The organism is Micromonospora cathayae (assembly GCF_028993575.1).
Lineage (GTDB): Bacteria > Actinomycetota > Actinomycetes > Mycobacteriales > Micromonosporaceae > Micromonospora > Micromonospora cathayae.
On record NZ_CP118615.1, the window covers coordinates 4,853,999 to 4,910,150 of the forward strand.

The following is a 56,152-nucleotide window of genomic DNA, read 5'->3' on the forward strand; positions in this document are numbered from 1 at the left end:
ATCACGACGAATCCGCAAGCCGCCGGGCTCGGTGGGTCGGACGGGACCGGCCAGCGTCTCGACGGCAGCACGGTGGCGATGGCCCCGGTCGCGTACCAGCGGCGGGACACGTCGCAGCCCGGGGGCCGGCCGGAGCACAAGGGCGGCCTGCCGGAGCACAAGGGCGGCACCTGGGACGGCTCCACCGACTGCACGCCGCAGAGCTTCGGTATCCGGGCCGACGCGCAGGGCTCCTTCGAGTTCACCTTCCGGCCCCGCTGCCCGGGAGAGGTGGTCATCACCGCCCGGGGCCTGGAGTCCGGACGTACCGCGACGGCCGTGCTGACCGTCCTCAAGTACCACCACGGCGGTGGCAAGCCCGGTGACGGCAAGCCCGGTGGCGGCAAGCTGCCGGTGACCGGCAGCAGCAGCATGGACCTGCCGCTGAAGGTCGGTGGCGCGCTGGTCGGTGCCGGTGCGGTGATGCTGCTGGGGACGTTCCTCTGGCGGCGTCGTGACCGGTTCGGCTCGGGAGCGGCGAGCTAGTCCGTACCTCCCCGGGTGGTGCCGCCCGCCGGACCCCGGTCCGGCGGGCGGCACCGGCACGTCACCGCCCGAGGTAGCCGCGCAGGTGTCGGGCGGTCAGCGTGTCGGCCCGCTCGACCAGGTCGGCGGGGGTGCCGGTGAACACCACCCGCCCGCCGTCGTGCCCCGCCCCGGGGCCGACGTCGATCAGCCAGTCGGCGTGCGCCATCACCGCCTGGTGGTGCTCGATGACGATCACCGTGTTGCCCGCGTCGACCAGCCGGTCCAGCAACGCCAGCAGCTGGTCGACGTCGGCCAGGTGCAGACCGGTGGTGGGCTCGTCGAGCACGTAGACGCCGGACTTCTCGGCCAGGTGGATGGCGAGCCGCAGCCGCTGCCGCTCACCCCCGGAGAGCGTGGTGAGCGGCTGACCGAGGCCGAGGTAGCCGAGCCCGACGTCGGCGAGCCGGTCCAGCACGGCCCGCGCCGGCCCGCTCGCGAAGAACTCCCGGGCCTCGTCGACCGACATGGCGAGGACCTCGCTGATGTTCTTCCCACGCAACCGGTAGGCCAGCACCTCCCGGGTGAACCGGCGGCCCTCGCACTGTTCGCAGACGGTCGCCACCCCGGCCATCATCGCCAGGTCGGTCCAGATCAACCCGATGCCCTTGCAGGCCGGGCAGGCCCCCTCGGAGTTGGCGCTGAACAACGCGGCCCGCACCCCGTTGGCCCGCGCGAACGCGGTGCGGACCGGGTCGAGCAGCCCGGTGTACGTGGCCGGGTTGCTGCGCCGGGATCCGCGGATCGCCGACTGGTCCACCACCACCACACCGTCCCGGCCGGACAGCGAACCGTGGATCAGCGAACTCTTGCCCGACCCGGCCACCCCGGTGACCACGGTCAGCACACCGAGCGGCACGTCCACGTCGACGTCGCGCAGGTTGTGCAGGTCGGCGCCCCGGATCGGCAGGGTGCCCCGGTGCGGACGTACCCGCTCCCGCAGCCCGGCCCGGTGGTCGAGGTGCCGGCCGGTCAGCGTGCCCGAGCGGCGCAGCCCGGCCACGTCGCCGGTGTAGCAGATCCGCCCACCCGCCGAGCCCGCGCCCGGCCCCAGGTCGACCACGTGGTCGGCGACGGCGACGGTCTCCGGTTTGTGCTCGACCACCAGCACGGTGTTGCCCTTGTCCCGTAGCCGTAGCAGCAGGTCGTTCATCCGGGCCACGTCGTGCGGGTGCAGGCCGGTCGTGGGTTCGTCGAAGACGTACGTGACGTCGCTGAGACTGGACCCCAGGTGGCGGACCATCTTGACCCGCTGGGCCTCACCACCGGAGAGGGTGCCCGCCTCCCGGTCCAGGCTCAGGTAGCCCAGACCGATCTCCACCAGCGAGTCGAGGATCTCGCCCAGCGAGGTGACCAGCGGGGCGACCGCCGGCGCGTCGAGCCCCCGGACGAACCCGGCCAGGTCGCTGATCTGCATGGCCGCGCACTCGGCGATGGTCCGGCCGGCGACCCGGGAGGCCCGCGCGGCGGCGTTCAACCGGGTACCGGCGCACTCCGGGCAGGTGGTGAAGGTGGCGGCCCGGTCCACGAAGGCCCGGATGTGCGGTTGCAGCGACTCCCGGTCCCGGTCCAGGTAGAGGCGGCGCACCTTGACCACCAGCCCCTCGTAGCTGAGGGTGCTGCCGCCCACCTTGATCTTCGTGGGTTCGTGGTGCAGGAAGTCCTGCCACATCTGCGGCGGGTAGTCCTGGAGCTTCAGGTCCGGGTCGACCAGACCGGACTGCACGAAGATCCGCCAGTACCACGAGTCCACCCCGAAGTTCGGCACCGTGATGGCCCCGTCGTTCAGCGAACGCTCGACGTCGACGAGCTGGTGCACGTCCACGTCGGAGACCCGGCCCAGCCCCTCACAGGCCGGGCACATGCCCTCCGGGGTGTTGAAGCTGAACGCCCCGGCGCCGCCCGCCGGCGGGTCGCCGAGCCGGCTGAACACGATCCGCAGCAGCGCGTACGCGTCGGTGGCGGTGCCCACCGTGGACCGGGAGTTCGCCCCCATCCGCTCCTGGTCGACGACGATCGCGGCGCTGAGGTTGCGCAGCGCGTCCACGTCCGGCCGGCCGACGCTGGGCATGAACGACTGGAGGAACGCGGTGTACGTCTCGTTGATCAACCGCCGGGACTCGGCGGCGATGGTGCCGAACACCAGCGACGACTTGCCGGACCCGGAGACCCCGGTGAAGACGGTGAGCCGCCGCTTGGGAATGTCGACCGACACCGAGGCGAGATTGTTCTCCCGGGCGCCGCGTACCTCGATCATGTCGTGGCTGTCCGCGGCGGTGTGTGGCGTTGACGGCATGGTCCCCCCATTTCCGGGCAGGACGGGACCCGCCCGAGCTGTCGACGAGCTGTGGCGGGATTACATTCTCCCATTCATCTGCACGTGGAGGGTTTTCCGATGCGGCCCCGGCGTTCGCGGACACAATGCCCCGTAAAGTCTCAACTGCTGGTGAAGCCGGTACGGTGACCGGGTGGCAGCCTCGCGCCGACTGCGCGCCGTCGACCTCGCGGCGAGCGCCGGGATCTCGGTCCAACAGGTCCGCAACTACGTCGACTCCGGGGTGCTCCCACCGGCCGAGCGCACCCCGGCCGGCTACCGGGTCTTCACCGCCGAACACGCCGAGGCGCTGACGGTGGCCCGCCGGATGGCCGAGGGCCACGGTTGGGCCCGGACCCGGGAGGTGATGGCCGCGGTGCACACCGGGGACCTGGCGTCGGCGCTGGCCGCGATCGACCGCGGACACGCCGAACTGGACCGGGAACGCGCCGAGATCAGCCGGGCGCTCGGCGCGTTCGAGACCGTCCTGGCCGGCCCGGCGGTCACCCTGCCGGCCCGGCGACGCGCGGTCCGCATCGGCGCGGTGGCCGACCTGGTCGGCGTCCGCACCCCGCTGCTGCGGCTGTGGGAGCGCCGGGGCCTGCTGCGCCCCGGCCGGGAGCGGGGCACCTCCTACCGGGTGTACGACGACACCGAACTGCGGGCCGCGCAGGTCGTGGCGTTGCTGCGGCGCGGCGGGTACCCGTTCGACATCGTCGCGTCGGTGCTCGACGAGCTGCGGACCACCGGCAGCCCGCAGCGGGTCCGGGCCGAGCTGGCCCGACGGGAACAGGACCTGCGCCGGCGCGGTCTGGCCCGCCTGGCCGCCTCCGCCGCCCTGCACGGCTACCTGCGGTACCGGGGACTGGTCCGCTGACCGCGCATCCGGTGCGGTCGACCCGGCATCGGCGGCACCGGCGCTGGTATCGTCCGGGCCCGTGCGGATCCGGGAGTTCACCGACAGCGACTGGCCCCGGGTGTGGGAGATCGTCCAGGAGGTGGTCCGGGCGGCGAAGACCTTCACGTACGACCCGGAGCTGACCGCCGACGAGGCGTACCGGACCTGGGTGGAGGCACCACCGGGGCTGACCGTCGTCGCCGTGGACGACGATGACCGGGTGGTGGGCACCGCGAAGATGGGTACCAACCGGCCCGGCCCCGGGTCGCACGTGGCCACGGCGAGTTTCATGGTCGCCGCCGACAGCCGGGGCCGGGGCGTGGGCACCGCGCTGTGCCGCTTCGCGGTGGACTGGGCGACCCGGCGCGGCTACGCCGGCATGCAGTTCAACGCGGTGGCCGCGACGAACACCACGGCCGTGGACCTCTACCGGCGGCACGGCTTCCAGGTGGTCGGCACCGTGCCGGGCGCGTTCGCCCACCCGAACCGGGGGCGGGTCGGTCTGCACGTGATGTACCGCGAGTTCTGACCCGCTCTGCCCGGCCCGCTCAGCCCGGCCCGCTCAGCCCGGTCGGTCGGTCCGGTCGGAGGTCCGGTACGACCAGGACGTGCCGGTGCCCCGGTACCGCGACACCGGGACCAACTCCGCCCCCGGTGGCATCCGGTCCCGGTACAGCCGGCCCTCCAGGTGGTCGATCTCGTGGGCCACCAGCCGGGCCAGTCCGTCCCGGAACTCGGTGATCACCGTCTGGCCGTCGACCTCCTGGTGGGCCACCTCGATCCGGACCGGCCGGCGGACGAGTCCCCGCACGTCGAAGAAGCTCAGGCAGCCCTCGTACTGCTCATCGGTCTCCCGGGACTCGTCGATCACCCGGGGGTTGAGCAGGACCAGCTCCGTACCGTCCGGGGTGCGGACGACCGCCGCCGACCGGCCGATGCCCACCTGGGGGGCGGCCAGCCCCATCCCCTTGGCGAACAGGTGCACCGCCGCGACCCGCGCCATCGTGGCGAGCAGGTGGGCCACCACCCGCCGGGCGTCGTCGGCCTCGTCGGGCAGCGCGAACGGGGCGGCCCGCTCGCCCAGCACCGGTGCCCCCTCCTGGGCGATGCCCAGCTCGATCATGCGTTGGCTCGGTGTCGGCATGTCTTCGTCGCTCCTGTCGCCCCGGCGGGGTGCTGCCTTGAACGTCCACTCGATCCGGTACCGCGCGTGCAGCGGTGGGTTCTCCGTCGACCAGCCGAAGACCACCCGGTCCCCACGATCGTCCCGGCTGAAGTCCCGGGGAAAGGGTGACGGCTCGGCCGACATCGAGCTGCGCAGTCCCCACACCACCGGACGCAGCGCCGCCGGGAAGTCGAGGGCGAGCGTCAACCGACGGGTGGGCAGCCGGATCGCCCGCTGCCACCACGGCCCCCACTTGCGCTCCGGTACCGAATAGGAATACGTGATCCACCGCCGGTCGCCGGGGTAGAGCGGGAACCGCCGTCCGCCGTTCTCGAAGAGCAGCCAGATCTCCTTGAAGGCGTCCCGGTCGTGCTGGACGTGGTGATCCATCCGCTCGTCGAGGCAGTAGGCGGCGAGTCGGGTCTCGGCCATGGTGAGGGGGTCCTCACGGTAATAGGCGTTGGACGCCGCCGGGTCACCGGGGAAGCGGTCGACCGAGATGCGGATCAGGTAGCGGGTCACCGGCTGGTCACCACGGTTGTGCAACTGCCGGCGCACCTCGGTGTGGAACGCGCCGTCGCGGTAGGTCAACCGGGCCATCTCGTGCTCCACCACGACCTCGGTGCCCGGCCAGGACTGCGGGTCGCCCACCGCCGGCCCGTGCCGGGGCGCCGGGGCGGTGGTGGCGGCCAGGTGCGTCGTGTGCAGGTCCTGCCAGCGGTGCACGATCGCCCGCCCGGCCTGCAACGACTGGTCCGCCCCCTCGGCGAACTCCCGGCTGGGCAGCAGCACCCCACCCTCTACCTTGGACACGTACGACGGGGTGTAGCCGACCAGTTTCGCCAGCGCCTTCTGGGACAGTCCGGCCACCTCCCGACGGTGCCGCAGTTCGGCGACGAAGGCCGCGACAGCCTCCCGGGTGGCGTCGTCGAGTTCCATCCGTCGGCCTCCGCAGGGGGTGTGAGTGGATTGAACGGTGCGTGACCGCTGATCACCCTGTTGTCCACCGGTGCGGCCGGGTTCTGCTGGAGGCCGGCCGGTCAGCCGGGCGGCCGTGACACGCGGTGGGAGGTCCGTGATGAGCAGGAGGCGTACCCGGGCAGGCACCCCCCCCGGACGACGACGGCGGCGGCGGCCGGGGGCCGGGCGAACCGGTCGCAGATCGTCGTAGCCGCAGCGGCCATCGCGGCCATGCTGGTCGTGGCCATGCTCGGCGTCGGGACCGACGACGGTTCGACGCCAGCGGTGATCGCGGCCATCGGCAGCCTCGGGATATCGGCGATCGATCTGGTCGGGCTGATTGTCCGCCGCCGCGCACGCGGACCACGACGGCGACCGCTGTCGGGTTTCCGTCACCGACGGTCGTCGGCCGGTCGCCGGCGGCGGACGCCGGTCACCCGACCGCCCGCATCGACAAGCACCGCCCTCCTCCATAGACTGCGATCTTTCCACTTCAGGCTGTCCAGGGAGGACCCGTGCCGCGCACACCACGACCACGATCCGTTGCCCCGTCGCCGGGGCGGCAGGGGTCGGCGACCTCCATCCGGCTGCTCGGCGGCGCGTTGATCGCCGGGGCGCTGCTCGCCGGGGCCGGGGTGGCCGCGCCGGCCGGTGCCGCCGCGCCGGCCCGGACCACGCCCGGCCCGTGCGGGTACACCGCCACCCCCGAGGACCCGGCCGCCCGGCCGGTGCCGCTGCCGCCGGACCCCCGCCGCACCCCCGACCGGGGGACCGTCCGGGTGACCCTGCGCACCAACTACGGGCCGATCCCGTTGACCCTGGACCGGGAGCAGGCCCCCTGCACGGTGCAGAGCTTCCTGCACCTGACCCGGCACCGGTTCTACGACGACACCTCCTGCCACCGGCTCACCGCGTACCCGACGTTGACCGTGTTGCAGTGCGGCGACCCGTCCGGCACCGGCGCGGGCGGCCCCGGCTACCGGTACGCCGACGAACTGCCCACCGACCTGCCGCCGGCCCCGACCGACCCGACCGGGGTGCGCCGCCTCTACGCCCGGGGCACCCTGGCCATGGCCAACGCCGGCCCGGACACCAACGGTAGCCAGTTCTTCCTGGTCCAGGCCGATTCGGCGCTGCGCCCCAACTACACCGTGTTTGGCTCGATCGACCCGGTCGGCCTGGCCACCCTGGACCGGATCGCCGCCGCCGGCATCGCCCCCACCCCGGAGGACCCGGCCCCCGTCGACGGCGCGCCGGCCGCCCCCGTCGACATCGACCGGGCGGTCCGCCGCCACTGACCCGGTCCGCCACATCGGTCGCCGTCCTCGGGTGGACCGTCCGCGATATCCGTTGCGGACGGTCCACCCTGCCCCTACCGTGAACCGGACAAGCCCACCCCGACGACCGTTGACCGGGAGCGCACCGTGACCCGCCAGGCCCGTACCGGAACACCACGCCCGTCGCGGCGTGGCCCGGTCGTGCCGTCGGCGCTGTTGTGCCGCACCGGCAAAGGCCGGTATCTCCCGCCGGGGTGGTGGCGCTGACCGCGTCCGTGTGACGGCACGTCCGCCGCCCACCCCTGCCGGGTCGGGCGGCTTCTTTGTGCCCGGCCGGCCCACCCCTCAGCCAGCCGACCTCCAGGAGGCGACCATGAGTTTCACCCCGCTGCCCGGCACCCGGGCCCCGGTCCGGGTCTGGACCGACCCATACGCCATCGAGGCGCAGGCCCTGCGCCAGCTCCGCAACATCGGCGCGCTGCCCTGGGTACAGGGTGTGGCGGTGATGCCCGACGTGCACTTCGGCAAGGGCGCCACCGTCGGTTCGGTGATCGCGATGCGGCAGGCGGTCTCCCCGGCGGCGGTCGGCGTGGACATCGGCTGCGGCATGTCGGCGGTGCGTACCTCGCTGACCGCGTCCGACCTGCCCGACGACCTCGCGCCGCTGCGCAGCGCCATCGAGGCGGCGATCCCGGTCGGGTTCGCCAAGCACGACCGGATGGTCGACCCGCGCCGGGTACGGGGGCTGGAGCAGCGCGGCTGGGACGACTTCTGGGGCCGGTTCGACGACCTGGACCGGCGGGTGCGGCAGCTCAAGGACCGGGCGCAGCACCAGCTCGGCACCCTCGGCGGCGGCAACCACTTCATCGAGGTCTGCCTGGAGCAGGGCGGCGACGACGAGGGCCGGGTCTGGCTGATGCTGCACTCCGGTTCCCGCAACATCGGCAAGGAACTGGCCGAGCGGCACATGGCGGTGGCCCGGGGCCTGCCGCACAACACCGACCTGCCTGACCGGGACTTGGCGGTGTTCCTGGCCGGCACCCCGGAGATGGACGCCTACCGGCGGGACCTGTGGTGGGCGCAGGAGTACGCCCGCCGCAACCGGGCGGTCATGCTGGCGCTGCTGTGCAACGTGGTCCGCGAGCACCTGCCGCAGGTCAGCTACGACGAGCCGATCTCCTGCCACCACAACTACGTCGCCGAGGAGACCTACGACGGGGTGGAGGTGCTGGTGACCCGCAAGGGCGCGATCCGGGCCGGGGCCGGTGACCTGGGCATCATCCCCGGCTCGATGGGCACCGGCTCGTACGTCGTGCGCGGGCGGGGCAACCCCGACGCGTACTGCTCGGCGTCGCACGGGGCGGGCCGGCGGATGTCGCGGGGGCAGGCCAAGCGGACCTTCACCACCGAGGACCTGGCCGCCCAGACCGCCGGGGTGGAGTGCCGCAAGGACCCGGGGGTGGTCGACGAGATCCCCGGCGCGTACAAGGACATCGTCGAGGTGATGGCGCAGCAGGAGGACCTGGTCGAGGTGGTCGCGCACCTCAAGCAGGTGGTCTGCGTGAAGGGCTGAGCCGGTACGCCGGGCGGCGGAGAAAGTCCCGTCGCCCGGCCCCGGCCGGCCGGACGGATAGCGTGCCCCCTGATCAAAGCCGACTTCTCTTATGGCTGTGCAGGCTCCGACACCGGTTGCAGCTGAACCAGGATCATCCGGCTATCACCATCGGCAAGGTACGCCGCCCGGACCCGGTGCTCGCCCGGGTGCAGATCGATCACGAGGTGGTTGTCGGGCTCCAACTCCGCTCCGGGCCACGCCGAATCGAACATCACGACTGACCCGTCCACCACCCAGCGGACATCCTCGTCCGCGTCCCACTGAACGCCATCATGTACCGCTCGACGTGCAGCGCTCACCAGGTCGTCTTCCTCGTATGCCGCCGCCCACCGCAGGAACAGCCGTTCCGCGGGCAGGTACGTCGTCATCGCCGGCTCGTCGCCCAGCACAAGCGCCTGCCACGGACCGACGGCGACCAGGCCAACGAAACCGTCGATCGCGCACGCCCGGCCGTAGTCGCCCCAGCTCTCCACGGGGCCATCCGTGCTATCGACACCGGCCCACAGCGATAGCGCCGATCGCGGAGCGACGAGCAGCGGCCCGCCCGCCGACGAAACCCAGGTATACTGCAACGAAGCCACCTCCCCCACATCTGGTCTTACCACTGTCATGAGCCACTACGGTCTGGCGGGGCGGTGTGACCACACACCACGACGAACCAGCCGATCGAGTTAGTCCACCAGTCGGTTTCGTCGCGACGCAGTCGGCGCCATGTGGGACTGCGTAGTTGTCGGCCCTGTCTCACATTCGGCGTGCAGGTGCGTGTCGGTGGCCGGGCGGCTGGTGGTGAGCGCAGCCAGTAGCGCGGCGGTTATCTCGGCGTGGGTACAGCCGAGGAGCACCAGGGTGCTGTCCCGCACCCGAGGCACCAGGCCGACGCGGGTCCTGGCGGGCCAAGGCTTCGGCGACCAGGGTGTGCACCCCGGCAGTGGCGCCCAACGCGGTCGCGGTGACCAGCGGCCGGAACCGGGCGAAGTCCGCCGGAACACCCGAGGCCGTCGCCGACGCGACCGACCAGGACGGGCATGGTTGATCATTGGGCGGTGATGAACCCTGACACGCTGCCGGCAGACGCCGGCGCTTTCACGTTGGCGACTCCGCCGCTGTTTGCCGCGCTGGCTCCGGCGAGGAACGTCCTCATCGCCGGAGCTGGGGGAGGGTTCGACGTGTATGCCGGCCTGCCCTTGGCGCTCGCGCTGTGGCGCGGTGGCGCACAGGTGCATCTGGCCAGCCTGTCGTTCTCCGAACTCGAGTTGATCGACCGGGAAGCGTGGGTAGCGGAGCACGTCGCGGCGGTGCAGCCGGACACTGCCAGTCCGGACTGGTACTTCCCCGAGCGGACGCTCGCCCGGTGGCTGGCAACTCAGGAACTGCCGTCGACCGTGTATGCCTTCCCGCCGCTCGGTGTCCAGCCGTTGCGGGCGGCGTATCGGCACCTGGTCGAGCAACTCGACATCGATGCGGTGGTGCTGGTCGACGGTGGCACCGATGTCCTGCTGTGCGGAGACGAAAGTAATCTCGGTACCCCGGTGGAGGACATCACCAGCCTGGCCGCCGTGGCCGCGCTGGACGTACCGGTCAAGCTGGTGACCAGTCTTGGCTTCGGCATCGACGCCTACGACGGCGTCAACCACGTCGAGGTGCTGGAGAACCTTGCCGCACTCGACCGCGACGGCGGCTACCTCGGCGCCCTGTCCATCCCCGGTTCCAGCCGGGAGGCCGTGCTGTACCGCGATGCTGTCGCCGACGCTCAGGCCGCCACCCCGAACCGGCAGAGCATCGTCCAAGGGCAGATCGCCGCCGCCACCACCGGCGCGTTCGGAGACATCCGGTTCACCCGGCGCACCGGCAGCGGTGACCTGTTCGTCAATCCGCTGATGGCGATCTACTTCACCGTCGACCTCGACAAACTCGCCGCCCGATGCCTGTACCTCGACCGCATCGAGAACACCATCGGCAGGCGACAGGTCATCACACGCATCCAAGCGTTCCGCGACGAACTCCGCAACGCCCGTGTCCCCCGTAGATTTCCCCACTGAACACCCAGACCGCCGGTCATCGATGTGGTGGGCAGCCTTCGTTCTGTCGCGCCCGTGAAGGCAGCCATTTGTAGCGTCGAACGTGTCGAGTTAGCACGGGAGCGCGCCGCAGCCACTCTCGGTCCCAGGTACCCTCAGGGGCGATGGGCAGCGCGCAGGGTAATGACTCCCCAACCACGCCGTGCCCGCCCGTTCGCAATGCATTGGAGTGCCATGGTTGCAGCGGAGAGTTTGCGACCAAAGTGAACGAAGCTGAGCCAGTTGATCTTTAGAACGCCAGTTCAGGAAGTCTGCTCCCCGCGCACGCGGGGGTGATCCCACACCCGACTGGCGGGCGGCGAGCCGGCGGCGCTGCTCCCCGCGCACGCGGGGGTGATCCTTCCTGGTATATCCCGTCGATGCTCTTGCCATATATATGGCGCACAGCGTCTTGCGGTGGGCGTGGCTGGTCGTATGCCGCCCCAGCTCCCAACCGCTGACCATGGTCGGGGTAACGCCGGAGTGCCCGCCGGGCCTGGTAGTGGTCCAGGCCGACCTCGGTCCTGGCGTTCTGGAAACACTCCCCGATCGCCCACCGGGTTCCCGCGACGCGGATCAGGGTCTCGTGAGGCTCCAGCCGTTCTTGACCACCAACGGCGACAGCAACCCTACCAGGTAGCTGAGCGCCTGCCGGCGGGGCTCCGCACGACCGAACCGGTGCGCGATCCGGGCGAGCAGGTCGTCCAGACTCGCCCGCCACCCGACGATCTCATCGACCAACACACAGCGCAAGAGCCTGCCCCGGCCTCCGACCGACCACAACAGACTCGCGGTGCGATCGATCAGCCAACGGGCGCGTAGCATTGACATCGACAGCTGCCCTATCGGCGGCACTTCGGCACGGATCATGCCATGAGCTGGCAATACTCCAGATCACAGCTACGACTGGAATAATGGGAGGCCAGATCTTGTCAACCCTGGGTTGTCGCTAGATCGGCTTCTGGATAGATTCGATGCATGGCGGTGCCCGCTCCAACCATTCGCGCCGCCCTGCCGAGCCTTCTCACGCTCATGGCAGCAACGTTCGTCGCCGTGACGACGGAGATGTTGCCGATCGGCCTGCTGCCGCTGATCGGCGACGAGTTCCTCGTCAGCGAGAGTCAGACGGGGCTCCTCATCACGCTCTTCGCGGTCATGGTCGCCGTGCTGGCGGTTCCGGCCACCCTGCTTACCGCTCGGCTGCCGCGGAAGCCACTTCTGCTGGCATGCCTCGCGTGCTACGGCATCAGCAACGCCTGCGCGATGGCAGCACCCAACCTCGCTCTGATCGCCGTGGGACGGGTCCTGGGGGGACTCACGCACGCACTGTTCTTCTCGGTGTGTATCGGCTACGCAGCACGCCTCGTCGCACCGGGATTAACGGGACGAGCCCTCGCCATCGCGTCCGCGGGCGTCTCCGCCGCCTTCGTCCTAGGTGTGCCACTCGGCGTTTCATTGGGGACGCTTCTTGGCTGGCGCGGGGCGTTCGCCATGGTGTCCGGGTGCGCAGCGCTGACCCTCCTGCTCGCGGCGACAACAATCCCTCCCGTCCCGGTTACCCGAGGCCGGACATCGAACCGGGCAGGAACGTGGAGACGCTTCGCCACGGTGCTCACATCGAACGGACTCGTCTACCTCGGGCACTACCTGCTCTTCACCTACATCACCGTGCTGCTTCTCACCGGTGGCGCATCAACCGCCGCACTCGGCCCCCTCCTCTTCGGCTTCGGCGGCGGCGGGCTGGTGACTCTGATCGTCGCCGGCCGCCACTTCGATGCCGCTCCACGACGAAGCCTGCTGAGCATCGTGACTGTCATGGCCGTCGGCATGGCCGCTGCCGCCGCGCTACATCCCGCCCTGATCGCGACCGTGGTTGCCTGCGCGGTATGGAACGCCGCCTTCGGCGCGGTCTCTCCCATCTACCAGGCCGCCGCCGTCACGGCAGATGCGACGACACCCGAGCTCGCGGGTGCCTGGGTCAACGCGACTTGCAACGCCGGCATCGCCCTCGGGGCAGCGATCGGCGGGTTCGTTCTGGACAGGTACGACATCGCCGCCGTGGGATGGACTGCGGCAGTCATCACAGGCGTGGCCCTCGCTATCGCCGCAGTCGCGAAGCTCTCTTTCCCTCCCCGGGCTCCCGCTCAGGCCGGTACTCCACGCCCGCGGACCAGCGGAAGGTGAACGTCGTCCACGGTCTCGACGCTTCCCTACAGCAACGGCCCCACCGAAGGCGTCAACAGCAGTGGGGAGCGGGCAAGATCAACTGATCTCGCCCGCTCCTCTTCGCCTCGGGGGTGCCTGACCCGGCTATCGCACCGTCAACTTCTGGTAGTCGGCGGCGTAGGGCTGGTAGGTCGGGTTGCCGGAGTAGGCAACGTGGACCCGGTAGCCCCCGGGCCGCAGGTCGGCAGTCTGCAGCTCGACGACGGCCTTCCCGTCCGCCAGTGGCACGACCTGCGCGGTGCCGCCGAAGGTGACGGTGACCTCGCCGGTCGGGGTCGGAGCGTTCTGCTTCTGCCCACCACCGGGCCCGACCGTCACGTTCAGCCGGAACGTGTCCCCGCGGACAACCGACGCCGGCGCGGCCTTCGCCCGGACCTTGACGGCGGCCGGGCCGGCGGGCACCTCGAACGACGCCGTACCGGCCGACGCCTTCAGGTAGTCGAACCCGAGGTACTCGACCTTGACCGTCCGGGCACCCGTCGGCAGACCCGTCGGTAGCGTGACCGTGGCCGCGCCGCCGCTCAGCTGGGCGAGCTGCGACCACGAGCCGATGCTGAACCGCACCTGACCGCCGGTCTCGAACCCGTCGGCCGCCTTCACCGTGGCGGTGGCCGTGGTCGTCTGGGCCCCGCTCGCGTACGGCTCGACAGCCACCTCGGTGGTGGTCGTGACGTCGCTGTTCGGGATCCCACGGATGTCATTCCACTCACGGAGGGTGAGCGGGATCACGGTGCCGTGACGCGGACGGACGACGCCCGCGTTGGTCATCGTGATCGCTTTGGCGTTCCAGGTCGTCGCCTCGATGTTCTCGTGGCACGCGGCCTGGTATCCACCACCGTTCGTGTACCGGTCACCCCAGAGGTAGAACTGGCCGGGGCAGGAGGTGTCACCAGGGTTGGCCTTGAAGACGACCGGCCCCTCGTACCCCTGGTTGGCGACCCACGTCGTGCGCCCCAGCGCCGGCGCGACCAACGTCCAGTTGTTGATGTTGCTGTCCAGGAAGTCGGTGTGCTTCTCCGAGAAGATGTCCGAGCCCTGGTTGCCGGCCTCGTTCTTGGTCACCCGGTAGTAGTGGTCACCGACCCGGATCGCGGTCGTGTCGATCCGCGACAGCGGAGCCGGGTCCTGCCAGACCTGGGGGGCGGAGAACGTCTGGAAGTCGCGTGTCGTGGCGTACCACATCTGCGCGTTGCCCTGACCGGTGCGGTTCACGGGGTCGTTCCACAGCGACTGCGCCCAGAACACGACGTAGGCACCGATCTCCTCGACCCACAGCGACTCGGGTGCGAAGGCGTTGCCCGCGTTGTCGGGGGCGACCTTCACGTGCCGCTGCGGAGTCCAGTGCACGAGGTCGTGCGACTCGAACACCTCGATGTACTGGGTGTCGTTGATGGCGTATCCGCCCTGGTCGTACCAGTTCAGGTCGGTGGCGATCATGTAGAACGTGTCGCCGTCGGGTGAGCGGACGATGTGCGGGTCACGAAGGCCCTGGTCGCCCAGCTGGGAGATGAGCGACGGCCGGCCTCCGGTCAGACCGGTCCAGTCCAGGGCGGTGTTCCCGTTGGACGTGGCGAACATGATCTGCTCGCCGTCGGCGATTCCCTCACCCTTGAAGTACCCCATGAAGTACCGCTCGTGCTCCTCGGAACGGGGCATGGCGGTGATGGTCACCGGGAACGATTTCGTCTTCGAGGCCGAACCCTTGGTGATGGTCGCCGTCAGGGTGGCGGCGACATCCGCACGGCCGAAGGCCGGGCGGGTCACCTCACCCGTCGGGGTCACGAGGTCAGTGGTCGACGTCCAGGTGATGGTGGACCCGAACTCGCCGTCGGCAGCGAGGGCGAGATTGCCGCGCACGTCGTCCGCGGCGTACAGGGTCAGGTCGAACGTGTCACGGTCGACCGCCTGCGCGTCGTCGAACTCGGCCTTCACCACGACGGGGATCTCCCGTGTGGTGACCTCTTGGCCGCCCTTGCGGACGGTCGCCGTGAGCGTGGCTGTCGCGTCGGGCTGCCCCTGCCCGGGTCGGGTGATTCTGCCGGTCACCGGAACCTTGCGGGCGCTGGCGAGGGCAGGCGGCGTGTAGACCTGGACGACCGACGGGTCCGAACTCGTCCACGTGATGGCCGAGCCGGCCACGGAGCCCACCTTGGGCAGAACCATGTCCCGTACGACCGCACTGGTCAGGCCGAGGTCGATGGCGGCGGCGTCGGCGCGAACGCCGCCGGAGACGGTCCTGCGCGCCAGGGCGAGTGTCTCGTCGAGGCTCACCGCCCGGTCGTAGACCCGGAAGTCCCGGATCGTTCCGCGGAACGAGTAGTGGCCCGACGTCTGCGAGCGGGCGAGGAAGTTGCAGTTGGTTCCCGCGGCGTTCACCGACGGCGGCGTGGTCAGGTTCGTCGACGTCGCATGCAGCACGCCGTCGAGGTAGAGCCGGCCGGTCCAGCTCGTGCCGTTCGCGTTCAGTGACTGGGTGTAGGTGACGTGAGTCCACGCGCTCTCGGGCATGCGGACCCGGTTCTGTTGGAGGTTCGCCGAACCCACCGCCACCCGGAACCGCTGGGTGTTCGACGCGAAGATGGAGCCCTGGGCGCCGGTGTCGACGTCGCACGAGCCGGACTTCGCGCCGAAGCTCCACATCTGGTGCTCGCCGACGTTCGCCGGGTCGATCCACACGTCGTAGTCGACGGTGAGGTTCGACATGCCCGCGGTGAGGTTGTTCGGCAGCGCCACGTACCCGCCGTCGAGGGCGCCTTCGTAGGAGTCGGGGTTGAATCTGACTCCGTCGCCGGTCAACCTCGCCTTCTCCGGATTCACGAGCGTGGCGTTCGCCGCCGAGCCCGCGCTGCCCGAGTTGACCAGCGTCGTCCCACTGGTCTCGTCGAGGGCGAAGTGGTGCACCAGACCCTCGGTGAGCTGCTCGTCGGCAGCGTGCGAGGGCGTCGGTGCGAACGAGACCGCAAGAAGCGCACCCAGTGCCAGGACCGCGACACCTCCACCCTTCCGACGCAGCCGGGGACGTGACCTCTGCTGTCGCAATCTCAACTGATCCTCCTTGCTCGACGTGGAAATCTCTCTGAAATGGACAAGGGTTGTTAACGCTAACTACGGCGTAGTGCCAGGTCAACGAGACGATGCGGGGTGGCCGAGGTCGGGGAGTGGGGTCTCCGGTGGACAAGTCGTGCTTCGCACCAGCCAGCACCCCAGCAGGTGCCCGTTCCGGGGGTTCCGTGCGGCTTCCCCCGGCGTTGCGGGACGGCATCGGTAGGCGAGGGTTGCCGCCGTCGAAGCACTACCAGGGCCGGTTCACGACGGGCGCCCACGGGCGGGCCATGGACCGGCTGGTCGACCAGGCAAGGTCGGCCGGCGCCGAAGTCGTCGATCCGCTCCCGCGTCCCGCTGCTCCGGCCGCGTACCGACGGGTGTTGCCACCGGCCGGGCTCGGCGGCCAGCAGCCGGCGGGTGTAGGAGTGCGACGGCGTGGCGAGCACCTGCTGGGCGGGCCCGCGCTCGACGATGTCGGACTCTCGCATCACCAGGACGTCGCCGCCCAGGTCACGGCCGAGGTCGAGGCTCGTCCGGCCTGGTTCTTGAACCAGATCTGTCGAGAACTACCGATCCGACCGCGTGCCGCGCTTGGCCTGCTGGATCTGCTCGTAGACGTGGGTCCGCAGTTCGGTGAACCGGGGCAGGGCCCGGGTGGTGAGCTGATCGCGTTCCTGCGGGAGGTCGATCACGAGGTCCTCCTGCACCCGGGTCGGTGAGTTCGACAGGACGAGCACGCGTTCGCCCAGATACACCGACTCGTCGATGTCGTGCGTCACGAACACCGTGGAGATCCTGCGGGTCAGGTGCAGCTCCCGTACGAGATCCTCCAGGTCCGCGCGGGTCTGCGCGTCCACCGCGGCGAACGGCTCGTCCATGATCAGCACTTCCGGCTGGTACGCGATGGCGCGGGCGATCGCCACCCGCTGCTGCATCCCACCGGAGAGCTGCCACGGATGGCTCCGCGCCGACTGCCGAAGCCCGACCGCGTCGAGGGCGTCGGCGACCATCCGCTCACGTTCGCCCCGGGAGAGCTTCTTGTGGCGAAGCGGGAGCTCCACGTTGCCCCTTACCGTCAGCCACGGGTAGAGGCTGCGGCCGTACTCCTGAAAGACCACGGCCATCGCCGGGCTCGGGCCCGTCACCGGCGACCCCTCCATCTCGACGAGGCCACTGGTGGGCCGGAGCAGCCCGGCCAGGCACTTCAGGAGAGTGGTCTTTCCGCAGCCCGAGGGACCGACGATGCACACCAGTTCGCCAGGGCTCATGGTGAAGCTGAGATCCCCGATCGCCTCGACCTCGCCCCGGCCGGAGGCATAGACCTTGCGCAGGTGCTCGACCCTCAGCAGGGGACTCCCGTCAGCCACGGGTGACCTCCTTCAATCCGTGGTACCAGCGCAGGACGCGACGTTCGACGACACCGAAGACCACGGCGAGGAAGACGCCGATGAGGCCGAGCAGGAGGATGCCGCTCCACATCTCCGCGATCAGGTAGTTCCGTTGGAAGTAGGCGATCCGGTAGCCGAGACCGGCGGACGAGGCGAACATCTCCGAGATGACCATGAGGATCAGGGCCACCGAGAGCGCCTGCCGTACGCCGGTCATGATGCGCGGACTCGCCGCCGGGAGGATCACCAGCCACAGTCGGTCCCACCGGGAGATCCGGAACGAGCGCGCGGTCTCCATCATCACGCTGTCGGTCGCTCGGACGCCTTCGATCGTGTTCAGCAGGATCGGCCAGATCGCGCCGGACACGATGACGACGACCTTCATCGTGTCGGTGATGCCGAGCAGGAGCATCGCGACCGGAATCAGCACGGGTGGCGGAATCGCGCGGAAGAACTCCAGCAGTGGCTCGAGGATCTCACGTAGCGGACGGAGCCTGCCGATGACGACGCCCGCGGCGACGCCGAGGAGGATCGACGCGAAGACGCCGGCCAGGAGCCGGTACACGCTCGGCAGGACGTCGTCGACGATCGCCGGGCCGATCCAGGTCTGCCGGAACGCGTCGAGGAGCGTGTGCGGGCCGACGAGAAACCGGTTCGTCGACCGGGTGGACCAGACGGCCCAGAGCCCGATGGCCAGGACGGGCAGCCCGACCGCGAACAGGAGGTTCTCGGCGACCCTGACGCCCAGGCTCCGGGGGCGGGCCCTTCCCTCGCCGGGCGCGGTCATCGGGCCGCCTCGTCCGAGAGCACCGACTGGTGCCAGGCCAGCGAGCGGCGTTCGACGACGCGGAACACGACGTTCACCAGCAGGCCGAGGATCCCGGTGACCACGACGAGGCCGTACAGGCCGACGGCGTCCCCGGCGGTGCGGGAGAGCTCGATCTCGCGCCCGAGGCCGGGGTTGCCGATCACCATCTCGGCGGTGACGGCCAGGATGAGCGCGACCGCCGCGCCGAGACGCAGGCCGGTCATCAGGTACGGCAGAGCGGTCGGAAGGACGAGGTACCGCAGACGTTCGCGGCGGGTGAGGCCGAAACTCCGCGCGGTGTCCCGGGCCACGGCGTCGACGTCGGCGACGCCGTAGATCACCTGCACGAACACCTGCCAGAACGCCGCGTAGACGATGATGACGAGCGCGGCGCGCATCTGCAGGCCGAACATCAGCACGGCGAGGGGGATCAGCGCGACCGACGGCACCGGCCGCAGGAACTCGACAGTCGTGTGCGTCGCGCGGCGCAGGAACGGCACCATCCCGACCACCGTCCCCAGCGCGACCGCCGCGAGCGTCGCCACCGTCAGACCGATCGCCCACGACGTCATGGTGAGCCGGATTCGCCGCCAGAACGCCAGGTCGCGGACCTCCTGGGACAGCCACCCGAACACGTCCGTGACGTACGGCAGGTAGTGCGGGTCGACCAGTCCCAGTGTCGGGATCAGTTGCCAGCCGACGAGGAACCCCAGCAGGCCCACGGCGCCCAGCAGGATCTTGCGCATCGGCCGGCTACTGCTGCTGGACGAGGCGGTCGAAGTCGGGTCGCCGGTCGAGTACGCGGTACTTCTGGGCGAGCGTCACGAGTTGCTCCAGGCCGCCCCGGTCGAGCTCCCACCCGAATGCCGGGAGCCGTACGGAATCCGCTACCGCGTCCGGCAGTTCGAGGTTGTCCTTGATGGCTTGACGCAGGTCGGCTTCGTTGGCCGGATCCTTGGCCCAGGTGAGCGTCTTCTTCATCGCCGACGAGAAGTCCGCGACCAGTGTGGCGTCGGATTCCCTCAGCTTGGTCGACGTGATCGTCGTCAGGGTGGTGAGTCCGGGAACGGTGGCCTGATACGGGGCGACCACGAGGACGTCACCGCGTTCGCGTAGCTGGGTGATGAACGGCTCGGTCACCCAGGCGGCGTCGATGTTGCCGGCGGCGAGCTGAGCCGGCGCGTCCGGGAAGGCCACCTCGACGAACTTGACCTTGGTGGGATCACCGCCGTCCTTCTCGACCGCGGCCATGATCGTGACATCGCCGGCGGCGCCCAGGCTGTTGACCGACACCGTGCGCCCGGCGAGCTGGGCCGGCCGGGTGATGCCCGACCTCGCCGTCGTCAGGACGGCGTTGATGTCGTCACCGTCGGCGTAGGACGACGCGTAGTTCCCGATGATCACCACACCGAGGTTCTGCAGATCGGCGCGGAACGGGCCGAACGGCTGACCGATGGCGAAGTCGATGTCGCCGTTGATCAGCGCCGGGATGGCCTGTGCGCCGCCCTGTGCGGGCACGACCTCCACATCGAGCCCCTGCTCCCGGAAGATGCCCGCCCTGATGCCACCCCACAGGGCGGCGGTCTCGCTGATCGGTAGCGCCGCCACGCGGACCTTGCGTAGGTCGCCGCTTGCTCCGGGGGACGGGCCGGTGGCATCGGAATCCGTGCAACCGGTCAGGGCGATCGCGACGCTGGCGAGAACAGCGAGGGCGGTGACCTTCTTCATGGACGGGCCCTTCCGTGCGAAGCGCTGGTGCATCCGGAGGAGTGGGGCCGGCAAGGTGGGGTTGGGCATCCGACCGCGTCGATCAGCGTCATGCAGAGGTGATTGATTGTCAAGAATTCTTATATGAAGATCGGCATTGCTGGTCGATCGCTTTGCCTCGATATGAATTCTGCTGGGAAACGCCTTGACGCATGACGATTTTGTGACCAAACTGTGCGGTTGGCGGTGCGGCGGCGGAGGGAGCGACGACGTGGCGATCGTGATCGTGGGGGCTGGTATCGGTGGCCTCACCACCGCTCTCAGCCTGCACCGGGCCGGCTTCCGTGACATCGCCGTCTACGAGCGCGCCGCCGCGCTGCGCCCGCTCGGCGTCGGGATCAATCTGCTCCCGCACGCCGTTCGGGAGATCAACGAACTGGGTCTCGGTGAACGCGTGGAAAGGTTGGGCGCCACGCCCGGCACGCTGGCCTACTACAACCGGAAGGGTCAGCAGATCTGGAGCGAGCCGCGCGGACTGGACGCAGGCTATCGCTGGCCGCAGCTTTCCGTGCACCGCGGCCGGTTCCAGATGGAGCTCCTCGCCGTGGTGCGGGAACGGCTGGGTGCCGACGCGGTACGCACCGGGCACCGGCTCGTCGGCGTCCGGGACGGCGTCGCACGCTTCGAGACGGCAGCAGGGGAGGTGAGCGTCGCGGCCGACCTGATCGTCGGAGCGGACGGCATCCATTCCGCGCTGCGCCGGCACCATCGGCCCGGCGAGGGAGCGCCGCTGTGGAACGGGCTGACGCTGTGGCGGGGGACGGCACGGGCGCCCGGATTCCTGGACGGGCGGACCATGATCATGGCGGGGGACGCGGAACAGAAACTCGTCGCGTACCCGATCGGCGCGGGCCTGATCAATGTCGTCGCCGAGCGGCGCGGGCCCGGATTCGCCGGACCCAACGCGGACTGGAACCGGGCGGTCGACCCCGCGCCGGTCGTCTCGCTCTTCGCGGACTGGCGTTTCCCGTGGCTCGACGTGCCGGAACTGCTCGCCGCCGCCGACGAGATCCTCGAATACCCCATGGTGGACCGCGACCCGATCGACGTGTGGACCCACGGGAACACGACGCTGCTCGGGGACGCGGCGCACCCGATGTACCCGAACGGTTCCAACGGGGCGTCGCAGGCGATCCTGGACGCGCGTACCCTCGCCTTCCACCTCGCCACCGCGCCGACGGTGCGGCAGGCGCTCGGCGCCTACGAGGCGGACCGGCGGCCGGCGACCACCGCGCTCGTGCTGAGCAACCGGCGGCAGGGCCCGGAACAGGTGATGGTGCTCGCCCACGATCGCGCGCCGGACGGGTTCGAGCACATCCACGACGTCATCCCGCCGGAGGAGCTCACCGAGATCGCCACCGGGTACAAGAAGACGGCCGGCTTCCTGCCCGCCGAGCTCAACGAACGGGCCTCCCTGACGCCGACGGCCTTCTCGGGCGTCCTGCCGTGACCGGCGCGGAAGCGACCGAACTGGACGCGGCGCGACTCGCGTCGGTGATCTCACCGCTGCGCCGCACGCTGCTCGCCGCCGCCCGGGCCACCGAGCACCTGCCGGAGATCCCGGACGCGCAGATCGAGATCGTGCGGGCTCTGCCCCGGGGCACGGTGTCCGGTCCCGGCGAACTCGCCGAACGACTCCGCCTGAGCCGCTCGACGGTCAGCAACCTCCTCACCACGATGGAGGGCAACGGTCTCGTCGAGCGCCGCCGCCGTCCCGGCAACCACCGTCACATCGAGGTCCTCGCCACCCCGAAGGCCCTCGACCTGTTCGACCGCTTCGACCTCGCGAGCGGAGACCTGGTCGCCCGCGCCGCGGCCACCCTGCCGGCGGCGGACCGCGCGGCGCTCGCCGCCGCGGTGCCCGCGTTGGAACGCCTCCGCGACGCCCTCGCGCATGCCAAGGACGCGCCATGAGTACGCGCCAACCGGGCATCCGCCACGTCGAGTTCCGCCCCCGCGGCGTCGAGCTGCCGGCCGGGAACCCGTGAGCGCCCCGGCGGTTCCCGGTCTGGAGGCCGCGTTCGAGGTGGAGGCCCGGCTCGGCACGCTGGAGGACCACGGGATGACCCGGACGGGCCACCGCCGCGTGGTGCCTGTCGTCGGTGGCCGGGTCACCGGCCTCTTCGAGGCTGACATCCTTCCTGGCGGCGCCGACTGGCAGCTGGTCCGCCCCGACGGCGCGATCGAGATCGACACGCGCTACTCGGCGCGCACCGCCGACGGCGGTCACGTCTACATCCGGACGTTCGGCGTCCGCAGCGGCCGCCCGGAGATCCTCGAAGCGTTGCTCCGCGGCGACGCGGTCGACCCCTCCGAGTACTACTTCCGGCTGGGCGTACGACTGGAGACGTCGGTGCCCACGCTGGCCGTCCTGGAGCAGTGCGTCTTCGTGGCGTCGGCAGTACGCGAGACCGATCGGGTGCGCTACACCGCCTACCGCGTCACGTAGGGCGTGTTTCAGGCGATCAGCTGATCGTCAGTGAGCAAGGGCGCGTGGTCGGCGCCCTGCGCGCGCAGCGCGCCCAGGTTATCGAACTGATCGACCGTCTCCAGCAGCTCAGCTCCGGACTGGATCGGATGGTTGACGCCCACGAGCGCGGCCTGCTGCTCACCGCCGATGAGTACTCCCGAGGTCTGCGGCGAAACCGATGCTGCGAGACTCAACGGCATGGTGCCGTTGCGGATCACGTACGACGGGATAGCTGACGCGGTCTATATCTACCTTCAGCCAGATAGCGAGGGTGCACCGGCGATCAAGACGTACCCGTGTGACCCCGTCGAGGTGGACGGGATGATCAATCTGGACTTCGACGCAGCGGGCCGACTCCTTGGCGTCGAAGTTCTGGACGCCCGCGCGAAACTTGCCCCAGAGCTTCTAGCGGCTGCCGAAGACATCACCAAGCGAGCAACGAGCAGCCAGTAGAACCAACCCGCATGCGGCATATCCGGATGTCGGAAGCGGAGGAGCGGTACGGCGACGTGCTCGGTCATGTCGTCATGCAGGACCCGAGGGCAACCAGCTCCGCGTCGTGTGATGTCACGATCACCGCAAGACTCGCAGGTCGGACTCGGTGTGCACGCGAGTCTGGCCACGGTAGCGGCCCAGGAAGGCCGACAGCGCGGCGCGCAGAACGAGTTGATCGCCAGGCACGACACCGCGAGCCGAAGCAGGGGAGACAGCCGGCATCACCGTGCGCCACCATCCGTGATGAACACCAGTCCACCTGAAGCGGCGGATCAGGATGGGGTCGCCTCGGTGCCCCGGCTGGCGTGCGGCGACGTCAGGCGGTGCCGAGGAGGTCCCACCGGTTGCCGGCGATGTCGAGAAAGACCGCGACTCGGCCATAGGATTCGGTGCGTGGTTCCCGGACGAAAGTGACACCCGCCTGCGTCATACGCAGGTGTGCGGCGTCGAAGTCGTCGACGCGGAGGAAGAACCCGACTCGGCCGGCTGCCTGGTTACCGACGGCGGCGCGCTGGTGTTGTCCGTCTGCGCGGACGAGCAGAATCCCGGTCTGGGCACCCGGCGGCCGGACGACGACCCACCGCTTGGGTCGCCCTTCGTTGGTCAGAGATGGGGAGTCCTCGACGAGGTCAAAGCCGAGTACGTCGGTGAAGAACGTGATCGCCGGGTCGTACTCGTCGACGATCAGGGCGACCAGGTCGATTCGCATCGCGGCAGCGTACCCGGGGTCGGACCGCCCAGGCGCCTTGGTGGCGGCATGATCGAGTGGTGGTGGAGGCAGTTGGGGTTCGATGGTTCCCGGACGAGGTCGGTCGCAACGAGGGGGAGGTCGCTTTCCTGGAACGGCTTCGGCGGGAAGCATCCTGCTGGGCCGTCGACGGGCTCTCGCCGGAGGACGACACGTCGTCGCAGTTGTGGCTGGCGCCGCTGTACGTCGACGTTGATGTTCCCGGGCTCACCATCCGGCGTCGCACCCTGCAGGTCGGTTACTGGACCGATGGACCGCTCGGACAGGTACTCCAAGGTGTTTGGGGCGACGACTACCTTCTGGATGACCACGACGGCAACGATCCCGAGAACCTGACCGTGGTCGGGGTACGGGCCAGCCATGAGAACTACGCGGAGTGGGCCGCTGCCTGGCTGTTGCGCCAACTGAGACGGCCTGTTGTGCGGGAGGAGTGGCTGGCCGGGGATCGCGTGGCCGCTGCGACATGGCGGCTGGACGATACTGGCCGTGTCCTCGCCAGGCACGGCCACAGTTCCCGCCGCCTCGTGCGCCGTCGCGCTGACCGTGTTGTCGCAGTGAGGTGAGCCTCGTGAGGTTCTGCCGGACCGGGATGCATGGGTTACCGGCACGCCGTCCGTCGACTCGGCGACGACCACGTCAGCCATGCTCACGCGATTCGCGACGGTGCCGACTACGCCCTGCATGCCTGCTGACCGCTGCGATCGGCGCGATCTGGTTCAGCCCGTGCGTTCGGGCGAAGAGGGGCGTCGATCGGGCGAAGGGACCGACATGTTTGCGCAGCTCAGTGGAGGCATGCGACATGCCGACCGCACCTACCCGCTGACCTACGATCAGGCTGCGCGGGCGGTTTCCCGCTGGCCTGATCGACGTGCGTCACCTTGGACCTCACGCCCGGCGTACGGTGGGCTGGTCGTCCGGTCGGGTCACGTCTGCTCCGGCGGTAACGCCTGCCGGGCTGCGGCGAATGCCCGGTTCGCCGCTGGCACGCCGGCGTAGATGCCGACCTGGAGCAGGACCTCGCTGATCTCCTGTCGGGTGAGTCCGTTGCGTGGTGCGGCCCGGACGTGCATCCCCAGGTCCTGGAAGTCGGTGGTGAAGGCGTCGGTCGCGGCGACGGTCCGGTCGGGGGCGTGTCCGGCCAGCCACATGCCGACCATCGCGCCGAGGGAGAGCCCGGCGTAGTGCACCCGCCGGACGTCGAGGTCGTCGGGGAGGCGGAGCAGTTCCCGGCCGAGCAGCTCGATGGTGTACGGGCCCGGCGGTACGGCTTCGCTGCTGGTCAAGCCGGGTGACGCCGAGGCGGCGTGGCTGGCCGTCGACCGGGCCATGCTGGCGTGGCTACCTGCACGCCGACGGGCCGGCGAACGCCGCCCGCGCCCTCATCGAGGCGGAACGCACCGCGCCTGCCGAGATCCGGCACCGACCGGTCGCCCGGGACTGTCCTCGCCGAGATCGCCCGCGACCCGTACGCCCCGACCACGATCACGTAGCTCGCCGTCCCCCTCGGGTGGGCTGGGCCGTGACCGCGCCGTTCCTGTCCTTCGCGCGGATCCGTAACCGGCTGATCCTCACCGCCCGGACCGTCCTGCGTCAGCACCACCCCGGAGCCGACGGCCACTGTCGGGCCTGCCGAAGCCGGACTGTCCGGTGGCGACCGCCGCGCGGAACGTCCTGCGGGTGGCCGGCGATGTGCAGTGGCGGGGTGCGACCGCAGCCGACCGGGACGGTCCCTGACCAGCCGGATGACGTGGTCCTCGCGGGCAGGCCGTCGGGGCCGTGGCCGCCCCGACCGGCTGGTGTCGTCAGGCCGACACCGCAGATCGGATGCGGTCTATACGATGCCGTTGTGCGCCGTACCCGAGCCCTGGCCCTGGTTCTCGTCGTTCTCCTCACCGGCTGTAGCGAGCCCGCCGAGCCGGCTGACGCGCCGGCACCCAGCGAAGGCGACCGGTGGGCGTGCCGGAAGTTGCAGTCCACCACGCTCGACCTGTCCGAGCCGATGCCCGGCGACGACCTGGCGATCGGCCGCGCCGCGTCCGGGTCCCCGCACGCCGAAACCCGGGCTGCCGGTGATGCGCTGGTGGCTGCCGTGAAGCAGGCGGAGGGCGCTTCGCCGGGCAGCGTCGCGGCCGCCGGCGCGGAAGTCGCGATCGCCAAGGCCCGACAGGCATTGGGGAAAGCCTGCATCAGCCAGTTGGGTGAGGGTGTCTGGTAATCGACACGTGGCCGTACGGCACCCGGGGCCGGTTCCGCGTCACGTCGCACCCGAGCGCGGCTGATGCGTACGGCGGGACGCGTTCCGGTCGCGCCGGGTCCAAGCTGGTGAGGCACGCCCAGGACGCGGAAAGTGAGTGGCCGGCGGGGCGAGGGACGGGAAGGATGCGTCGATGGCGCGATCGGCCGTCTTAAATCGTTTCCAGGACCTCTGGGTCGGCCTCGCGGGTGTCGCCACCAGCTTTCCGGCGAGCGGCGTACGGGTGGTCGTCGCTGGCGGGTCGCGGCTGTGCCCGCCGGGGTGGGCGGGCATCGTGGTGGTGGGGACCTCGGGCCTCGCCACCGCCCGTTTCCTGCGCGAATCGCTCGACGGTAGGCCACCCTCGTCGGCCGTCGAGGCCGGGCGGTGGAGCGGCCGGCACGGCGTACGGGTGGTCGCGGCAGCGGGTTACCGCCGGTGGCCGTACTCGGTCGCGCACCTCTGCGTGCTCACCAGCACCCACCTCCGGGGTCGTGGACTGGCCGGTGCGGTGGCGTCCGCTGCGGTCGCGGAGGCGCTCCGGAACCGGCTGCTGCCGCAGTGGCGGGCACGTCCCGAGCCGTCACGACGGGTCGCCCGCCGGCTCGGCTTCCGTGAACTCGGGGCCCAGGTGAGCCTCAGGATCGCGGACCATCAGGGGGAACGACAGCAACCGGCTGCCACTCCCGCCTGAGCAGCCCGTAGACCCACGAGTCGGAGACCTCGCCGTTGACGACGCAGTCCTCCCGCAAGGTCCCTTCCCGTACGAAGCCGAGTTTCTCCAGGACGCGGGCGGATGCCACGTTGCGGGTGTCGGTCTCGGCCTGGACGCGGTTCAGGTCCAGCGTGTCGAACGCCCACCTCAGCAGGGCATGTGCGGCCTCGGTGGCGTAGCCGTGGCCCCACGCCCTTTCGCCGTAGCAGTAGCCCAGCGAGGCGCTGCGGTAGTCCGGATTCCACCGGTTCAGGCTGCACCAGCCGAGGAAGGCCCGGTCGGAGCGGCGTTCCACGGCCAGTCTCGTGCCGGTGCCGTCCTCCGCCATCCGCCGGCAGGCCGTGACGAACCGCTCGGCGCGTACCCGTTCGCTCCACGGCGGCGCGTCCCAGTAGCGCAGCACGTGGGCGCTGCTGTGCAGCGCGAAGAGGTCGTCCGCGTCCGCGTCGCCGAAGGGCCGCAGTCGCAGGCGGGCGGTGTGCAACGTGGGGGCGGGCAGCGACGTACCCGGCATGTTCCCTCCCGTGGTCGGTGACCGCTTCACCAGACACCCGATGGCGATCGCGTGCAACGGGTTTCGAGGTCCTGTCTCGCGGATCCGGTGGTGTCGCCACTACGGTGTGCAAGGTGAGCCGTATTCGCGCCCGAGCCCTGGCCCTGGTTCTCGTCGTTCTTCTCACCGGCTGCAGCGAGGACGCCACCGAGCCGGCTGCCGCCCCGTCGCCCGGTAGCAGTGGCGGAGGTGGCGAGGACGACCGGTGGGCGTGCCGGGAACTGCAGGCCAGCCTGCTCGACACGTCCGGCGCACAGCCCGACGAGAACGCGGCGATCGGCGGTGCCGCCGCGCGGTCCACGCACGCCGACACCCGGGCCGCCGGTGCTGCGCTGGTGGCCGCCGCGAAGCAGGCGGAGGGCACGAAGCCGGGCAGCGCCGAGGCGACCACCGCGGAACTGGCGATCGCGAAGGCCCGAGGGGAGCTGCTGGAGGCGTGCCTCAGCCAGTTCGGCGACGCTCCCGGGTAACGCCGGGTCCGCGGTCGCGGCCGGTCCGCGTGACGGGGCTGGCCGGTACGCCGGGCAAGCAGCGAAAACCCGTTAGCCCGGTACCCGGTCGGTCGGTAGCGTGCCCCGGGTGGTGACGGGGGAACGGCTCGACGGCCGGTTCGGCAGGCTGTGGGCGGCGACCACCACGTCCGCCCTGGGCAGCGGGTTGAGTACGGTGGCCGCGCCGCTGCTGGTCTCCACCCGTACCGACGATCCGCTGCTGGTGTCCGGGGCGTTCGCCACGGCGTGGCTGCCCTGGCTGCTGTTCGCGCTGCCCGGCGGCATCCTGGTGGACCGGGTGGACCGCCGCCGGCTGATGATCGTCGTCGACTGGTTGCGGGTGGGCGCGCTGGCCCTGCTGGGCGCGGCCATCGCCGGCGGTTTCATGACCATCCCGCTGTTGTACGCGGTGCTGTTCGGGCTGAACACCGGCGAGATCGTGTTCCGGACCGCCAGTCAGGCCCTGGTGCCGGCCGTGGTGCCGCCGGCCCGGCTGGAACGGGCCAACGGCTGGCTGGTGGGCGGGTCCACCGTCGCGCAGGGGATGCTCGCCGGCCCGTTGGGTGGGTTCCTGTTCGTGCTGGCGGCGAGCGCCCCGTTCTTCGCCAACGCCGTCACGTACGCGGTGGGTGCGGTGCTGGTCGCCGGGATCGCCGGCTCGTACCGTCCGGACCCGGTGGCTCCCGGCACCCGCTCGGTCCGGGCGGAGCTACTCGAGGGGGTCCGGTGGCTGGCCGGGCAGCGGCTGCTGCGCACCATGGCGGTGCTGATCGGGCTGCTCAACGTCACCCTGACGGCGGCGTTCGCGCTGCTGGTCCTGCTCGCCGAGGAACGGCTCGGTCTGGGTGAGGTCGGCTACGGCGTGCTGCTGGCCTGCATGGCGGTCGGCAGTCTGGTCGGGTCGCTGATCGGTGACCGGCTGATCGGGTGGGTGACCGCGACCTGGACGATCCGGGTCGGTCTGCTCACCGAGGTGCTCATGCACCTGCTGCTGGCCGTGTCCACCGACGCGTGGCTGGTCGGTGCCGGGTTGGTGCTGTTCGGGGTGCACGGCGCGCTGTGGGGGATCGTGGCCGTCTCGTTGCGGCAGCGGCTCACCCCGCCCCGGCTGCTGGGGCGGGTGGGCAGCGTGAACCTGTTCGTGGTGGCCGGTGGCAACTGTGTCGGCGCGCTGCTGGGTGGGGTGTTGGCGGCCCGGTTCGGGCTGACCGCGCCGTACTGGGTGGGGTTCGTGGTGGCGGTGCTGGTCACCGCGTCGACCTGGCGGGTCTTCGACCGGGCCACCGTCTCCCGGGCGTACGCGTCCGCGCCGCCGCCGGAGGGGGAGCTCCGTTCCCGGGTCGACGCGGTCGGCCGACCGTCCGATCCGAGTGTCCCGAACGAGCGTTAAGCTGGCGGGGTGTTGACTGTCGACCGGATCCTGCCCACCGACGAGGCCCACGACCTTCTGGAGTTGGCCACCGAACTCGCCGACCGGGAGCTCGCGCCCCGGGCCGCCGGGTTCGAGGAACGCGCCGAGTTTCCCCGGGAGGTGCTGCGTACCCTCGGCCGGGCGGGCCTGCTGGGCCTGCCGTACCCGGAGGAGCACGGCGGCGCGGCCCAGCCGTACGAGGTGTACCTGCAGGTGTTGGAGATCCTGGCCAGCCGGTGGTTGGCGGTGGCCGAGGCGGTCAGCGTGCACACCCTGGCCTGCTACCCGATCGCCCAGTACGGGGACGAGGAACTGCGTAAGCGGTTGCCGGACATGCTCGGCGGGGAGCTGCTCGGGGCGTACTGTCTCTCCGAGCCGCAGGGTGGGTCGGACGCGGCGGCGCTGACCACCCGGGCGGTCCGCGACGGCGACGACTACGTGGTGTCCGGCACCAAGGCGTGGATCACCCACGCGCACAGCGCCGACTTCTACAACATCTTCTGCCGTACCGGTGGGCCGGGCGCGAAGGGCATCTCCTGTCTGGTGGCCGACGCCGGTACGCCGGGGATCGTGCCGCAGGCCGCCGAGAAGACGATGGGGTTGCGGGCGTCGCCGGTGGCGCAGATCGCGTTCGACGACGCCCGGGTGCCGGCGGACCGGCTGGTCGGCGGGGAGGGCATCGGCTTCACGATCGCCATGTCGGCGCTGGACTCGGGGCGGTTGGGTATCGCGGCGTGCGCGGTGGGGCTGGCCCAGGGCGCGTTGGACTACGCGGTCGGCTACGCCCGGGAGCGGCGGCAGTTCGGCCGTCCGCTGGTGGACTTCCAGGGGCTCGGGTTCACCCTGGCGGACCTGGCGACGCAGGTGTCGGCGGCGCGGGCGTTGACCCTCGCGGCGGCGCGGTTGCGGGACGCCGGGCGGCCGTACTCGATCGAGGCGGCGAAGGCGAAGCTGTTCGCCTCCGACGTGGCGATGCGGGTGACCACGGACGCGGTGCAGGTGCTGGGTGGTGCCGGGTACGTCGCGGACCATCCAGTGGAGCGGTTCATGCGGGAGGCGAAGGTGCTGCAGATCGTGGAGGGCACCAACCAGATCCAGCGGCTGGTGATCTCCCGGGCGCTGGCGAAGGGCTGATTCCGCTCCACTGTGGCCCACTGTCGGGGCGGCGGGGTGGGGTGTCGTCGCCCGGCCCAGGTTTTCCCGGTAGGTTGCCTGGCGTGGAGGAGATCGACCGTGCCATCGTCGCGGCGCTGACCGTCGACGGCCGCCTGTCGTACACCGATCTGGCCGAGCGGGTGGGCCTGTCGGTGTCGGCCGTGCACCAGCGGGTGCGGCGGCTGGAGCAGCGTGGCGTGATCCGGGGGTACGCCGCGCAGGTGTCGTTCGAGGCGTTGGATCTGCCGCTGACGGCGTTCGTGGCGATCCGCCCGTTCGACCCGTCGCAGCCGGACGACGCGCCGGAGCGGTTGGCCCACCTGCCGGAGATCGATTCGTGTTACTCGGTGGCGGGGGAGGACTTCTACCTGCTGCTGGTGCGGGTGGCCGGGCCGGCCGACCTGGAGCGGGTGTTGCAGGAGATCCGTACGGCGGCGAACGTGACGACCCGGACCACGGTGGTGCTGTCCACCCCGTACGAGAATCGTCCGCCGGGGATCGGGGCCCGGCGGGTCCGTCCGGTGGGGGAGGGCGACTGAGCCTGCGGCTCAGCGCGCGTTCCAGCCGAGGATGACCTGTCGGCCGTGTTCGTGGCCGAGCACGCTGAGGGTGGCGGTGTCCAGTCGGAGCCGGCCGCCGGCGGCCGGTGGCAGTCCGATCCAGCGGGCGCCGAGGACCCGCAGGGCGTGCGCGTGGGCGACCAGGGCCACGTCGCCGCGTTCCAGCAGCGGGGTGACCCGGTCCAAGACCCGGTCGAGGCGGGCGCCGATCTGCTCGGGTGACTCGCCGCCGGGGCAGCCGTCGTGCCAGATGTCCCAGTCGGGGCGTTCGGTGTGGATGTCGGCGGTGGTGCGTCCCTCGTAGTCGCCGTAGTGCCATTCGGTCAGGTCGTCGTCGACGGCGCTGACGGTGAGCCCGGCCAGGTCGGCGGTGTGCCGGGCCCGTCGGCGGGGGCTGGCGAGCACGGCGACGAAGTGGTGGCCGGCGAGGCGGTCGCCGAGCGCGCGGGCCTGGCGTTCGCCGTCGGGGGTCAGTTCCAGGTCGGTGTACGAGGTGTGCCGGCGGGCGGCGCTCCACTCGGTTTCGCCGTGTCGGATCAGCACCAGTTCTCCCATCGGCCCAGTCAACCATCACCGGTCCCCACCTAGCGTCCTAGGATGCTCTAGGCGATGTGTGCCACGGCAGACCGGATGTTTCCCGCAAAGCCCCAGCGGGCACACCAGGTCAGGGCCCGACGACGGGCCGGCACAGCCGGAGGGGAGTGGTGAACATGAGCTTCGCCGACAAGATGAAGAACAAGGCCGACGAGCTGACCGGTGCCGCCAAGGAGCGCATCGGCAACGCCACCGACAACGAGCGGATGCGCGCCGAGGGCGCCACGCAGCAGACGGACGCGCGGGCGCGGCAGGCCGGCGAGCACGTCAAGGACGCCGGTCGGGATGTGCGAGACGCATTCACGAAGTGACGAACGACGGCGGGGCCGTCCGGTTACGCACCGGACGGCCCCGCCGTCTGTGTCCTGCCGACCCTCAGTCGTCGACGCGGTGGGTGGTCCACCAGCGTCGGCCGTCCTCGGGCAGCGTGTCGATCGGGTCGTAGTACGCGTACCGCTTGTCGAGGGCTTCCAGGTCGGTCGACTCGATCGAGGTGCGGTAGTTCTTGGTCCAGTACGAGATGCCGCGTTCGCGGTCGTACTCGGTGAGCATGTGCACCCAACGTTTGCCGACGAACGGCACGTCGCAGACGATCCGAGGGGTGGCGTAGCCGGGCAGGTACCCCATGATGTCGTGCTGGAGCTGCTGGGCGTGCCAGACCGGGACCCGCCAGTGCTCGGCGTTGGGGATCATGTCGCACATGTAGAAGTAGTACGGCAGGATGCCGGCCTCGCCCTGGAGCGCGAAGCACAGGTCGAGCAGGTCGGTGGCGGTGGCGTTGACGCCGCGCATGAGCACGCCCTGGTTGCGGACGTCCCGGACGCCGACGTCGAGGGCGGTCTGGGCGGCCCGGGCGACCAGCGGGGTGAGCGACTGGGCGTGGTTGACGTGGGTGTGGATGGCCAGGTTGACGCCCCGTCGGGCGGCGGTGCGGGCGACCCGCTCCAGCCCTTCGACCACGTCCGGCTGGAGCCAGTGCTGGGGCAGGCCCATCAGGGCCTTGGTGGCGAGCCGGATGTCCCGGACGGTCTCGATGTCGAGCAGCCGCATCAGGTACGACTCGAGGTTGCGCCAGGGGACGTTGGCGACGTCGCCGCCGGAGACCACGACGTCCCGTACGCCGGGGTGGGCGCGCAGGTAGGTGATGTGGGCGTCGAACCGGTCGACCGGCTTGAGGGTGAGCTTGAGCTTGTCGACGGTGGGGGTGGAGTTGCCGACCAGGTCCATCCGGGTGCAGTGCCCGCAGTACTGCGGGCAGGTGGAGAGCAGCTCGGCGAGGACCTTGGTGGGGTAGCGGTGGGTGAGGCCCTCGGCGACCCACATGTCGTGTTCGTGCAGGCTGTCGCGGCTGGCGTACGGGTGGGACGGCCAGTCGGTGCGCCGGTCGGAGGCGACGGGGAGCATGTAGCGGCGGACCGGGTCGGCGAGCAGCGCCTCGGTGGTCATCGGCGCGAACGGCACCATCGTGTTGATCATCTGGGGTGGCACCAGCATCGACATGGTGGCCAGGGCCTTCTGGTCGGCCTCCAGGTCGGTGTAGAAGGTGTCGTCGACGGTGTCACCGAGGACGGTGCGCAGCTGCTTGACGTTCTTGACGCAGTTGACGCGTTGCCACTGGGCGGATTCCCACTGGTCGCGGGTGACGTGCCGCCAGCCGGGGAATCGGGTCCAGTCGGGTTCGACGAGGGGGGCCCGACGGTACTCGTAGGGCTGGCCGGCGGTCGGTGCCGTGACCGGGGTGGGGCCGGTGAGCGTCTCCACCGGTTGTGTCTGTGTCACGAACCCTCCTCGGTGCGGTGTGCTGCCAGCGAAGCCCGTAGGCTACTGGAAAATCTGCGGTCAAGAAATTAGTCTGCCGTAAGTTTTCCCGCGACGCGAGTCCTGGCCAGGGCTTCGAGCGGTTGTTCAGGGGAGGTAGCCGTGACGTCACCCGTGGGTCTGCACCGCGTCGTGGAACCGGCGGGGGTGCTGCCGCAGGCGGCGTGGCGGTTGGACGCCGCCCGGGAGATCGCGCCGAACGAGGTACGGATCCGGGTGGAACGGCTGAACCTGGACGCGGCGAGCTTCCGGCAGTTGTCCGACAAGCACGGCGGTGACGGCGAGAAGGTCCGCGCCGAGGTGCTGGACATCATTTCCACCCGTGGGAAGATGCAGAACCCGGTGACCGGCTCGGGCGGCATGCTGATCGGCACGGTCGAGGAGGCGGGCCGGCGGTCGCCGCTGGGCCTGCGCCCCGGTGACCGGGTGGCGACGCTGGTGTCGCTGACCCTGACGCCGCTGACCGTCACCGACGGGCTGGCCCGCTGGGACGGCCGGGGCGAGCAGGTGCCGTGCGACGGGTGGGCGATCCTGTTCGCCCGGTCCATCGCGGCGGTGCTGCCGGCCGACGAGGACCCGCAGCTGTCGTTGGCGGTGCTCGACGTGTGCGGGGCGCCGGCGCTGACCGCCCGGGTGGTGTCCCGGTACGTCGAGGACCGGCGGCGCGCCGGTGACGGGCGTCCGGTCACCGTGGCGGTGGTCGGCGGGGCGGGCAAGAGCGGGTCGCTGTCCCTGGCGGCGGCGCGGCGGGCCGGCGCGACCCGTACGGTCGGGGTGGTGCCGGTGGTGGCGGAGCGGGACGCGCTGGTGGCGGCCGGGCTGGCCGACGAGGTGGCGTTGGCCGACGCCCGGGACCCGGTGGCGTTGTCGTCGGCGGTGACCACGGCGCTGGGGGTGCCGGCCGACGTGACGGTGGTGTGCGTGGACGTGCCGGGCTGCGAGCACGGGGCGATCCTGGCGACCGCGGACGGCGGTACGGTGATCTTCTTCTCGATGGCGACGAGTTTCGCGGCGGCGGCGTTGGGCGCGGAGGGCCTGGCGGCGGACGTGACGATGCTGGTGGGCAACGGCTACGTGCCGGGTCACGCCGAGTTGGCGTTGGAGTTGCTGCGGTCGGAGCCCGGGGTGCGGGGGTTGTTCGCGGCCCGGTTGGCGGCAGACTGATGGTCATGACGAACCCCTCGACGCTGTACCGCGGTGGAGTGCTGCACTGTCCGGCGGAGCCGCGCGCGACGGCGCTGCTGGTGCGGGACGGACGGATCGCCTGGCTGGGGGTGGACGCCGACGCGCCCGCCGCGGACCGGGTGGTGGACCTCGACGGTGCGTTGGTGACGCCGGCGTTCGTGGACGCGCACGTGCACGCCACCGACACCGGCCTGGTCCTGTCGGGGCTGGACCTGTCGGCGGTGCGGTCGGCGGAGGGGTTGCTGGCGGCGGTGGCCGGGTTCGCGGCGGGCCTGCCGGCGGACGCGGTGGTGCTGGGGCACGGCTGGGACGAGTCGACGTGGGGGGTGCCGGAGCTGCCGGACGCGGCGGCGCTGGACCGGGCGGCCGGTGGCCGGCGGGTGTACCTGTCGCAGGCGTCGATCCATTCGGCGTTGGTGTCGTCGGCGCTGCTGGCGGCGTGTCCGGAGGCGGCCGGGGCGGCGGGGTTCGACGCGTCGGGCTGGGTGCGGCGGGACGCGCACCACGTGGTGCGGGCGGCGGCGCAGGGGTCGGTGACGCGGGCGCAGCGGGTGGCGGCGCAGCGGGTGGCGTTGGCGCACGCGGCGTCGTTGGGGATCGCGGCGGTGCACGAGTGCGGTGGGCCGGAGATCTCCGACGAGGAGGACTTCACCGGCCTGTTGGCGTTGTCGGGGGTCGGGGTTCCTGAGGTGTACGGGTACTGGGGTGAGCTGTCGGGGGCGGCGCGGGCCCGGGAACTGGGGGCGGTGGGTGCCGGTGGGGACCTGTTCGCGGACGGGGCGTTGGGGGCGCGGACGGCGTACGTGTCGCAGCCGTACGCCGACGGTGCCGGGTGCGGGCACGGGTACCTGAGCGCGGAGCAGGTACGCGACCATCTGGTGGACTGTGCGGCGTACGGGATGCAGGGCGGGTTCCACGCGATCGGGGACCAGGCGGTCGCCACGGTGCTGGCGGGGTTCGCGGCGGCGGCGGAGACGTTGGGCGTGGACCGGTTGCGGGCGGCCCGGCACCGGGTCGAACACGCGGAGATCATGAGCCGGCGGTTGATCGCCGGGTTCGTGGAGTTCGGGATCGTGGCGTCGATGCAGCCGGCGTTCGACCGGTTGTGGGGTGGCGCGGGCCGGATGTACGAGTCGCGGTTGGGGCTGGAGCGGTCGTTGGCGTCGAATCCGATGGGTGCGATGCACGCGGTGGGGGTGGCGTTGGCGTTCGGGTCGGACTCCCCGGTGACGCCGTTGGATCCGTGGGGTTCGGTGCGGGCGGCGGTGGCGCACCACAACCCGGTGCAGCGGATGAGTGTGCGGGCGGCGTTCGCGGCGCACACCCGGGGTGGGTGGCGGGCGGTGCACCGCGACGGTGAGGGGGTGCTGGCGTTGGGTGCGCCGGCGACGTTCGCGGTGTGGTCGACGCCGGCCGGGGTGGAGCGGGGGCTGCCGGTGCTGCAGGCGGCGGATCCGGAGGCGCGGGGCGCGGACGATCCGACCCCGCTGCCGGTGTGTCGGCGCACGGTGCTGCGCGGTGACGTGATCTTCGAGGAAGGGTCTTCGTGACAGGGAAGCTTGACCTGGATCCGGTGCTGGTGGCGCGGGCGCGGGAGTTGGCGCGCCGGGCCGGGCAGCCGGTGGTGGATCTGGCGCGCAGCCACACGACGGTGTCGGTGGAGCGGGCGGTGCTGCGGCTGGCCGGGGTGGTCGGCGCGGACCCGGACGGTATTCCGTGGGTGAACCGGCTCGTCGACGCGGTGGTCGCGGACGTGGGGCTGGGGCACGGGGTGGCGGTGCCGGTGTTCGACGCCCTCGTCCGGGAGCAGCTCGACGACGTGACGTTGCTGGCGCAGAAGGCGGCGGCCGGGTCGGTGCGGTTCACGCAGCCGTCCGGGAAGGCGGCCACGGCGGCCCGGCGGGCCGCCCGCCGGGCGGTGGCGGCCGGGGTGCGGCGCATCGACCGGCGGCGCGCCGAGCGGGACCGGCTGGTGAAGCGGTACGGGGATCCGGCGCAGCGGCCGTGGATCTACCTGATCGTGGCGACCGGTGACATCTACGAGGACATTCCGCAGGCGCAGGCGGCGGCGCGGGCCGGCGCGGACGTGATCGCGGTGATCCGGTCGACGGGGCAGTCGCTGTTGGACTACGTGCCGGAGGGCGCGACCCGGGAGGGTTTCGCCGGGACGTACGCGACGCAGGAGAACTTCCGGCTGATGCGGGCGGCGTTGGACGCCTCGTCGAAGGAGCTGGGCCGGTACGTGCGGTTGACGAACTACGCGTCGGGTCTGTGCATGCCGGAGATGGCGACCCTGGCCGGCCTGGAGCGGCTGGACATGATGCTCAACGACTCGATGTACGGGATCCTGTTCCGGGACATCAACCCGGTCCGGACGTTCGTGGACCAGCGGTTCTCGCGGCAGGTGCACGCGCGGGCGGGGATCATCATCAACACCGGTGAGGACAACTACCTGACCACCGCGGACGCGGTGGACGAGGCGCACACGGTGACGGTGTCGCAGCTGCTGAACGAGTTCTTCGCGCACGAGGCGGGCCTGGCGGACTGGCAGCTCGGCCTGGGGCACGCGTTCGAGATCAACCCGGATGTGCCGGAGTCGTTCCGGTTGGAGTTGGCGCACGCCCTGTTGGCGCGGGAGTTGTTCCCGGACGCGCCGTTGAAGTGGATGCCGCCGACGAAGCACATGACCGGGGACGTGTTCCGGGGGAACCTGCTGGACGGTTTCTTCAACCTGGTGGGCACCATGACCGGGCAGGGCATCCTGCTGGTGGGGATGATGACGGAGGCGGTGGTGACGCCGTGGTTGTCGGACCGGGACATCGCTCTGCAGAACGTGCGGTACGTGCTGGGCGCGGCCGGTGGGCTGCACGAGGATTTCGTGCCGGCGCCGGGCGGGTTCATCCAGCAGCGCGCCAACCGGGTGCTCGGTGAGGCGGTGGACCTGTTGGAGCGGATCGGGGAGCAGTCGTTGTTGACGGCGATCGCCGAGGGCACGTTCGGGATCATGAAGCGGCCGGCGGACCGGGGCAAGGGGCTGGCCGGGGTGGCCCGGCACGAGGCGGACTACTACAACCCGGCCACCGAGATCCTGGAGCAGCCGGCATGAGCGAACGCACCGAGCGCAGCGAGGGCCGTGAGGCCATGCCCGACCGGGACGGCATGAGCGAACGCACCGAGCGCAGCGAGGGCCGTGCGGTCGACAGCACGAGTGGCAAGACGATCGTGCGGCCGTACGGGGACACCACCGGTGACGGCATGGTGCAGGTGTCGTTCACGTTGCCGGTGCCGCACGACAAGCGCGCCGAGGGCGCGGCGGTGCAGCTGGCCAACAAGATGGGCCTGGATCCGGCGATGCTGGTGCACGCCAAGCAGATGGGTGACGGGTTCACGTTCTTCGTGGTGTACGGGCGGGTGAACCATCTGGTGGACCTGTCGGCGGTGCGGGTGGTGGAGCGGGACTTTCCGCTGCTGGCCGCCAAGGAGGTCAACGCGGTGGTGAAGCGGCGGTTGCGGCGGAAGCTGTCGGTGGTGGGGGCGTGCATCGGCACGGACGCGCACACCGTGGGTATCGACGCGATCCTCAACGTGAAGGGCATCGCCGGGGAGAAGGGCCTGGAGTACTACCGGGAGTTGGCGGTGACGAACCTGGGTGCGCAGGTGAGTGTGCCGGAGCTGGTGGAGGCGGCGCGGCGGGAACGCGCCGACGCGGTGCTGGTGTCGCAGGTGGTGACGCAGCGGGACGCGCACCTGCACAACACCCGGGAGATGTCGGCGGCGTTCCGGGAGGCGATGCCGGCCGGGAAGCGTCCGCTGCTGATCGTGGGTGGGCCGCGGTTCGACGAGACGATGGCCGCCGACCTGGGCGTGGACCGGATCTTCGGGCGGGGCACCACGCCGGGTGAGGTGGCGTCGTACCTGGTGCACGCGTTGGTGACGAACAGGAAGGCGAGACCATGAGCGATCCCCGGGTCGGGTTGACCGTCATCCACCGCCGGTATGTGCCGTATTCGCACGCGCACTACGCGGGGAACCTGGTGGACGGGGCGTACGCGTTGGGGTTGTTCGGGGACGTGGCGACGGAGGTGTGTATCCGCACCGACGGGGACGAGGGGTTGTTCGCGTCGTACTCGGACGTGCAGTTCCGGGCCGCCATGCGGGCCGGTGACGTGTTGGAGGTGTCGGCGACGGTGACCCGGGTGGGTACCCGCAGCCGCACCATCGACTTCGCGGCGCGGGTGGTGTGCCGGGGCCGCCCGGACCGGGGCGCGTCGGCGGCGGAGGTCCTGGACCCGCCGATCGTGGCGGTGACGGCGACCGGCACGGTGGTCGTGCCGCCGCAGGCGTGAGCCTGGTCGTCTGCGCCGACGTCGGGTCCACCTGGACGAAGGTCGCGGTGGTGGACCGGGCGGCGGGGGCGCTGGTGGGGTCGGCGGCGGCTCCGACGACGGTGGGTACGGACGTGCTGCACGGCCTGGACGCGGCGGTCGCGGCGGCCGGGGCCGGGTTGCCGACCGCCGGCGTGCCCTGGCTGGTGTGTTCGTCGGCCGGTGGTGGCCTGCGGCTGGCGGTGGTCGGCTACGAGCCGCTGGTGACCGCGCAGGCGGGCCGGCGGGTGGGGTTGTCGGCGGGCGCGCACGTGGTGCACGTGGCCGCCGGCCGGCTGGGTGGCGCGGACCTGGCGGCGTTGCGGGCGGCCCGCCCGGACGTGGTGCTGCTGGTCGGTGGCACCGACGGCGGGGACGCGGACACCCTCACCCACAACGCGACCCGGTTGGCGCGGGCCCGCTGGCGGGTGCCGACGGTGCTGGCCGGCAACGTCGACGTGCGGGATCAGTTGTCCGCGCTGCTGGCCGGGGCGGGGGTGCCGGTGACGGTGGCCGACAACGTGCTGCCCCGGATCGGGGTGTTGGCGCCGGCGTCGGCGCGGGCGGCGATCCGGGAGGTGTTCCTGCGGCACGTGATCGGCGGTAAGCGGCTGTCGCGGGGGCCCCGGTTCGGGCGGCTGGTGCGGGCGGCCACCCCGGACGCGGTGTTGACCGGGGTGGAGGTCCTCGCCGACGTGGTCGGTGGTGACCTGGTGGTGGTGGACGTGGGTGGGGCCACCACCGACGTGTACTCGGTGTTGACGCCGGACGAGCGGGCCGACGGTCCGGGTCGGGAGGTGGCCGGGTCGCTGTGGCGGGCCCGGACCGTCGAGGGTGACCTGGGGATGCGGTGGAGCGCGCCGGGGGTGGTGCGGGCCGCCGTGGACGAGCGGCTGCTGGATCCGGTCGGGGCGGAGGTGTTGGCGGTGGCGGCGCGGGCCCGCGCCGACGACCCGGGGTGGGTGCCGGTGGACGCGGCGGACGCGGTGGTGGACCGGCGGATCGCCGGGTTGGCGGCGACGGTGGCGGTGCGGCGGCACGCCCGGGGCGCCGGTACGGGGGAGCGGGCCGGCCGGGATCTGCGGGACGTGCGGCTGCTGGTCGGGTCGGGGGGTGTGTTGCGGCATGCCGCCCCGGACGACGCGCGGACGGTGTTGTCGGCGGTGCTGTCCGACCATGCCGGCGGTTGGGCGGTGCCGCGGGCGGCCCGGCCGGTGGTGGACAGCGCGTACGTGCTGGCGGCGGCGGGTCTGCTGGCCGGCGAGTTCCCGGCGGCGGCGCGGGCGCTGCTGCGGGACCGGTTGGGGTGAACCGCCCCCGGCGACAGCTCCACGCCGGGGGCGGTCCGGTGGGTCACAGCGAGCCGCGCCGCCACGGGCCGGTGATCGCGAACGTGATGCCGGGGTTCTGCACGTTGACGAACAGCCAGTTGCCGTTCTTCGGTTCGAAGGTGGATCCGCACCATTCGGAACCGGAGTAGTCGCCGGCGGGCACGGTCTTGCCGGGGATGCCGCCGGCCGGGACGACCACCTGGTTGAGGGCGAACGGGAAGATCTCCCCGTCGGTGGTGAGGCCGTGCAGGTATTCGCCGGAGCTGCCGTCCTCGCACAGCACGATGCCGCCGCGCGGGCTGACGCAGATGTTGTCGGGGTTGTTGAGCACGGCCGCGTCCGGGGAGGCGAACAGCACCCGCATCCGTTCGGTCGCCGGGTCGTACTCGAAGACCTGGCCCTGGCCGGCGGGGCCACCGCTGGTGGAGACGACGTAGACGCGGTCGTTGCCCCACCAGGCGCCTTCGAGGCGGCGGAACACGGCGCCGCCGGCGGCGATGCCCTGCTGGACACAGCTCGTCTCGCCGGGGCCGGGGTCGGGGTTGCCGACGCTGACCCAGCGGAGGCTGTCGTAGTGGGTGTCGGTGCCGTCGCCGTAGGTGGAGTAGGAGCCGCCGGTGCCGATGGCGAGCATCTGGAGGGTTCCGCCGGCGGCCAGGGTGCCGGGGGTGGTGGGCAGGTAGCGGTACAGGCCGGACGGGGTGGCGTCCTCGGTGAGGTAGACGATGCCGGTGCCGGGGTCCACGGCGACGGCTTCGTGGCTGAACCGGCCCATCCCGCGCAGCGGCCGGGGGTCGCCCTTGCCGGTGTGCGGGACTTCGAACACGTAGCCGTGGCGGGTGCCGTCGGGGCCGATCTCGGTGGTTTCCTCGCAGGTCAGCCAGGTGCCCCACGGGGTGGGTCCGCCGGCGCAGTTGCGGATGGTGCCGCCGAGGCTGGCCCAGGAGCCGGTGAACGCGCCCCGGTCGGGGTCGAAACCGACGGTGGTGGTGCCGCCGGTGGCGGCCGGGTTGTAGGCGGGGGTGGTGAACGCGCCGCTGTAGCCGCCGCGTTCGTGGTTGCGGACCAGGGCGATGGTGCCGTCGGCGCGGCGGAAGGCGGCCATGCCGTCGTGGGCGCCGGGGGTGGGCAGACCGTCGGACATCAGGTCGCCGGTCCACCCGTACGACAGGTATTCGAAGCCGCGCGGCAGGCGCAGCAGTTCCAGGCCGGTGGTGTGGTCGCGGGCCGGGTACAGCGGCCCGTAGTCGGGGCTGGCGGGCAGCTTCTTCAGGGGGGCGGCACCGGCGGTGCGGGCCCCGAGGGCGTCGAGCGGGCCGAGCGCGGTCAGCGCGGCGGCGGTCACCGAGCCGCGGAGCACGCCGCGGCGGGTGGGTCGGATCGGCTGGTCAGGTGCCGTCACGGCTACCTCCTGCGTCGAGGGGGGTGTGTGCGCCGCTGACGCTAGGAGCGGTACTGATCGTCGGTCACCTGCGTGAACGTGAATCCTGACTGAACGGTGCGCGCCGGGGGTTTCAGGTTCCGTCCATCCGACTCGCCGGGCGCGACACGCCGTGTCGGGTGGCGCGACTGGCCGGGGCGGGTTGACAGTGCCGGGGGGTGACCACGTACCGTCTTTGAGTCCTACCACGGGAAGCGGCTGTTGTTCGCTTCGTCCCTTCGTCCGCTGGCCGAGCGATCCCCCCGAGGGTTGCGGCGGCCAGGTCCAGCGGGCGGGGGTCGGCGGGGCGGCGCGAACCGGCCGCGGTTACCGGTGTACGGGCGAGACGAGAGGCACGGCCAGTAGACAACGGCCCGGCGGGGGCAGCCAGTCCACCGCCTGGTCGGTCCGAAGGTCCGGCGCAGCTCGTCATCGTCCCACCGGCCGGGAAGGGCCTGGGAGCATCGGGGCGTGGCAGTAGCCACGCCCCGATTTCCGTTTCCGTGGGTGTCGGTCAGTCGCCGGCGGGTCGGGCCCGGACGTGGATGCGTTCGCCCTGCGGCCCGAACAGCGACAGCAGTTCCGCCGGCTCGGGGTCGGGGTTGGCGATGGCGTGCGGCAGGCGGGTGTCGAACTCGGCGACCTCGCCCGGGGTGAGGATCAGGTCGTGGTCGGCCAGCAGCAGCCGGACCCGCCCGGACAGCACGTACAGCCATTCGTGGCCCTCGTGGGTCTGCGGCTGCGGGTCGGTGGGGGTGTGCCCGGGGATGATCTGTTTGAACGCCTGCACACCGCCGGGGCGGCGGGTCAGCGGCAGGAACGTCATGCCGTGCCGGACGATGGGGCGGGGCCGTACCCGGGGGTCGCCGGTGGGGTCGGCGCCGACCAGGTCGTCCAGCGGCACCTGGTGGGCGCGGGCCAGCGGCAGCAGCAGTTCCAGGGTGGGGCGACGCTGACCGGACTCCAGCCGGGACAGGGTGCTCACCGAGATGCCGGTGGTCTGGGCCAGTTGGGCGAGGGTGGTGCCGCGTCGGGTGCGTAGCGCCCGGAGCCGGGGGCCGACGGCGGCCAGCACCGCCACTTCCTCGTCTGTTGCCATAACGGCAACGATACTTGCCGGTTGGTCGGGGTGGGGCGCACCGTGGCGGCACACACCCCGCGACGGAGGGCACAGGAACATGGACGACAGGTACGACGTGGTGGTCATCGGTGGCGGGCCGGCCGGACTCAGCGGGGCGCTGACCCTGGCCCGGGCCCGCCGGTCGGTGCTGGTGGTCGACGCCGGGCAGCCCCGCAACGCCCCGGCCGGTCAGGTGCACGGGCTGCTCGGCCAGGACGGTGTCGCCCCGGCGGAGCTGCTGGCCGCCGCCCGCGGCGACGTCACCCGGCACGGCGGGCAGGTCACCGCCGGCACCGTCACCACGGTCACCCGCGACGACGGGACCGGTTTCCTGGTCACCCTCGCCGACGGGCGGATCACCCGGGCCCGGCGGCTGCTGGTCGCCACCGGCGGCGTCGACCGGCTGCCCGACATTGCCGGCCTGGCCGACCGGTGGGGCCGTGACGTGCTGCACTGCCCGTACTGCCACGGCTTCGAGGTCGCCGACCGGCGGATCGGCGTGATCGCCGACGGCCCCCTGGCGGTGCCGCAGGCCCTGCTGTGGCGGCAGTGGAGCGACCAGGTGCTGCTGCTGCGCCACCACGGTCCCGCCCCGGACCCCGGGCAGGCCGAGCAGCTCGCCGCGCGGGCCGTCCCGGTCGTCGACGGCCCGGTCACCGGCCTCACCGTCGACCACGACCGGCTCACCGGGGTGCGGCTGGCCGACGGCACCACCGTGGCCGTGGACGCGCTGGTGGTGGCGTCCCGGCTGACCGTCCGCGCCGACCCGCTCGCCGCGCTGGGACTCGTCCCGTCCGACGCCGAGCACCAGGGGCACGTCGTCGGTACCCTGCTGCCCGCCGACCCGTCCGGCGCCACCGCCGTGCCCGGGGTGTGGGTGGCCGGCAACGCGTCCTCCGTCACCGCGCAGGTCGTGACCGCCGCCGGGCAGGGCGTCACCGCCGCCGCGGCGATCAACGCCGACCTGGTCGCCGAGGACACCGACCGGGCCGTCGACGGCTACCGCCGGGACCTCGCCACCATGTTCGAGCAGGACGCCTGGGAGGAGCGGTACCGGTCCCGGACGGCGGTGTGGAGCGGCCGACCCAACCCGCAGCTCGTCGTCGAGGCCGGTGACCTCACCCCCGGCCGGGCCCTCGACGTGGGCTGCGGGGAGGGCGCCGACGCGGTGTGGCTGGCCGGGCGCGGCTGGCAGGTCACCGCCGTGGACCTCGCCCCCACCGCCGTGCAGCGGGCCCGCGCGCACGCCGCCGCGGCGGGCGTCGGCGACCGGGTCACCGTCCGGCACGCCGACCTGCGGGTCACACCCCCAGAGCCGGGGGCGTACGACCTGGTGTCGGCGCACTACGTGCACCTGCCCGCCGCCGCGTGGCGGGACCTGGTGGCCCGGCTCGCCGACGCGGTGGCCCCCGGCGGCACCCTGCTGATCGTCGGCCACCACCCGTGGGACCTGCGCACCACCGCCCGGCGCATGCACTTCCCCGACCTGATGTTCACCGCCGAGCAGGCCGCCGACCTGCTCGACCCGAACCGGTGGCAGGTGACGGTGGCGCAGGCCCGCCCCCGCGCCACCACCGACCACGACGGCCGGGACGTCACCGTGCACGACGCGGTGCTGACCGCCCGCCGGCTGGCCTGAGCCGCACCCGACCCGGCCGACCCGGCGGCGCGTCGGGTGCGGCCCGGGTCGACCGGTGCCGGGCGGGTAGCCTTCGGCAGGCTGATCGGAAGGTGAGGTGCCGGTGACCACGCTCGACCAGACCCGTCCCGCCGAGGCGGGCAGCCCGCCCACGCCGCCGCGTCCCCTGCCCCTGCGGGTGGCCGTGCCGCTGGCGGTCGCGGCGGGGCTGGCGCTGCTGGCCGCGTTCCCCCCGTACGGGTGGTGGCCGCTGGCGCCGGTCGGGGTGGCGGCCCTCGCGGCGGCCACCCACCGCCGCCGGGTCCGCGCCGGCGCGGCCCTGGGGTTCCTCACCGGTGTGGCCCTGTTCGCGCCACTGCTGGCCTGGACGAACCTGCACACCGGCAACCTGCCGTGGGTGCTGCTGTCGCTGTCGCAGGCCGCCTACCTGGCGCTGCTCGGCGCGGCCACCGCCTGGGTGTCCCCGCTGACCGACCGGCACCGGGCGGCCTGGCCGGTGGTCACCGCGCTGCTGTGGGTGGGCCAGGAGGCGCTGCGGGACCGCACCCCGTTCGGGGGGTTCCCGTGGGGTCGGCTGGCGTTCAGCCAGGGCGACTCGCCGCTGCTGCGGCTGGCCGCGCTCGGCGGCGCCCCCCTGGTCACGTTCGCCACCGCGCTCGCCGGTGGGCTGCTGCTGCACCTGCTGTGGCGGTCGTGGCGGCCCACCGCCGCCGCGACCTGGTGGCCGGTGGCCGGGCTGGTGGTGCTGCTCACCGTCGGGCTGGCCGTGCCGGTCGGGGTACGCGGCGGCGGTGACCGGATCACCGTGGCGATCGTGCAGGGCAACGTGCCGCGCCTCGGCCTGGACTTCAACGCTCAACGGCAGGCGGTGCTCGACAACCACGTCGACGCGACCCTCGACCTGGCCCGCCGGGTCACCTCCGGTGAGGCCGACCGGCCCGACCTGGTGGTGTGGCCGGAGAACTCCAGCGACATCGACCCGCTGCGCGACCCGGCCGCCGGGGCGCGTATCTCCCAGGCCGCCGACGCCGTCGGCGTGCCCGTGCTGGTCGGCGCGGTGCTGCGCGGCCCCGGCCCAGGACAGGTGCGCAACGCGGGAATCCTGTGGCGGCCGGGCACCGGCCCCGACACCGACCAGCTGTACACCAAACGCCACCCGGTGCCGTTCGCCGAGTACGTGCCCATGCGTGACCTGGCCCGCAAGGTCAGCAGCCAGGTCGACCGGGTCCGGTCGGACTTCGTACCGGGCACCGAACCGGGCGTGCTGCGTACCGACGTCGCGGTGCTCGGTGACGTGATCTGCTTCGAGGTCGCCTACGACGGGCTGGTCCGCGACACCGTCACCGGCGGCGCGCAGCTGCTGGTGGTGCAGACCAACAACGCCACCTTCGACGAGTCGGAGGCGTTGCAGCAGATGGCGATGGTCCGGTTGCGGGCCGTCGAGCACGGCCGCGACGCCCTGATGGCCTCCACGGTCGGGGTGTCCGGGTTCGTTTCCCCCGACGGCCGGGTAGACGGTGCCACCGGGTTCAACACCGGCGCGGTGGTGGTCCGGCAGATGCGCCTCGGTGACGGCCGGACCGTCGCCACCCGGGTGGGGGTGTGGCCCGAGGTGCTGCTGGTGGTCGCCGCCGGGCTGGTCCTGGCCGGGGCGGCGGTGCCGCGCCGCCGGCGGGTGGTCCCCGGGTAGATCCGCAACGGAACCGGCCCCGTGCGGGGCCGGTGGGACGGGGGAGGTCCACAGGTGGGCGAGCGGACCGGACAGCCGGACGTGGGGCGGGTGCTCGTGGTGGTGCCCACCTTCAACGAGGCCGACAACCTCGCCGGGATCGTCGACCGGGTGCACCGGTCCACCCCGGCGGTGGACGTCCTGGTCGCCGACGACAACAGCCCCGACGGCACCGGCGCGCTCGCCGACGACCTGGCCCGCGCCGACGACCGGGTGCACGTGCTGCACCGCCACGGCAAGGAGGGGCTCGGCGCGGCGTACCTGGCGGGGTTCGCGTGGGCGCGGCGACGCGGCTACGACGCGGTGGTGGAGATGGACGCCGACGGCTCCCACGCCCCCGAGGACCTGCCGGCGCTGCTGGACGCCGCCCGCGACGCCGACGTGGTGATCGGTTCCCGCTGGCAGCGCGGTGCCCGGGTGCTCAACTGGCCGTGGCGGCGGCTGCTGCTGTCCCGGGGCGGCAACCTGTACGCGCGGTGGGCGCTGCGGATGCCGGTCTCCGACGCCACCGGCGGCTACCGGGTGTACCGGCTGCGCGCCCTGGACCGGGTCGACCTGGAGTCGGTGTGTTCCCGCGGCTACTCGTTCCAGGTGGAGCTGTCGCGGCTGCTGCACCGGGCCGGGGCACGGATGGTGGAGGTGCCGATCACGTTCGCCGAGCGGGAACGCGGTGCCAGCAAGATGAGCCCGTGGATCGTGCTGGAGGCGCTGTGGCGGATCACCGCGTGGGGCCTGCAGGACCGGCGGTGGGGGCGACGACGACGGCCGGTACCGGGCCGCTGGCCGTGACCGTGGCATGCTTGACGCGTCAGACGTCCCCGAGGCCGGATTGAGGTGTGATGGGCCGCAGGTGGAGGTTCGTGCCGCTGGCAGCGCTGGCCGGTCTGCTCGCCGAGTTGGCGGTGTTCGTGCTCGTGGGCCGGACGATCGGGTTCGGTTCGGCGGTGCTGCTGGTGTTCGCCGCGTCGCTGGTGGGTCTGTTGCTGCTGCGCCGGGAGGGCATGCGCGCCTGGCGGGGTTTCCGGGCCGCCGTGGATTCGGGTCAGCCGCCGGGCCGGCAGCTCACCGACGCCCTGGTGGGGCTGTTCGGTGCGGTGCTGCTGGCCGCGCCGGGGCTGCTGTCCGGCGCGGTGGGGGTGTTGCTGCTGGTGCCGCCGCTGCGGCGGCTGGCCGGTGGCGGGGTGCAGCGGTCCGCTGAGCGGCGGGTGTCGTCGATGGTCGCCGGTGACCTGTTCGGGCCCCGCCGGGTTCGCGTGTACCGGGGTGAACCGCAGCCGACGCCGCGTCCGGAACCGGCCGATCCGGCCGCCGCCATCGAAGGTGAGATCGTCGAACCCGGCCGCTGACGTCCGGCACCACCCCACACGACAAACGTCGCCCCCCGGGACAGCAGGTCCCGGGGGCGACGTCGTGGATCGGTCAGGCGCGGCCGCGGCGGGTCCGGACCTCCTGCAGCCGCTCGGCGAGGATGTCCTCCAGCTCGGCGATCGACCGGCGCTCCAGCAGCATGTCCCAGTGGGTACGCGGCGGCTTGGCCTTCTTCTGCTCGGGCTCGTTGCCGTCGACCAGCCGGGCGACGCTGCCGTCGAACTTGCACTCCCAGGTCGTCGGGACCTCGGCGTCGACGGCGAACGGCACCTCGAACTGGTGACCCTTGGCGCACAGGTACTCGCGGGTCTGACGCGGCGCGAGCTCCGTGTTGCGGTCGGACTCGTAGCTGACCGCGCCCAGACGGCTACCGCGCAGCATGCGCTCGCCCATGTTCGACTTCCCCTCGTCGGTGGTGCTGGTCTTCTCGGTGTAACGGCTCACCGCGACCAGAGCATTCCCTGGTCACCGCCGGTGACGCGGTGATGCTCGTCCGTGGGCGCTGATCGGCCGCGCCGGTGTCCCGGCGGGGCGGCCCGACCGGTTGCGCACGGTGCGAGTGTGTTGGCTGGCACCCGACATGGTACCCGGCCGCCGCCGCGCACCCACGTCGGCGACCACCGTCCCGGTTCCCCGGCCAGCGGGGAACCGGCAGGTCAACGCGACGATCCGGAGGCCAGCCGGGCCAGCGCCGCCGCCAGGTCACTGACCTGGTCGGCCAGCTGGGCGGCCCGGGCCACCGCGGCGTCCCGGTCGGTCTCGGCGGCCCGCAGCCGGGCCGTCAGCTCGGCCAGCTGGGCCTGCGCGGTGGCCGCCGCCTCCCGGGCCGCCGCCGCGTCGGCGACGGCCCGGTCGCGGTGCGCGACCACCGAGGCGACCTCCTCCCGGGCGCGTCGCGTCGTCGCGGTGGTCTCGTCCCGCGCGGCGTCGGCGTCGGCGCGGGCCGCCTCGGCGACCTGCTGCGCGTCGGTGGCGTCCCGGCGGGCCCGCTCGGCGTCCGCGCGGGCCTGCGCCGCCTCCGCCCTGGCCTGCTCGGCGGCGGCCCGCTGCGCGTCGGCGGCCTGCCGGGCGGTGTCGGCGTCGGCGCGGGCCCGCTCGGCGCGTGCGGCGGCGTCGGCGGCATCCGTGTCGGCGCGCTGCGCCTGCGCGCGGGCGGTGTCCCGTTCCAGCGTCAGCTCCGCCACCCGCCGCCGTTCGGTGTCCCGTTCCGCGCGTACCGTCCGCAGGTCGTGGCGGGCGGCGTCCCGGTCGGTCTCGGCCTGCGTCCGCAGCGCCTCGGCGGCGCTGGCCGCCCGGCGGGCCGCGTCCCGGGCCTGCTCGGCGGCCTCCGCCCGCCCGGCGGCGGCCTCGGCGGCCTCGGCGTGCCGGGCCGCCTCGGCGCGGGCGTCGTCACGTTCCGCGCCCGCCACCCGGGCCTCCCGGCGGGCCGCTGCCGCTGCCGCGGCGGCGTCCTCCGCCGCCCGGCGCGCCTCGTCCCGTTCCGTGTGGGCCTGCGCGACCTCGCTGGCGGTCTCCGCGCGGACCTGCGCCAGCTGCCGCTCCACCCCCACCGGGGACAGCTCGGCGTGCAGCGCCTCGGTCAGGGTCGTCACGATCTGGTCGAGCCGGTCCACCGCCTCCCAGGTCCGCGCCACCTGACCGGGCAGGCCGGGGGCGTTGCGGTGCCGCATCCGGCTGTTCCGGGACGCCCGCTGGCAGGCCCCGTCGTTGTCGCGGCAGTACCGGAACGGGCGGCCCGCGCCGACCCGCTGCGGGACGTCCCGCCCGCAGTGCGCGCAGGGACGGGTGTCGACGGGAGTGGCCTGGTCGTCCATCGAGGGCGAAGTCTAGGCCACCGCTGGGGGAATGCCCGACCGGTACGGCACGCTGGGTGGGGGGACAGACCGACCGGGGAGGTGGGCCGTGGTGGACGCGTGGGAGGCGACGGTCGAGGCGCAGATCCGGGCCGCCGTGGACCGGGGCGAGTTCGACAACCTGCCCGGCGCGGGCCGGCCGCTGCCCGGCCGGAACCTGCCGTACGACGAACAGTGGTGGATCAAGAGCTTCCTCGAGCGGGAGGCCATCGGCAGCGACGTGCTCCTGCCCACCCCGCTGCTGCTGCGTAAACGCGTCGAGCAGCTCCCCGACGAGGTCCGGGACCTGCCCACCGAGGCGGCCGTGCGGGCGTACGCGGGACAGCTGAACGCGCAGATCGTGGCGTGGCTGCGTACCCCCACCGGCCCCCGGGTGGTGGTCCGCCCGGTCAACGTCGACGCGGTCGTGGCGCGGTGGCGCGCCGACCGCCGACCGGCCCACCCACCCACAGCGCCCACCGCCGATGCACCCGCCCACCGGCCGGCGCGGCGACGTCGCCGCTGGCTGCCCTGGCGTCGCCGCTGACCCACCGCCGGGCCGCGCGGGCCGGCGCGTCCCCGCCGGCGGCCCGCGCCCGGTCACCCGCCGCCGTCCCGGACGAACCCGACGGCGGCCCGGCCTTGACCTTGCCCCTCGGGCAACACCCAACCTGGGGCGTACCGGCCGACACCGGCCGGCACGACGAGGAGGGTGACGTGGGGCTGCTGACCATCGGGGTGTTCGCCCGTACCGTGCGGCTGACACCGAAGGCGTTGCGGCTCTACGACGACTTGGGGCTGCTCCCACCGGCGGCGGTCGACCCGGACACCGGCTACCGGCTGTACCACCCGGACCAGGTGCCCCGGGCCCGGCTGATCGGTCGGCTCCGCGCCATCGGCATGCCCCTGGCGGAGATCCGCGCGGTGTGCGGGCTGCCCCCGGCCGCCGCGGCCGAGGCGGTCGACACCTACTGGCGGCGGGTCGTCGACGACACCGCCGCCCGGGGCCGCCTCGCCACCGTCCTCGTCGACCACCTCTCCGGAAGGGACACCGCCGTGCGCGAACCCGGCATCGGTTTCCGCTACGCCACCGGCTGCGAGACCGGCCCCGTACGGGACAGCAACGAGGACGCCACGTACGCCAGCGACCGGCTGCTGGCCGTCGCCGACGGCATGCGCGGCCCCGGCGGCGCGTCGGCCGCCGCCACCGCCGTCGCCGCGCTGGCCGCCCTGGACCCGGTCGTCGCGCCCGCCGTGGACCTGCTGACCATGCTCGCCGCCGCGGTCACCGACGCCGACCGCGCGGTACGCCGGTACGCCACCGCCGACCACCAGCCGGTCACCACCCTGACGGCGGTACGGTGCGCCGGCACGCAGGTCGCCCTGGTGCACATCGGCGACACCCGGGTCTACCTGCTGCGCGACGGCGGGCTGCACCAGCTCACCCGGGACCACACGTACGTGCAGTCGCTGGTCGACCAGGGCCGGCTCGACCCGGCCGAGGTGTCGACGCATCCGCAGCGGTCCCTGCTGGTGCGGGCCCTCGGTGCCGGCGAGCGCGTCGAGGTGGACCTGTCGGTGCGGGCCGCCCAACCGGGCGACCGGTACCTGCTGTGCTCCGACGGGCTGTCGACGGTGCTCGACCGGGCCGACCTGCACGCCGTGCTCACCGCCGCACCCGACCCGGACCGGGCCGTGACGGACCTGATGGCCCGCGCGTACGCGGCGGGCGCCCTGGACAACATCGCCTGCGTGGTCGCCGACGTCGTCACCGACTAACCGGTGGACGGGCCGTCCGCGTCGAGGGCGGCCCGCCACGACCACCCGGTGCGGCGGGGCCGGTCCCCGAGCGGGGCCCGGCCGGTCGACCAGAGCAGCACCGCCGCCGCCTCGCCGTCCGGGGCGTCCGGGAAGAGCCGCCGCAGCACGGCGGCGCTGGCGTCGGCCGGCAGCCGCCACGGCACCCCGAGGCCCCGGGTGATGTCGTGGGTGTGCAGCAGGATCTCGGCCACACCCATGGCCGCGAAGCCCTCCGGGTCACACGGCCCCCAGTGCCAGGCGCGGACGTCCGGGTCGGCGGTGTCGACGGCCGTGGCCAGCAGCGTGGCGCAGGCGGTGACCACCCGGAGCACGTCGGCCGGGCCGGCGGTGTCGGGGACGGTCAGGTCGAACGGCAGGTACCCGTCGGTGGGTCGGCCGGCGAGCTGGCCGGCGTAGGCGAGCAGGTCGTGGGCGACGTGCACGGCGGTGTCCCGGCAGCTCCACTGCAGCGGCCCGGCCGGCACCGTCCAGTCGCCGTGGACCTGCGGCCGCAGCACCCGGACCAGTTCGGCCGCCGCACCCGTCACCGCCGGCCCGTCGAGCCTCACCGCGACCCCGGCGCGGTCAGGCAGGCGTACGCCCGCAACCGGTCGGGACGGTTCCGGTCTCGGTGCACCCGGACCGCGTCGGCAGCGCCCAGCGTCGCGTCGTCCAGGTCCGGCAGATGCGTCACCACCAGCGGCTCCCCGGCCGGCAGCACCCCGGTCACAACCGCCTCCACCAGCGTGTGGTTGACGTGCACCAGGTAGTCGGCGATGGTCAGCCCGTCGGTGGCGACCGCCAGCCGCCAGGCCCGGCCGCCGGCCCCCGCCCCGCCGGGCACCACCAGCTCCGCCGGCACGGTCAACGGCCCGGCCGGGAACAGCTTCACCAGCCGACGCAGCCCGGTCACCTCGGCCGCCGGGGCCGGCCCGTACCAGGCGATCCCGGCGTCCACCCGCGCGAACCCGAACCGTTCCCGCAGGTTCGCCGGATTCCCGGCCAGGAACACGGTACGGGTGAAGGCCGCCAGCCACGCCCGCCCCTGCTCCGGGTCCAGCGACGCGGCGAACCGCGGCGCCGACCCGGCCAACGCCACCGGGTCGAACCGGTTCAGCACCACCACCGCCGTCAGGTCCACCGACGGTGCCGCCGGCCCGGCCCCGACGTGCGGGTCCCCGGCACCGGCCGGCGGGTCGAGCCAACCGTCGGCGTCGACACCGGCGCGACGCATCCGTTCCCGCAGCACCCCGGCCAGGAACTCCTGCCGTCCGTCCGTCACACCAACACCAGCCTCGTCAGTTCCCGTACCGGCGGCCGGCCGTGCCGGGCCAGCAGCGCCGACGTCAACCGGTACGGGTCCACGTAGTGGTGCCCGCCCATGGCCCGCCGCAGGAAACGGTCCACCTCGCCGAGCCGGGCCCGGGGCGCCGTCGCCAGCAGCCGGCCGGCCCGGGTCACCGCCGCCCGTAGCTGCTCCACCCGGAACGACTGCTGGGTGCCCCGCCCGAGGACCGCGATGAAGTACAGCCGCAACCCGAGCCGCACCGCCGCGTCGTCGGCATCACCGTCGGCGAGGGCGTCCCGTACCGCCGACAGGGTGTACCCCTGCCAGCCGCCGTGCCGACTGGACCGCACCACCCCGTCGATCGGTACCCGGTCCACCACCTCCCGGGACACCCGCGCGCCGAGTGCGGTCAACACCCGGTCCAGCAGCAGGTAGTCCTCGGCCAGTTCCCGGTCGTACAGCAGCACCACCTCGTCGTAGCCGGCCGCCACCGGGACGAGTTCCCGCAGCGCGCAGGCCAGGTAGTTGGGCTGCCCGTCCGGGGACACGATCTGCCGCAGCGGCAACCCGAACCGGGTGGCGTCCAGGTACACCGGCCCGCCGTCGGCGCGCAGGTCCAGGCACAGCGACCGGCTGGCCAACGTGTCCACCGTCTCGGCCAGGGTCGACGCGGGCGGCTGGGCCACCCCCAGGCCCGGGTCGTGCAGGCCGAGCGCCCGGTAGTGCCCGACCCACAGGTCCACCAGGCGGGCACTGGCCGGGTGCACCCAGCCGGTCTGCTCCACCCGCCGCCGGTACGGCAGCAGCGCCCGATGGTCGGGGCGCTGCGGCTGCGCCTGGTACCGCACGTACCACTCGCCGATCTCGTCCTCGCCGAGCGTGGCGAAGTCGACCCGCGGGCCGGCCCGGTCCAGGTACTCCCAGAACCCGAGCGTCTGACCGGTCACGTTGTACGTGGTGAGGCTGTACCGCAGGTCCACGTCCGCGACCAGCGCGGTGGCCTTGTAGAGGGCGTCGACCCAGAGCAGCCCCTTGACGTGGCTGGGGGTCAACGGTTTGGTGGGGGTGACCGTCACCGGCGCGACCAGGACCCGGGGCACCCTCCCGGTGTCCCCACCGGTGGCCGGGGCGGTCATCGGCCGGTGCCGGCGGTCACCCGGGGCCGCACCGGGCCGGTCACACCCGCCGTCCGTGGACGCAGAACACCCGCTCGACGTCGGGCACCAGGTCACGTGGCGGCACCGGGTCCCGCCACCGGCCGCCGTAGTCGGCGCCGGGTTCGCCCGGCTGCACGGCGACCGCGTCGATGCCGTACTCGGCGAACAGCAGTTCCGGGGTGTCGCTGCCGAACAGCCACGGGCTTCCCCACGCCTCGAACACCGCCAGCAGTGGCCGCATCACCGGTGACCGCAGCGCCTGCGCGTTGACCATGTCGCAGGCCACCCGGCTGCCGGGGGCGGTGCTGGCGGCCACGGTGGCGAGCAGTTCCCGGGCCTGCCGTTCCGGCAGGTAGTACAGCAGCCCCTCCAGCAGCCACACCGAGGCCCGCGTCGGGTCGTAGCCGGCGGCGACGAGCGCGTCGGTCCAGCCGGGGACGAGCAGGTCCGCGCCGACGGTGCGGCGGGTCACCCCCGCCGGCAGGGCCTCGTCGCCGAGCACGGCGTCCTTGAACGCCAGCACCTGCGGCCGGTCCACCTCGAAGATCTCCACCTGCGTCGGCCAGGGCAGCCGGTAGGCGCGGGTGTCCATGCCGGCCGCGCCGATGACGATCTGCGTCGGGCCGGAGTCGGCGACGGCGGTGAGCAGGAAGTCGTCGAGGAACCGGGTCCGGATGGCGTTGTAGTCGGTGGTGTTCGGCAGCGGCCGCTCCGGCGCGGGTTCGGCCCGCTTCTCCCCGCTGACCGTGTCGACCGTACCGAACAGGTCGGGGCCCAGTTCGGCGGCGAGTTTCACCGCGTACGGGTCGGCGTAGAGGCGGTCCGGTCGGGCCGTCTCCTGGGCCCGCAGCGCGGCGGTGAGCAGCGCGGTCCTCGCCACGGCGTCGAAGCCGTCCATGCCTGTCCTTTCGCTGGCGGTCGACGGCGACGCGGGTCGCGTGCCGGTGGTGTGGCGGCCGGTCACCGGCCCAGCACCCGCTGCCAGCCGGCCTCGTCCCGCTGGAAGACCCGGTCCTTGACCTGGGCCGGCCGGGTGCCCTGGGCGACCCGCCACTGCCATTCGGTCAGGAACCGGTCGGCGGGCACCAGGTGCAGCACGGGCGGGTCGAGGCGACCGGCGGCCCGCGCCGTCCGGTAGCCGGCCGACACCGATCCGAGGGCGGTGTCGAGGGCCCCGGCCAGCGTCCGGGTCTCGGTGTCGCCGAACGGCCGGAACGGGGCCAGCGCGAACTCGTACCGGGGCACGTCGACGCCGGTGTCGACGGCCCGGCAGGTGGCGTTGACGACCTCCAGGCCGCCTCCGTCCAGCGCGGTCCGCAACGCCCGCACCACGTGCGACTCGCGGAGCCGTTCCCCGGCGACGTCGCTGAGGTTGCGGCGGCCGGCGTACTCGACGCGGGGCACCCCGGCGACCCGGTCCACGACCCGCACCACGTCACCGAGCGCGTACCGGTACAGCCCGCCGACGTGGGTGAACACCACGTGGTACTCCTGTCCCTCGGCCAGTTCGTCGTGCCGCAGGGTGGGGCTGTCCGGCCGGATGTCGTCGTCGGCGGGCAGGAACTCGTACCAGGCGGCGGGCACCACCAGCGGCCCGGCGGTGGGATGCCGGTCCAGGGCGACGGCCACCGGCCCTTCGGACGCGGCGACCGGCGCGGGCAGCACGGTGACGCCCGGCCCGAAGGCTTCCCGCAGCCGGGGCAGGTACAGCGAGGCGAGCCCGGTGGTCCAGCAGAAGATCAGCTCCAGGTTCGGCCACACGTGCGCCGGCAGCAGGGTGCCGTGGTACGCGGCGAGCCGTTCCAGCTGGGCGGCCCGTTCCCGGTCGGCCGGCCCGTACGGGTGGCCGCCGAGGGTGCCGTCGTGCAGGTCCTTGACGATGCGCGGCCACCACTGGGCGAGCTGGTGGGGCACCGCCGCGACCATCGCCGGGTTGATGCCGATGACGCAGCGCAGGTCGGCCTGCACGGCCAGCCGCAGCCGCAGGTAGGCGCGTTCGAGGTGGTCGGCGTCGGCGGCGTGGGCCGGCAGGGTGGCCCAGGGCGCGCGGGTGCCGGGTTCGGCGGACAGGGGTTCCCCGAAGGCGGTACCGAAGTCGACCTGGCTGGCCCCGGCGTGCGGGCGGCCCGACGCGGTGGTGTCCACCGGCACCGGGTCGTGTTTGAGGTTCAGCGTCGAGTCGTCGTGGGCCAGTACGGCGGGGAAATGTTCGGCGAAGTTCGCCCACGCCGCGTAGTAAAAAGGAAAGAACACCCGTTTCATGAAGGTCCGGGTGATGGGGATCTTCTTGCTGTCGCCGGTGCTGCCGCTGCTCTTGAAGAACACCACCGGATCGTCGGCGGAGAGCACATTCTGCTCACCGGCGGCGGCGCGTTCGATCCACGGCGCCAGGGCGTCGTAGTCACGGATCGGCACCGCCGACCGAAAATCGTCGATATTCCGGATTCGCGCGAAGCCGTGTTCGACGCCGAATGCGGTGCCGGCGTTGTGGGCCAGTACGTCGGCCAGGGCCTGCTGTTGGTGTTCGGCGGCGGTGGGCAGCGCCCGGCGCAGCGCGTCCCGTTCGGCGACGACCCTATGCCGGTACTGGGT

Annotated in this window: 56 protein-coding genes (3 of these 56 running past the window's edge); 31 read left to right on the forward strand and 25 right to left on the reverse strand. The window is 72.4% G+C overall.

The features are described 5' to 3' along the window. A protein-coding gene (locus PVK37_RS21730) for a hypothetical protein (protein ID WP_275029471.1) crosses the window boundary here: on the forward strand, window positions 1-525 show its 3' portion. Its footprint begins 255 nt before the window's first position; the window shows 525 of its 780 coding nt (coding positions 256-780); its start codon lies off the left edge, out of view; its stop codon occupies window positions 523-525. A gap of 61 nt (window positions 526-586) precedes the next feature. On the opposite strand, the gene PVK37_RS21735 is transcribed toward PVK37_RS21730, so the two are convergent. Next, on the reverse strand, window positions 587-2,860 hold the full coding sequence (locus PVK37_RS21735; protein ID WP_275029473.1) for an excinuclease ABC subunit UvrA: 2,274 nt from the start codon (window positions 2,858-2,860) through the stop codon (window positions 587-589). 172 nt (window positions 2,861-3,032) lie between these two features. On the opposite strand from PVK37_RS21735, the gene PVK37_RS21740 reads away from it, so the two are divergent. Beyond that, window positions 3,033-3,755 carry a MerR family transcriptional regulator gene (locus PVK37_RS21740; RefSeq protein WP_275029474.1) on the forward strand — a complete coding sequence of 241 codons (723 nt, stop codon included), beginning with the start codon at window positions 3,033-3,035 and terminating at the stop codon, window positions 3,753-3,755. A gap of 61 nt (window positions 3,756-3,816) precedes the next feature. Continuing rightward, complete coding sequence (locus PVK37_RS21745; protein ID WP_275029475.1) at window positions 3,817-4,305, forward strand: GNAT family N-acetyltransferase; 489 nt, start codon at window positions 3,817-3,819, stop codon at window positions 4,303-4,305. A gap of 33 nt (window positions 4,306-4,338) precedes the next feature. On the opposite strand, the gene PVK37_RS21750 is transcribed toward PVK37_RS21745, so the two are convergent. Beyond that, complete coding sequence (locus PVK37_RS21750; protein WP_275029476.1) at window positions 4,339-5,880, reverse strand: peptide deformylase; 1,542 nt, start codon at window positions 5,878-5,880, stop codon at window positions 4,339-4,341. 602 nt (window positions 5,881-6,482) lie between these two features. On the opposite strand from PVK37_RS21750, the gene PVK37_RS21755 reads away from it, so the two are divergent. Both PVK37_RS21755 and PVK37_RS21760 read left to right on the forward strand, forming a co-directional pair. Continuing rightward, window positions 6,483-7,199 carry a peptidylprolyl isomerase gene (locus PVK37_RS21755; protein ID WP_423791099.1) on the forward strand — a complete coding sequence of 239 codons (717 nt, stop codon included), beginning with the start codon at window positions 6,483-6,485 and terminating at the stop codon, window positions 7,197-7,199. Between the two features lie 352 nt (window positions 7,200-7,551). Continuing rightward, complete coding sequence (locus PVK37_RS21760; protein ID WP_275029477.1) at window positions 7,552-8,751, forward strand: RtcB family protein; 1,200 nt, start codon at window positions 7,552-7,554, stop codon at window positions 8,749-8,751. An 89-nt stretch (window positions 8,752-8,840) separates the two neighbouring features. On the opposite strand, the gene PVK37_RS21765 is transcribed toward PVK37_RS21760, so the two are convergent. Continuing rightward, window positions 8,841-9,374, reverse strand: a complete 534-nt coding sequence (locus PVK37_RS21765; protein ID WP_275029479.1) for an immunity 21 family protein — start codon at window positions 9,372-9,374, stop codon at window positions 8,841-8,843. 465 nt (window positions 9,375-9,839) lie between these two features. On the opposite strand from PVK37_RS21765, the gene PVK37_RS21770 reads away from it, so the two are divergent. Continuing rightward, a complete protein-coding gene (locus PVK37_RS21770; RefSeq protein WP_275035202.1) occupies window positions 9,840-10,832 on the forward strand; it encodes a DUF1152 domain-containing protein in 993 nt (330 codons plus the stop codon). Between the two features lie 594 nt (window positions 10,833-11,426). On the opposite strand, the gene PVK37_RS21775 is transcribed toward PVK37_RS21770, so the two are convergent. Next, window positions 11,427-11,594, reverse strand: a complete 168-nt coding sequence (locus PVK37_RS21775; protein WP_423791132.1) for a hypothetical protein — start codon at window positions 11,592-11,594, stop codon at window positions 11,427-11,429. A gap of 234 nt (window positions 11,595-11,828) precedes the next feature. Here PVK37_RS21775 and PVK37_RS21780 point away from each other — a divergent pair, with 234 nt between their 5' ends. Further along, window positions 11,829-13,034, forward strand: a complete 1,206-nt coding sequence (locus PVK37_RS21780; RefSeq protein ID WP_275029480.1) for an MFS transporter — start codon at window positions 11,829-11,831, stop codon at window positions 13,032-13,034. Between the two features lie 126 nt (window positions 13,035-13,160). On the opposite strand, the gene PVK37_RS21785 is transcribed toward PVK37_RS21780, so the two are convergent. From PVK37_RS21785 to PVK37_RS21805, 5 genes are all read right to left on the reverse strand, one after another. Further along, a complete protein-coding gene (locus tag PVK37_RS21785) occupies window positions 13,161-16,121 on the reverse strand; it encodes an immunoglobulin-like domain-containing protein (protein ID WP_275029482.1) in 2,961 nt (986 codons plus the stop codon). A 566-nt stretch (window positions 16,122-16,687) separates the two neighbouring features. Beyond that, the gene (locus PVK37_RS21790) at window positions 16,688-17,488 is read right to left on the reverse strand and encodes an ABC transporter ATP-binding protein (RefSeq protein ID WP_275029483.1); all 801 of its coding nucleotides are present in this window, start codon (window positions 17,486-17,488) and stop codon (window positions 16,688-16,690) included. After that, entirely contained in the window at window positions 17,481-18,296 is an 816-nt protein-coding gene (locus PVK37_RS21795) for an ABC transporter permease (protein WP_275029485.1), read from the reverse strand. Before PVK37_RS21795 ends, PVK37_RS21790 begins: the two co-directional genes overlap by 8 nt. Continuing rightward, window positions 18,293-19,063 carry an ABC transporter permease gene (locus tag PVK37_RS21800; RefSeq protein WP_275029486.1) on the reverse strand — a complete coding sequence of 257 codons (771 nt, stop codon included), beginning with the start codon at window positions 19,061-19,063 and terminating at the stop codon, window positions 18,293-18,295. The genes PVK37_RS21795 and PVK37_RS21800 overlap by 4 nt, the downstream gene beginning before the upstream one ends. A gap of 7 nt (window positions 19,064-19,070) precedes the next feature. Further along, entirely contained in the window at window positions 19,071-20,045 is a 975-nt protein-coding gene (locus PVK37_RS21805; RefSeq protein WP_275029487.1) for an ABC transporter substrate-binding protein, read from the reverse strand. 250 nt (window positions 20,046-20,295) lie between these two features. Here PVK37_RS21805 and PVK37_RS21810 point away from each other — a divergent pair, with 250 nt between their 5' ends. The 3 genes from PVK37_RS21810 (at window position 20,296) to PVK37_RS21820 (ending at window position 22,533) form a co-directional block, all read left to right on the forward strand. Next, window positions 20,296-21,534 carry a flavin-dependent oxidoreductase gene (locus PVK37_RS21810; RefSeq protein ID WP_275029488.1) on the forward strand — a complete coding sequence of 413 codons (1,239 nt, stop codon included), beginning with the start codon at window positions 20,296-20,298 and terminating at the stop codon, window positions 21,532-21,534. Next, window positions 21,531-21,998 (forward strand): MarR family winged helix-turn-helix transcriptional regulator, encoded by a 468-nt coding sequence (locus PVK37_RS21815; RefSeq protein WP_275029489.1) that lies wholly within the window; start codon window positions 21,531-21,533, stop codon window positions 21,996-21,998. Before PVK37_RS21810 ends, PVK37_RS21815 begins: the two co-directional genes overlap by 4 nt. Before the next feature lie 70 nt (window positions 21,999-22,068). After that, window positions 22,069-22,533, forward strand: coding sequence for a DUF3237 domain-containing protein (locus PVK37_RS21820; RefSeq protein WP_275029490.1), 465 nt, complete (start codon window positions 22,069-22,071; stop codon window positions 22,531-22,533). Between the two features lie 8 nt (window positions 22,534-22,541). Here PVK37_RS21820 and PVK37_RS21825 read toward each other — a convergent pair whose 3' ends face one another. Then, on the reverse strand, window positions 22,542-22,772 hold the full coding sequence (locus tag PVK37_RS21825; RefSeq protein WP_275029491.1) for a hypothetical protein: 231 nt from the start codon (window positions 22,770-22,772) through the stop codon (window positions 22,542-22,544). Here PVK37_RS21825 and PVK37_RS21830 point away from each other — a divergent pair. Continuing rightward, complete coding sequence (locus PVK37_RS21830; RefSeq protein ID WP_275029493.1) at window positions 22,753-23,007, forward strand: DUF2283 domain-containing protein; 255 nt, start codon at window positions 22,753-22,755, stop codon at window positions 23,005-23,007. The genes PVK37_RS21825 and PVK37_RS21830 overlap by 20 nt on opposite strands. A 358-nt stretch (window positions 23,008-23,365) precedes the next feature. Here the strand turns inward: PVK37_RS21830 and PVK37_RS21835 are convergent, their stop codons facing one another. Then, the gene (locus PVK37_RS21835) at window positions 23,366-23,758 is read right to left on the reverse strand and encodes a VOC family protein (RefSeq protein ID WP_275029494.1); all 393 of its coding nucleotides are present in this window, start codon (window positions 23,756-23,758) and stop codon (window positions 23,366-23,368) included. 59 nt (window positions 23,759-23,817) lie between these two features. On the opposite strand from PVK37_RS21835, the gene PVK37_RS21840 reads away from it, so the two are divergent. Then, window positions 23,818-24,360, forward strand: coding sequence for a hypothetical protein (locus PVK37_RS21840; protein WP_275029495.1), 543 nt, complete (start codon window positions 23,818-23,820; stop codon window positions 24,358-24,360). Between the two features lie 360 nt (window positions 24,361-24,720). Here PVK37_RS21840 and PVK37_RS21845 read toward each other — a convergent pair whose 3' ends face one another. Further along, the gene (locus PVK37_RS21845) at window positions 24,721-25,125 is read right to left on the reverse strand and encodes a carboxymuconolactone decarboxylase family protein (protein ID WP_275029496.1); all 405 of its coding nucleotides are present in this window, start codon (window positions 25,123-25,125) and stop codon (window positions 24,721-24,723) included. Window positions 25,126-25,643: 518 nt separating this feature from the next. Here PVK37_RS21845 and PVK37_RS21850 point away from each other — a divergent pair. Then, window positions 25,644-26,012: a hypothetical protein gene (locus PVK37_RS21850; RefSeq protein ID WP_275029497.1), complete on the forward strand. Its 369-nt coding sequence runs from the start codon at window positions 25,644-25,646 to the stop codon at window positions 26,010-26,012. Window positions 26,013-26,184: 172 nt separating this feature from the next. Continuing rightward, window positions 26,185-26,724 (forward strand): GNAT family N-acetyltransferase, encoded by a 540-nt coding sequence (locus PVK37_RS21855; protein ID WP_275029498.1) that lies wholly within the window; start codon window positions 26,185-26,187, stop codon window positions 26,722-26,724. Here PVK37_RS21855 and PVK37_RS21860 read toward each other — a convergent pair. Beyond that, complete coding sequence (locus PVK37_RS21860) at window positions 26,669-27,259, reverse strand: GNAT family N-acetyltransferase (protein WP_275029499.1); 591 nt, start codon at window positions 27,257-27,259, stop codon at window positions 26,669-26,671. The genes PVK37_RS21855 and PVK37_RS21860 overlap by 56 nt on opposite strands. A gap of 113 nt (window positions 27,260-27,372) precedes the next feature. On the opposite strand from PVK37_RS21860, the gene PVK37_RS21865 reads away from it, so the two are divergent. The 4 genes from PVK37_RS21865 to PVK37_RS21880 all read left to right on the forward strand — a co-directional run bounded on the left by PVK37_RS21865 (window position 27,373) and on the right by PVK37_RS21880 (window position 30,894). After that, window positions 27,373-27,768 carry a hypothetical protein gene (locus PVK37_RS21865; protein ID WP_275029500.1) on the forward strand — a complete coding sequence of 132 codons (396 nt, stop codon included), beginning with the start codon at window positions 27,373-27,375 and terminating at the stop codon, window positions 27,766-27,768. Between the two features lie 109 nt (window positions 27,769-27,877). Continuing rightward, complete coding sequence (locus PVK37_RS21870; RefSeq protein ID WP_275029501.1) at window positions 27,878-29,179, forward strand: MFS transporter; 1,302 nt, start codon at window positions 27,878-27,880, stop codon at window positions 29,177-29,179. Window positions 29,180-29,191: 12 nt separating this feature from the next. Continuing rightward, a complete protein-coding gene (locus PVK37_RS21875; protein WP_275035203.1) occupies window positions 29,192-30,334 on the forward strand; it encodes an acyl-CoA dehydrogenase family protein in 1,143 nt (380 codons plus the stop codon). Between the two features lie 83 nt (window positions 30,335-30,417). Then, entirely contained in the window at window positions 30,418-30,894 is a 477-nt protein-coding gene (locus PVK37_RS21880; protein WP_275029502.1) for an Lrp/AsnC family transcriptional regulator, read from the forward strand. A gap of 9 nt (window positions 30,895-30,903) precedes the next feature. Here PVK37_RS21880 and PVK37_RS21885 read toward each other — a convergent pair whose 3' ends face one another. Beyond that, window positions 30,904-31,470 (reverse strand): histidine phosphatase family protein, encoded by a 567-nt coding sequence (locus PVK37_RS21885; RefSeq protein WP_275029504.1) that lies wholly within the window; start codon window positions 31,468-31,470, stop codon window positions 30,904-30,906. A gap of 155 nt (window positions 31,471-31,625) precedes the next feature. Here PVK37_RS21885 and PVK37_RS21890 point away from each other — a divergent pair, with 155 nt between their 5' ends. After that, window positions 31,626-31,820, forward strand: a complete 195-nt coding sequence (locus PVK37_RS21890) for a CsbD family protein (protein ID WP_275029505.1) — start codon at window positions 31,626-31,628, stop codon at window positions 31,818-31,820. Window positions 31,821-31,884: 64 nt separating this feature from the next. Here the strand turns inward: PVK37_RS21890 and PVK37_RS21895 are convergent, their stop codons facing one another. Next, window positions 31,885-33,288 carry a KamA family radical SAM protein gene (locus PVK37_RS21895; RefSeq protein WP_275029507.1) on the reverse strand — a complete coding sequence of 468 codons (1,404 nt, stop codon included), beginning with the start codon at window positions 33,286-33,288 and terminating at the stop codon, window positions 31,885-31,887. 141 nt (window positions 33,289-33,429) lie between these two features. Between PVK37_RS21895 and kdd the strand changes: the two genes are divergently transcribed. The 6 genes from kdd to PVK37_RS21925 are packed head-to-tail and all read left to right on the forward strand — an operon-like array spanning window position 33,430 to window position 40,186. Then, entirely contained in the window at window positions 33,430-34,491 is a 1,062-nt protein-coding gene (gene kdd / locus PVK37_RS21900) for an L-erythro-3,5-diaminohexanoate dehydrogenase (protein ID WP_480212888.1), read from the forward strand. A 5-nt stretch (window positions 34,492-34,496) separates the two neighbouring features. Beyond that, window positions 34,497-36,062: an amidohydrolase gene (locus PVK37_RS21905; RefSeq protein ID WP_275029508.1), complete on the forward strand. Its 1,566-nt coding sequence runs from the start codon at window positions 34,497-34,499 to the stop codon at window positions 36,060-36,062. After that, window positions 36,059-37,618, forward strand: a complete 1,560-nt coding sequence (gene kamD / locus PVK37_RS21910; protein WP_275029509.1) for a lysine 5,6-aminomutase subunit alpha — start codon at window positions 36,059-36,061, stop codon at window positions 37,616-37,618. Before PVK37_RS21905 ends, kamD begins: the two co-directional genes overlap by 4 nt. Window positions 37,619-37,671: 53 nt before the next feature. Further along, window positions 37,672-38,469 carry a lysine 5,6-aminomutase subunit beta gene (gene kamE / locus PVK37_RS21915; protein WP_275035205.1) on the forward strand — a complete coding sequence of 266 codons (798 nt, stop codon included), beginning with the start codon at window positions 37,672-37,674 and terminating at the stop codon, window positions 38,467-38,469. Beyond that, window positions 38,466-38,858 (forward strand): 3-aminobutyryl-CoA ammonia lyase, encoded by a 393-nt coding sequence (gene kal / locus PVK37_RS21920; protein ID WP_275029510.1) that lies wholly within the window; start codon window positions 38,466-38,468, stop codon window positions 38,856-38,858. The genes kamE and kal overlap by 4 nt, the downstream gene beginning before the upstream one ends. Continuing rightward, window positions 38,855-40,186, forward strand: a complete 1,332-nt coding sequence (locus PVK37_RS21925; RefSeq protein WP_275029511.1) for a glutamate mutase L — start codon at window positions 38,855-38,857, stop codon at window positions 40,184-40,186. Before kal ends, PVK37_RS21925 begins: the two co-directional genes overlap by 4 nt. A 43-nt stretch (window positions 40,187-40,229) precedes the next feature. On the opposite strand, the gene PVK37_RS21930 is transcribed toward PVK37_RS21925, so the two are convergent. Together PVK37_RS21930 and PVK37_RS21935 are read right to left on the reverse strand one after the other, a co-directional pair. Continuing rightward, window positions 40,230-41,609: a PhoX family protein gene (locus tag PVK37_RS21930; protein ID WP_275029512.1), complete on the reverse strand. Its 1,380-nt coding sequence runs from the start codon at window positions 41,607-41,609 to the stop codon at window positions 40,230-40,232. Window positions 41,610-42,141: 532 nt separating this feature from the next. Beyond that, window positions 42,142-42,726: a helix-turn-helix domain-containing protein gene (locus tag PVK37_RS21935; protein WP_275029513.1), complete on the reverse strand. Its 585-nt coding sequence runs from the start codon at window positions 42,724-42,726 to the stop codon at window positions 42,142-42,144. Window positions 42,727-42,805: 79 nt separating this feature from the next. Between PVK37_RS21935 and PVK37_RS21940 the strand changes: the two genes are divergently transcribed. The 4 genes from PVK37_RS21940 (at window position 42,806) to PVK37_RS21955 (ending at window position 47,461) form a co-directional block, all read left to right on the forward strand. Further along, window positions 42,806-44,386, forward strand: coding sequence for an FAD-dependent oxidoreductase (locus PVK37_RS21940; RefSeq protein ID WP_275029515.1), 1,581 nt, complete (start codon window positions 42,806-42,808; stop codon window positions 44,384-44,386). A 103-nt stretch (window positions 44,387-44,489) separates the two neighbouring features. After that, window positions 44,490-46,076 (forward strand): apolipoprotein N-acyltransferase, encoded by a 1,587-nt coding sequence (gene lnt / locus PVK37_RS21945; protein ID WP_275029516.1) that lies wholly within the window; start codon window positions 44,490-44,492, stop codon window positions 46,074-46,076. Window positions 46,077-46,130: 54 nt separating this feature from the next. Further along, the gene (locus PVK37_RS21950) at window positions 46,131-46,904 is read left to right on the forward strand and encodes a polyprenol monophosphomannose synthase (protein ID WP_275029517.1); all 774 of its coding nucleotides are present in this window, start codon (window positions 46,131-46,133) and stop codon (window positions 46,902-46,904) included. Between the two features lie 50 nt (window positions 46,905-46,954). Further along, window positions 46,955-47,461, forward strand: coding sequence for an FxsA family protein (locus PVK37_RS21955; RefSeq protein WP_275029520.1), 507 nt, complete (start codon window positions 46,955-46,957; stop codon window positions 47,459-47,461). A gap of 73 nt (window positions 47,462-47,534) precedes the next feature. On the opposite strand, the gene PVK37_RS21960 is transcribed toward PVK37_RS21955, so the two are convergent. Both PVK37_RS21960 and PVK37_RS21965 read right to left on the reverse strand, forming a co-directional pair. After that, window positions 47,535-47,876: an RNA polymerase-binding protein RbpA gene (locus PVK37_RS21960; RefSeq protein ID WP_007460094.1), complete on the reverse strand. Its 342-nt coding sequence runs from the start codon at window positions 47,874-47,876 to the stop codon at window positions 47,535-47,537. 263 nt (window positions 47,877-48,139) lie between these two features. Then, window positions 48,140-49,297 carry a hypothetical protein gene (locus tag PVK37_RS21965; protein ID WP_275029522.1) on the reverse strand — a complete coding sequence of 386 codons (1,158 nt, stop codon included), beginning with the start codon at window positions 49,295-49,297 and terminating at the stop codon, window positions 48,140-48,142. 88 nt (window positions 49,298-49,385) lie between these two features. Here PVK37_RS21965 and PVK37_RS21970 point away from each other — a divergent pair, with 88 nt between their 5' ends. Continuing rightward, window positions 49,386-49,862 carry a DnaJ family domain-containing protein gene (locus PVK37_RS21970; RefSeq protein WP_275029523.1) on the forward strand — a complete coding sequence of 159 codons (477 nt, stop codon included), beginning with the start codon at window positions 49,386-49,388 and terminating at the stop codon, window positions 49,860-49,862. 170 nt (window positions 49,863-50,032) lie between these two features. Next, the gene (locus PVK37_RS21975; RefSeq protein WP_275029524.1) at window positions 50,033-51,094 is read left to right on the forward strand and encodes a MerR family transcriptional regulator; all 1,062 of its coding nucleotides are present in this window, start codon (window positions 50,033-50,035) and stop codon (window positions 51,092-51,094) included. Here the strand turns inward: PVK37_RS21975 and PVK37_RS21980 are convergent. Then, window positions 51,091-51,684, reverse strand: coding sequence for a maleylpyruvate isomerase N-terminal domain-containing protein (locus PVK37_RS21980; protein WP_275029526.1), 594 nt, complete (start codon window positions 51,682-51,684; stop codon window positions 51,091-51,093). The two genes, PVK37_RS21975 and PVK37_RS21980, sit on opposite strands and share 4 nt — an antisense overlap. Continuing rightward, entirely contained in the window at window positions 51,681-52,397 is a 717-nt protein-coding gene (locus PVK37_RS21985) for a DUF6182 family protein (protein ID WP_275029528.1), read from the reverse strand. Before PVK37_RS21985 ends, PVK37_RS21980 begins: the two co-directional genes overlap by 4 nt. Further along, on the reverse strand, window positions 52,394-53,539 hold the full coding sequence (locus PVK37_RS21990; protein ID WP_275029530.1) for a hypothetical protein: 1,146 nt from the start codon (window positions 53,537-53,539) through the stop codon (window positions 52,394-52,396). Before PVK37_RS21990 ends, PVK37_RS21985 begins: the two co-directional genes overlap by 4 nt. 40 nt (window positions 53,540-53,579) lie before the next feature. Next, window positions 53,580-54,458 carry an SAM-dependent methyltransferase gene (locus PVK37_RS21995; RefSeq protein ID WP_275029532.1) on the reverse strand — a complete coding sequence of 293 codons (879 nt, stop codon included), beginning with the start codon at window positions 54,456-54,458 and terminating at the stop codon, window positions 53,580-53,582. 62 nt (window positions 54,459-54,520) lie between these two features. Beyond that, window positions 54,521-56,152, reverse strand: the 3' portion of a protein-coding gene (locus PVK37_RS22000; RefSeq protein ID WP_275029534.1) for a GH3 auxin-responsive promoter family protein. The gene runs 30 nt beyond the window's last position; 1,632 of the gene's 1,662 nt are visible here — the last part of the coding sequence; its start codon lies beyond the right edge, outside the window; the stop codon is at window positions 54,521-54,523. After that, on the reverse strand, window positions 56,136-56,152 hold the 3' end of the coding sequence (locus PVK37_RS22005; RefSeq protein ID WP_275029535.1) for a hypothetical protein. 709 nt of this gene lie beyond the right edge of the window; only the last 17 of its 726 coding nucleotides appear in the window; the start codon falls outside the window, past its right edge; it ends in the stop codon at window positions 56,136-56,138. Before PVK37_RS22005 ends, PVK37_RS22000 begins: the two co-directional genes overlap by 47 nt.

Excerpts from the sequence above, each read along its gene's own strand:
- PVK37_RS21735 (WP_275029473.1), bottom strand. The coding sequence starts at position 2,860 with ATGCCGTCAACGCCACACACCGCCGCGGACAGCCACGACATGATCGAG.
- PVK37_RS21750 (WP_275029476.1), bottom strand. The coding sequence starts at position 5,880 with ATGGAACTCGACGACGCCACCCGGGAGGCTGTCGCGGCCTTCGTCGCC.
- PVK37_RS21760 (WP_275029477.1), top strand. The coding sequence starts at position 7,552 with ATGAGTTTCACCCCGCTGCCCGGCACCCGGGCCCCGGTCCGGGTCTGG.
- PVK37_RS21770 (WP_275035202.1), top strand. The coding sequence starts at position 9,840 with ATGAACCCTGACACGCTGCCGGCAGACGCCGGCGCTTTCACGTTGGCG.
- PVK37_RS21780 (WP_275029480.1), top strand. The coding sequence starts at position 11,829 with ATGGCGGTGCCCGCTCCAACCATTCGCGCCGCCCTGCCGAGCCTTCTC.
- PVK37_RS21795 (WP_275029485.1), bottom strand. The coding sequence starts at position 18,296 with ATGACCGCGCCCGGCGAGGGAAGGGCCCGCCCCCGGAGCCTGGGCGTC.
- PVK37_RS21800 (WP_275029486.1), bottom strand. The coding sequence starts at position 19,063 with ATGCGCAAGATCCTGCTGGGCGCCGTGGGCCTGCTGGGGTTCCTCGTC.
- PVK37_RS21805 (WP_275029487.1), bottom strand. The coding sequence starts at position 20,045 with ATGAAGAAGGTCACCGCCCTCGCTGTTCTCGCCAGCGTCGCGATCGCC.
- PVK37_RS21830 (WP_275029493.1), top strand. The coding sequence starts at position 22,753 with ATGGTGCCGTTGCGGATCACGTACGACGGGATAGCTGACGCGGTCTAT.
- PVK37_RS21835 (WP_275029494.1), bottom strand. The coding sequence starts at position 23,758 with ATGCGAATCGACCTGGTCGCCCTGATCGTCGACGAGTACGACCCGGCG.
- PVK37_RS21845 (WP_275029496.1), bottom strand. The coding sequence starts at position 25,125 with ATGGCCCGGTCGACGGCCAGCCACGCCGCCTCGGCGTCACCCGGCTTG.
- PVK37_RS21855 (WP_275029498.1), top strand. The coding sequence starts at position 26,185 with ATGGCGCGATCGGCCGTCTTAAATCGTTTCCAGGACCTCTGGGTCGGC.
- PVK37_RS21860 (WP_275029499.1), bottom strand. The coding sequence starts at position 27,259 with ATGCCGGGTACGTCGCTGCCCGCCCCCACGTTGCACACCGCCCGCCTG.
- PVK37_RS21885 (WP_275029504.1), bottom strand. The coding sequence starts at position 31,470 with ATGGGAGAACTGGTGCTGATCCGACACGGCGAAACCGAGTGGAGCGCC.
- PVK37_RS21890 (WP_275029505.1), top strand. The coding sequence starts at position 31,626 with ATGAGCTTCGCCGACAAGATGAAGAACAAGGCCGACGAGCTGACCGGT.
- PVK37_RS21905 (WP_275029508.1), top strand. The coding sequence starts at position 34,497 with ATGACGAACCCCTCGACGCTGTACCGCGGTGGAGTGCTGCACTGTCCG.
- kamE (WP_275035205.1), top strand. The coding sequence starts at position 37,672 with ATGAGCGAACGCACCGAGCGCAGCGAGGGCCGTGCGGTCGACAGCACG.
- kal (WP_275029510.1), top strand. The coding sequence starts at position 38,466 with ATGAGCGATCCCCGGGTCGGGTTGACCGTCATCCACCGCCGGTATGTG.
- PVK37_RS21935 (WP_275029513.1), bottom strand. The coding sequence starts at position 42,726 with ATGGCAACAGACGAGGAAGTGGCGGTGCTGGCCGCCGTCGGCCCCCGG.
- PVK37_RS21940 (WP_275029515.1), top strand. The coding sequence starts at position 42,806 with ATGGACGACAGGTACGACGTGGTGGTCATCGGTGGCGGGCCGGCCGGA.
- PVK37_RS21955 (WP_275029520.1), top strand. The coding sequence starts at position 46,955 with ATGGGCCGCAGGTGGAGGTTCGTGCCGCTGGCAGCGCTGGCCGGTCTG.
- PVK37_RS21960 (WP_007460094.1), bottom strand. The coding sequence starts at position 47,876 with ATGGGCGAGCGCATGCTGCGCGGTAGCCGTCTGGGCGCGGTCAGCTAC.
- PVK37_RS21965 (WP_275029522.1), bottom strand. The coding sequence starts at position 49,297 with ATGGACGACCAGGCCACTCCCGTCGACACCCGTCCCTGCGCGCACTGC.
- PVK37_RS21990 (WP_275029530.1), bottom strand. The coding sequence starts at position 53,539 with ATGACCGCCCCGGCCACCGGTGGGGACACCGGGAGGGTGCCCCGGGTC.
- PVK37_RS21995 (WP_275029532.1), bottom strand. The coding sequence starts at position 54,458 with ATGGACGGCTTCGACGCCGTGGCGAGGACCGCGCTGCTCACCGCCGCG.